At 70.0% G+C, this 42,177-nt stretch carries 40 protein-coding genes, 7 tRNA genes and 1 pseudogene; 34 read left to right on the top strand and 14 right to left on the bottom strand.

The features are described from left to right. A pseudogene (locus ACNFOC_RS13295) lies at positions 1 to 130 on the top strand (zf-TFIIB domain-containing protein); the annotation flags it as partial. A 52-nt stretch (positions 131 to 182) separates the two neighbouring features. Here ACNFOC_RS13295 and ACNFOC_RS13290 read toward each other — a convergent pair. The 5 genes from ACNFOC_RS13290 to ACNFOC_RS13270 all read right to left on the bottom strand — a co-directional run bounded on the left by ACNFOC_RS13290 (position 183) and on the right by ACNFOC_RS13270 (position 653). After that, positions 183 to 254, bottom strand: a tRNA-Val gene (locus tag ACNFOC_RS13290). Positions 255 to 302: 48 nt separating this feature from the next. Next, positions 303 to 374 (bottom strand) — tRNA-Val (locus ACNFOC_RS13285). Positions 375 to 393: 19 nt separating this feature from the next. Continuing rightward, a tRNA-Val gene (locus ACNFOC_RS13280) sits at positions 394 to 465 on the bottom strand. A 1-nt stretch (position 466) separates the two neighbouring features. After that, positions 467 to 540 (bottom strand) — tRNA-Cys (locus ACNFOC_RS13275). A gap of 40 nt (positions 541 to 580) precedes the next feature. Beyond that, positions 581 to 653: transfer RNA gene (locus tag ACNFOC_RS13270), tRNA-Gly, on the bottom strand. Between the two features lie 179 nt (positions 654 to 832). Here ACNFOC_RS13270 and ACNFOC_RS13265 point away from each other — a divergent pair. The 3 genes from ACNFOC_RS13265 to ACNFOC_RS13255 are packed head-to-tail and all read left to right on the top strand — an operon-like array spanning position 833 to position 3,572. Continuing rightward, positions 833 to 1,876, top strand: coding sequence for a chorismate-binding protein (locus tag ACNFOC_RS13265; RefSeq protein ID WP_416959316.1), 1,044 nt, complete (start codon positions 833 to 835; stop codon positions 1,874 to 1,876). After that, positions 1,873 to 2,694: an aminotransferase class IV gene (locus ACNFOC_RS13260; protein WP_416959315.1), complete on the top strand. Its 822-nt coding sequence runs from the start codon at positions 1,873 to 1,875 to the stop codon at positions 2,692 to 2,694. Before ACNFOC_RS13265 ends, ACNFOC_RS13260 begins: the two co-directional genes overlap by 4 nt. Positions 2,695 to 2,747: 53 nt before the next feature. Then, entirely contained in the window at positions 2,748 to 3,572 is an 825-nt protein-coding gene (locus ACNFOC_RS13255; protein ID WP_416959314.1) for a GNAT family N-acetyltransferase, read from the top strand. Positions 3,573 to 3,587: 15 nt separating this feature from the next. Here the strand turns inward: ACNFOC_RS13255 and ACNFOC_RS13250 are convergent, their stop codons facing one another. Continuing rightward, the gene (locus tag ACNFOC_RS13250) at positions 3,588 to 4,103 is read right to left on the bottom strand and encodes a DsbA family protein (RefSeq protein WP_416959313.1); all 516 of its coding nucleotides are present in this window, start codon (positions 4,101 to 4,103) and stop codon (positions 3,588 to 3,590) included. A gap of 228 nt (positions 4,104 to 4,331) precedes the next feature. Between ACNFOC_RS13250 and ACNFOC_RS13245 the strand changes: the two genes are divergently transcribed. After that, complete coding sequence (locus ACNFOC_RS13245; RefSeq protein WP_416959312.1) at positions 4,332 to 4,775, top strand: hypothetical protein; 444 nt, start codon at positions 4,332 to 4,334, stop codon at positions 4,773 to 4,775. A gap of 169 nt (positions 4,776 to 4,944) precedes the next feature. Beyond that, a complete protein-coding gene (locus ACNFOC_RS13240; protein ID WP_019059824.1) occupies positions 4,945 to 5,097 on the top strand; it encodes a hypothetical protein in 153 nt (50 codons plus the stop codon). 88 nt (positions 5,098 to 5,185) lie between these two features. On the opposite strand, the gene ACNFOC_RS13235 is transcribed toward ACNFOC_RS13240, so the two are convergent. Then, on the bottom strand, positions 5,186 to 5,746 hold the full coding sequence (locus ACNFOC_RS13235; protein WP_416959311.1) for a CGNR zinc finger domain-containing protein: 561 nt from the start codon (positions 5,744 to 5,746) through the stop codon (positions 5,186 to 5,188). Between the two features lie 275 nt (positions 5,747 to 6,021). Next, on the bottom strand, positions 6,022 to 6,435 hold the full coding sequence (locus ACNFOC_RS13230) for an SsgA family sporulation/cell division regulator (protein ID WP_004002642.1): 414 nt from the start codon (positions 6,433 to 6,435) through the stop codon (positions 6,022 to 6,024). 191 nt (positions 6,436 to 6,626) lie between these two features. Here ACNFOC_RS13230 and ACNFOC_RS13225 point away from each other — a divergent pair, with 191 nt between their 5' ends. The 7 genes from ACNFOC_RS13225 to ACNFOC_RS13195 all read left to right on the top strand — a co-directional run bounded on the left by ACNFOC_RS13225 (position 6,627) and on the right by ACNFOC_RS13195 (position 14,182). Then, the gene (locus ACNFOC_RS13225; protein WP_416959310.1) at positions 6,627 to 7,091 is read left to right on the top strand and encodes a TIGR02611 family protein; all 465 of its coding nucleotides are present in this window, start codon (positions 6,627 to 6,629) and stop codon (positions 7,089 to 7,091) included. A gap of 77 nt (positions 7,092 to 7,168) precedes the next feature. Then, positions 7,169 to 7,240: transfer RNA gene (locus ACNFOC_RS13220), tRNA-Val, on the top strand. Between the two features lie 345 nt (positions 7,241 to 7,585). Continuing rightward, a complete protein-coding gene (locus ACNFOC_RS13215; protein ID WP_416959309.1) occupies positions 7,586 to 8,872 on the top strand; it encodes an ABC transporter substrate-binding protein in 1,287 nt (428 codons plus the stop codon). Continuing rightward, positions 8,872 to 9,840 (top strand): carbohydrate ABC transporter permease, encoded by a 969-nt coding sequence (locus tag ACNFOC_RS13210; protein ID WP_416959308.1) that lies wholly within the window; start codon positions 8,872 to 8,874, stop codon positions 9,838 to 9,840. The genes ACNFOC_RS13215 and ACNFOC_RS13210 overlap by 1 nt, the downstream gene beginning before the upstream one ends. A 20-nt stretch (positions 9,841 to 9,860) precedes the next feature. Beyond that, positions 9,861 to 10,736: a carbohydrate ABC transporter permease gene (locus ACNFOC_RS13205; RefSeq protein WP_360076768.1), complete on the top strand. Its 876-nt coding sequence runs from the start codon at positions 9,861 to 9,863 to the stop codon at positions 10,734 to 10,736. A gap of 4 nt (positions 10,737 to 10,740) precedes the next feature. Further along, entirely contained in the window at positions 10,741 to 11,331 is a 591-nt protein-coding gene (locus ACNFOC_RS13200) for a hypothetical protein (protein ID WP_416959307.1), read from the top strand. 115 nt (positions 11,332 to 11,446) lie between these two features. Continuing rightward, entirely contained in the window at positions 11,447 to 14,182 is a 2,736-nt protein-coding gene (locus ACNFOC_RS13195) for an exo-rhamnogalacturonan lyase family protein (RefSeq protein ID WP_416959306.1), read from the top strand. 7 nt (positions 14,183 to 14,189) lie between these two features. Here the strand turns inward: ACNFOC_RS13195 and ACNFOC_RS13190 are convergent, their stop codons facing one another. Further along, positions 14,190 to 16,613, bottom strand: a complete 2,424-nt coding sequence (locus ACNFOC_RS13190; protein WP_416959305.1) for an SCO7613 C-terminal domain-containing membrane protein — start codon at positions 16,611 to 16,613, stop codon at positions 14,190 to 14,192. Positions 16,614 to 16,679: 66 nt separating this feature from the next. Here ACNFOC_RS13190 and ACNFOC_RS13185 point away from each other — a divergent pair, with 66 nt between their 5' ends. Both ACNFOC_RS13185 and ACNFOC_RS13180 read left to right on the top strand, forming a co-directional pair. Beyond that, a complete protein-coding gene (locus ACNFOC_RS13185) occupies positions 16,680 to 17,126 on the top strand; it encodes an SRPBCC family protein (RefSeq protein ID WP_416959304.1) in 447 nt (148 codons plus the stop codon). A gap of 53 nt (positions 17,127 to 17,179) precedes the next feature. After that, positions 17,180 to 17,251 (top strand) — tRNA-Val (locus ACNFOC_RS13180). Positions 17,252 to 17,321: 70 nt separating this feature from the next. Here the strand turns inward: ACNFOC_RS13180 and ACNFOC_RS13175 are convergent. Then, positions 17,322 to 18,050, bottom strand: a complete 729-nt coding sequence (locus ACNFOC_RS13175) for a 3'-5' exonuclease (RefSeq protein WP_416959303.1) — start codon at positions 18,048 to 18,050, stop codon at positions 17,322 to 17,324. A 169-nt stretch (positions 18,051 to 18,219) separates the two neighbouring features. Between ACNFOC_RS13175 and ACNFOC_RS13170 the strand changes: the two genes are divergently transcribed. From ACNFOC_RS13170 to thrS, 3 genes are all read left to right on the top strand, one after another. Then, positions 18,220 to 18,786, top strand: a complete 567-nt coding sequence (locus ACNFOC_RS13170) for a DUF4365 domain-containing protein (protein WP_200689140.1) — start codon at positions 18,220 to 18,222, stop codon at positions 18,784 to 18,786. After that, positions 18,783 to 20,015 (top strand): hypothetical protein, encoded by a 1,233-nt coding sequence (locus tag ACNFOC_RS13165; RefSeq protein WP_416959302.1) that lies wholly within the window; start codon positions 18,783 to 18,785, stop codon positions 20,013 to 20,015. The genes ACNFOC_RS13170 and ACNFOC_RS13165 overlap by 4 nt, the downstream gene beginning before the upstream one ends. A 147-nt stretch (positions 20,016 to 20,162) precedes the next feature. Then, the gene (gene thrS, locus ACNFOC_RS13160; RefSeq protein WP_416959301.1) at positions 20,163 to 22,139 is read left to right on the top strand and encodes a threonine--tRNA ligase; all 1,977 of its coding nucleotides are present in this window, start codon (positions 20,163 to 20,165) and stop codon (positions 22,137 to 22,139) included. 30 nt (positions 22,140 to 22,169) lie between these two features. Here thrS and ACNFOC_RS13155 read toward each other — a convergent pair whose 3' ends face one another. Then, complete coding sequence (locus ACNFOC_RS13155; RefSeq protein ID WP_416959300.1) at positions 22,170 to 22,826, bottom strand: potassium channel family protein; 657 nt, start codon at positions 22,824 to 22,826, stop codon at positions 22,170 to 22,172. A gap of 67 nt (positions 22,827 to 22,893) precedes the next feature. Between ACNFOC_RS13155 and ACNFOC_RS13150 the strand changes: the two genes are divergently transcribed. After that, positions 22,894 to 23,454: an HIT family protein gene (locus tag ACNFOC_RS13150; protein WP_416959299.1), complete on the top strand. Its 561-nt coding sequence runs from the start codon at positions 22,894 to 22,896 to the stop codon at positions 23,452 to 23,454. A gap of 22 nt (positions 23,455 to 23,476) precedes the next feature. On the opposite strand, the gene ACNFOC_RS13145 is transcribed toward ACNFOC_RS13150, so the two are convergent. Continuing rightward, a complete protein-coding gene (locus ACNFOC_RS13145) occupies positions 23,477 to 25,141 on the bottom strand; it encodes an AbeC-like domain-containing protein (RefSeq protein ID WP_416959298.1) in 1,665 nt (554 codons plus the stop codon). 208 nt (positions 25,142 to 25,349) lie between these two features. Further along, the gene (locus tag ACNFOC_RS13140; protein WP_416959297.1) at positions 25,350 to 27,545 is read right to left on the bottom strand and encodes an elongation factor G-like protein EF-G2; all 2,196 of its coding nucleotides are present in this window, start codon (positions 27,543 to 27,545) and stop codon (positions 25,350 to 25,352) included. Between the two features lie 232 nt (positions 27,546 to 27,777). On the opposite strand from ACNFOC_RS13140, the gene pgsA reads away from it, so the two are divergent. The 15 genes from pgsA (at position 27,778) to ACNFOC_RS13065 (ending at position 41,339) form a co-directional block, all read left to right on the top strand. After that, positions 27,778 to 28,527, top strand: a complete 750-nt coding sequence (gene pgsA, locus ACNFOC_RS13135; protein WP_416959317.1) for a phosphatidylinositol phosphate synthase — start codon at positions 27,778 to 27,780, stop codon at positions 28,525 to 28,527. Further along, positions 28,524 to 29,435 (top strand): phosphatidylinositol mannoside acyltransferase, encoded by a 912-nt coding sequence (locus ACNFOC_RS13130; protein WP_416959296.1) that lies wholly within the window; start codon positions 28,524 to 28,526, stop codon positions 29,433 to 29,435. Before pgsA ends, ACNFOC_RS13130 begins: the two co-directional genes overlap by 4 nt. After that, a complete protein-coding gene (locus ACNFOC_RS13125) occupies positions 29,432 to 30,592 on the top strand; it encodes a glycosyltransferase family 4 protein (protein WP_416959295.1) in 1,161 nt (386 codons plus the stop codon). The genes ACNFOC_RS13130 and ACNFOC_RS13125 overlap by 4 nt, the downstream gene beginning before the upstream one ends. 38 nt (positions 30,593 to 30,630) lie before the next feature. Further along, positions 30,631 to 31,572, top strand: coding sequence for a formylglycine-generating enzyme family protein (locus ACNFOC_RS13120; RefSeq protein WP_416959294.1), 942 nt, complete (start codon positions 30,631 to 30,633; stop codon positions 31,570 to 31,572). Positions 31,573 to 31,597: 25 nt separating this feature from the next. Then, entirely contained in the window at positions 31,598 to 32,140 is a 543-nt protein-coding gene (locus ACNFOC_RS13115) for a hypothetical protein (protein WP_405946788.1), read from the top strand. Positions 32,141 to 32,266: 126 nt separating this feature from the next. Then, a complete protein-coding gene (gene pdxS, locus ACNFOC_RS13110; RefSeq protein ID WP_401952368.1) occupies positions 32,267 to 33,178 on the top strand; it encodes a pyridoxal 5'-phosphate synthase lyase subunit PdxS in 912 nt (303 codons plus the stop codon). 6 nt (positions 33,179 to 33,184) lie between these two features. Continuing rightward, positions 33,185 to 33,790: a pyridoxal 5'-phosphate synthase glutaminase subunit PdxT gene (pdxT, locus tag ACNFOC_RS13105; protein WP_416959293.1), complete on the top strand. Its 606-nt coding sequence runs from the start codon at positions 33,185 to 33,187 to the stop codon at positions 33,788 to 33,790. Between the two features lie 51 nt (positions 33,791 to 33,841). Further along, positions 33,842 to 34,594: a YebC/PmpR family DNA-binding transcriptional regulator gene (locus ACNFOC_RS13100; protein WP_416959292.1), complete on the top strand. Its 753-nt coding sequence runs from the start codon at positions 33,842 to 33,844 to the stop codon at positions 34,592 to 34,594. A gap of 205 nt (positions 34,595 to 34,799) precedes the next feature. After that, positions 34,800 to 35,411: a crossover junction endodeoxyribonuclease RuvC gene (gene ruvC, locus ACNFOC_RS13095; RefSeq protein WP_416959291.1), complete on the top strand. Its 612-nt coding sequence runs from the start codon at positions 34,800 to 34,802 to the stop codon at positions 35,409 to 35,411. After that, complete coding sequence (gene ruvA / locus ACNFOC_RS13090) at positions 35,408 to 36,016, top strand: Holliday junction branch migration protein RuvA (RefSeq protein ID WP_019059777.1); 609 nt, start codon at positions 35,408 to 35,410, stop codon at positions 36,014 to 36,016. Before ruvC ends, ruvA begins: the two co-directional genes overlap by 4 nt. Positions 36,017 to 36,027: 11 nt before the next feature. Continuing rightward, positions 36,028 to 37,098, top strand: coding sequence for a Holliday junction branch migration DNA helicase RuvB (gene ruvB / locus ACNFOC_RS13085; RefSeq protein WP_406128851.1), 1,071 nt, complete (start codon positions 36,028 to 36,030; stop codon positions 37,096 to 37,098). 164 nt (positions 37,099 to 37,262) lie between these two features. Beyond that, on the top strand, positions 37,263 to 37,769 hold the full coding sequence (yajC, locus tag ACNFOC_RS13080; RefSeq protein ID WP_416959290.1) for a preprotein translocase subunit YajC: 507 nt from the start codon (positions 37,263 to 37,265) through the stop codon (positions 37,767 to 37,769). Between the two features lie 141 nt (positions 37,770 to 37,910). Continuing rightward, positions 37,911 to 39,677: a protein translocase subunit SecD gene (gene secD, locus ACNFOC_RS13075; protein ID WP_416959289.1), complete on the top strand. Its 1,767-nt coding sequence runs from the start codon at positions 37,911 to 37,913 to the stop codon at positions 39,675 to 39,677. 1 nt (position 39,678) lies between these two features. Next, positions 39,679 to 40,803, top strand: a complete 1,125-nt coding sequence (secF, locus tag ACNFOC_RS13070; RefSeq protein WP_416959288.1) for a protein translocase subunit SecF — start codon at positions 39,679 to 39,681, stop codon at positions 40,801 to 40,803. After that, positions 40,800 to 41,339 carry an adenine phosphoribosyltransferase gene (locus ACNFOC_RS13065; RefSeq protein WP_416959287.1) on the top strand — a complete coding sequence of 180 codons (540 nt, stop codon included), beginning with the start codon at positions 40,800 to 40,802 and terminating at the stop codon, positions 41,337 to 41,339. Before secF ends, ACNFOC_RS13065 begins: the two co-directional genes overlap by 4 nt. A gap of 611 nt (positions 41,340 to 41,950) precedes the next feature. Here the strand turns inward: ACNFOC_RS13065 and ACNFOC_RS13060 are convergent. Beyond that, a partial coding sequence (locus ACNFOC_RS13060; protein WP_416959286.1) for a hypothetical protein occupies positions 41,951 to 42,177 on the bottom strand: 227 nt, incomplete at its 5' end.

Raw genomic sequence — 42,177 nt, 5'->3', positions numbered from 1 at the left:
GGCCTACCCGGCCCCGCCCGCGCCCGCCTGGGGCGCCCCGCACGGCGGCGGTCACGGCGGTGGCCACTACGGCGGTCACGGCGGCCACCACCGCCACAAGAGCTTCGGTCACATGCTGTTCTCCAGCTGACCGGCACACGGAGAAGCCCCCGGACGCGGTGAGCGCCGGGGGCTTCGGTGTGTGGACGATACTGGGATTGAACCAGTGACCTCTTCCGTGTCAGGGAAGCGCTCTCCCGCTGAGCTAATCGTCCTCGGGACCACGATCCGAAGATCATGGGTAGATCATGAGTGCTACTGCGTGCGCGATACTGGGATTGAACCAGTGACCTCTTCCGTGTCAGGGAAGCGCTCTCCCGCTGAGCTAATCGCGCGGGGGTCCTTGCGGACCAGTGGACGATACTGGGATTGAACCAGTGACCTCTTCCGTGTCAGGGAAGCGCTCTCCCGCTGAGCTAATCGTCCTTGGAGGTGGAGACGGGATTTGAACCCGTGTAGACGGCTTTGCAGGCCGTTGCCTCGCCTCTCGGCCACTCCACCAGGAGTGCGGGGGGTCGGGAAGATCCCCCACTTTCCTGCGAGCGGACGACCAGGTTCGAACTGGCGACCTCAACCTTGGCAAGGTTGCGCTCTACCAACTGAGCTACGTCCGCTTGTCGTTTCCACTCCGCTTGCGCGGCGCGGCGACGAGTTGAACTCTAGCGGATTCCGGGGCCAGCACAAAAACGCGTTTGTGCAGCGTGCTGGCCTGCGACTACGGGAACACATGGTCAGGTCACCCGCGGGGACATGGCCGGGCAACCTGTGAGACACCCGCCATAGACTCGACGGCGTGTCCCGCCTCGCCCCTCTCGTCCGTTTCGGCGGCCGTGTCGCCACCGGTCTCCTCGATGTCACCAGCGATCCCGCGGCCCTGGACTCCCACGGCTTCTGGGCGGTCGCGGCCGACTTCGAGGGCCGTCTGACCTGCGCGCGCTTCCGCGACGTACGACACGAACCGGTCCCGGCACCCGTCCCCGGCGCCTGGCACGGCCCCGCGGCCGACGCCTGGACGACCTCCCTCGACCGCGCCGCCTACACCGCCGGCGTCCGCCGCATCAGGGAGCACATCGCGGCCGGCGAGGTCTACCAGGCCAACCTGTGCCGCGTCCTGTCGGCGCCCGTCGCCCCCGACGCGGACGTCGACGCCCTCACCGCCCTGCTCGCGCGCGGCAACCCGGCGCCGTACGCAGGAACGATCCGGCTGCCAGGCCACGGCACGGAGATAGCCACTGCCTCTCCCGAACTCTTCCTGCGCCGCACCGGCCGCGTCGTCGAGTCGGGCCCGATCAAGGGCACCGGGCGGACGGAGGCGGACCTGCTGGAGAAGGACTACGCCGAGAACGTGATGATCGTGGACCTGGTCCGCAACGACCTCGGCCGCGTGTGCGCCACGGGGACCGTGACCGTGCCGGACCTGTGCGTCGTGGAGAAGCATCCGGGCCTGGTCCACCTCGTGTCGACGATACGAGGTGAGCTGCCCGCCGCTGCCGGCTGGCCGGAGCTGCTGGCCGCCGCTTTTCCGCCCGGGAGTGTCACCGGGGCGCCCAAGTCCAGTGCCCTGCGCATCATCGACACTCTGGAGACCGCGCCCCGGGGCCCGTACTGCGGGGGCATCGGCTGGGTCGACGCGGACCGGGGGACCGGCGAACTGGCCGTCGGCATCCGCACCTTCTGGATCGACCGCGCCGACGGCAGGCTGCGTTTCGGCACCGGTGCGGGCATCACCTGGGGCTCGGACCCCGAGGGGGAGTGGCGGGAGACCGAGCTGAAGGCGTCACGGCTGCTCGCGATAGCGTCGGGCGCGTACGAGGTGAGCGGAGGGGCTCTTTCATGAAGATCTGGCTCGACGGAGGGCTCCAGGACATCGAGTCCGCCCGCGTCTCCGTCTTCGACCACGGACTGACCGTGGGCGACGGCATTTTCGAGACGGTGAAGGCGACCGACGGCAGGACGTTCGCGCTGACCCGCCATCTCGATCGGCTGACCCGCTCCGCGCGCGGCCTCGGACTGCCCGACCCGGACCTGGACGAGGTCCGCCGAGGCTGCGCGGCCGTCATCGAGGCCAACCCGCTGCCGTTCGGCAGGCTCCGCATCACGTACACCGGTGGCCACGGCCCGCTCGGCTCCGACCGCGGCGAGCACGGCCCGACACTCGTGATCGCCCTCGGCGAGGCGAACCGCCGCCCCGATTCCACGGCCGCCGTCACGGTCCCCTGGACCCGCAACGAGCGCGGCGCCCTCGCGGGCCTGAAGACGACTTCGTACGCCGAGAACGTCGTCGCCCTCGCCCGCGCCCACCAACACGGCGCCTCCGAGGCCCTGTTCGCCAACACGGTCGGTCAACTCTGCGAAGGCACAGGGTCGAACGTCTTCGTCGTCCTGGACGGCGAGATCCACACCCCGCCGGTCACCTCCGGCTGTCTCGCCGGCATCACCCGCGCCCTGACCGTCGAATGGACCGGCGCCAAGGAGACCGACCTGCCGCTGGACGTCCTGGAGCGCGCCGACGAGGTCTTCCTGACGTCATCGCTGCGGGACGTGCAGGCCGTGCACCTGGTCGACGAGCGTCAACTCCCGGGCGTGGCAGGGCCGGTGACGGCCAAGGCCATGCGGGTGTTCGACGAGCGGTCGGGCGACGACCTTGATCCATAAAAGCCTCATTTAATGGGCTGACCTGGTGCTCCGGGTCGGGTAGAACACAGGTGATGACCACGACCCTGCGGCCGACCGAGCCGCTTCAGCGCGAGGCCGACGGGACGCGTTCACGCCGCTACCAGGTGTGTGTGAACAGCCGTCCCGCCGGCGCGATACACCTCGGCACGAGTCCGCTCTTCGGCGACTCGGTGGCCCAGATCCTGGACCTGCGCATCGAGGAACAGGACCGCCGACGCGGCCGTGGCACCGTGGCCGCGCTCGCCGCCGAGGAAGTGGTGCGGGGTTGGGGCTGCGAGCGGATCGAGGCATCCGTGCCCGCGGAAGCGGAGGCCGCGCTCAAGGTGGCGACCGCTCTCGGCTACGTCGTCCGCAACCGCCACATGGAGAAGCCCCTCGGCGACACCGCGCCCGAACTGCCCACGGGGAGCCGGGCGCGGCCCATGACGCGGGAGGAGTTCGGCCCCTGGCTCGAGCTCGGCACGGAGGACTTCATCAAGGACTGGACCGAGCGCGGTGTGCCCGAGGCCGAGGCCCGGACCAAGGCACTGGAGGGCAACGCCACCCTGCTGCCCGACGGAATGGCCACCGCGGGGATGCTCTTCAGCGTCCTGGAGCACGAGGGGACCAGGGTGGGCACGCTCTGGGCGGGCCCGCGTGAGGGCAAGGCCTTCGTCTACGACGTCGAGTCCGACGCAAGCCATCGGGGCAAGGGCCACGGCCGCACCCTGATGCTCCTGGCCGAGGCGCAGGGGATCGCGGCCGGTATGCCGGACATCCGCTTGAACGTCTTCGCGGGAAACACCCCCGCCGAGCGCCTCTACGAGTCACTCGGCTACGAGACGGTCACCTACCACCTGTACAAGAGCCTGCTCTGAGACGTGCCTCGGGGCTCACTCGCCCTCGGCGAGCAACCTGTCGGCGATCTCCTCGATGCGGGCGCGGAGCCCTTCCTGGCTCTTGCCGCCGTCGAGAAGCTCGCCGCCGATGACGTACGTCGGGGTGCCGGTCACGCCGATGGCCTTGCCCTCGGCCTGGTCGGCGTCGACGATCAGGATGTGCCGGCCGTCGATCAGGGCGGTGTCGAACTCCTCGGCGTCCAGACCGAGTTCACCGGCCACCTCGACCAGGAGGGGTTCTCCCTTACGGTTCAGGTCCTTGCCCCGGCCGAGCACGGCTTCGATGTAGTCCCAGCCCCGCCCCTGTTCCACGGCCTCCTCGGCGGCCTGCGCGGCGGCGAACGCGTGCTTGTTCTTCTCCAGCGGGAAGTGGCGGAACCGCACCTCCAGCCGGTCGCCGTAGCGGGCCCGCAGGGCGCGTACATCGTCCAGGGCGGTGGCGCAGTCCGGGCACTGGAGCTCGCACCAGACGTCGAGGACGGGGGTGCGCACGGAGGGGAGGTCACTCATGGGACCAGTCTCCCAGCCCCGGCTCCACCGCCCCAACCGGGACCACGGGCCGCGTCCGTACGACGCCGACCGGCACCTGGGGAGGATGCGACCCGGAGATGTCCCTGATGTCCGACCGGGGCATGGCCTCCCGGGGACCGGACGGTGCAGGATGGAAGGGACGAAGTGCACGCCCGGGCTGAACCTGCCCGATCGAAGCCTGCCCGACCGATCTGCCTGGAGGACCGGATGATTGCCGAGACCGTCTGTTCCGCCGTCTCCGCGGCCGGCCTGGGCATCGCGGCGGTCACGGCGTACCGCAAGCGTTTTCTCTCCGCCGCCCGTATCGCCGCGTATTCGCTGGTGCCGGTCGGGCTGGTGATGACCGGGGTCGTCGGCTGGGTGGCCGACACCGCGTTCAGTCCTACGGCCTGGGCGGGTTTCGTGGTGCTGGGTGGTGCATGGCTGCTCTTCATGGGCACCCGCGCGGTGGAGCGCCGCCGTGGCGGCACCCGCAAGGAGCGCAGGGCGGCCCGTGGCTCCACGCAGGCCGACGCGGTGGCCCCGGCGGCCTCCGCCCCCTCCCTGGGCCCGTCCACTCGCCCCGCGACCCGGCCGGCGGCCGCGCCCCGCGCGCAGAGCGGGGACGATTTCAGCGACATCGAGGCCATCCTGAAGAAGCACGGCATATGACGGCCGGACCGGACCGGGACTGAAACGACACAGAGTGAGCCAGGTCCGCCGGGAAGCGTTCAGGAGTCGTCTCGACTCGAAACAGACATCACGGAATTCGGCGAACTCCCTCTCATAACGGGCGTGTTGATCGCGCCAGGGGTCTCCGCTGCGTCATCATCGCGGCGAGATGCTGGACACGACACAGAGCGACGCCGCGCCGCCGAAGGACGAGCCGCGCGGGTGCCTTTTCGCCCTTTCCCAGCCACCGCTGATGATCTTCCTAGCGGTGATCGGGTGTCTGCTGCTCATGGCCTCGCTGCACGACCTGCTGATGCTGTGAGCCGTACTCGTGGTCCCCGACGTCACCCGCCGGGGGCCACGAACTCATCGATTCCTTACAGCCGGGCTGTGCAGGGCTGTGCCGGGCGTCAGCCCGCCGCTTCCTTGCGCCGCGCCCGGTACGCGGCCACGTGCAGCCTGTTCCCGCAGGTCCGGCTGTCGCAGTACCTGCGGGAGCGGTTCCGGGAGAGGTCGACGAAGGCGCGTCGGCAGTCCGGGGCCTCACAGCGGCGCAGCCGCTCCTCCTCGCCGGCCACCACGAAGAACGCGAGCGCCATCCCGCAGTCGGCGGCGAGATGGTCGGCCACCGAGGCGCCCGGCGCGAAGTAGTGCACATGCCAGTCGTAGCCGTCGTGGTCCGTGAGCCGGGGTGTGGTGCCCGCGGCGGCGACCAGGTCGTTGATCAGCCCGGCGGCGGTCCGGGGGTCCGGGGCCGAGAAGACCGCGGTGAACCGGCCGCGGATCTTGCGCACGGTGGAGAGGTCGAACTCCGACAGCACCCCGACATCGCTGATCTCGTGGTTTCGTACGAAATCCGCGAGCAGCGCGACATCCTGAAGTCCGTCCGCCGCCGCGGCGTCCTCCGGCGCGGTGTTCACCAGATCGACCACGGTGTCGAGGGCACACCGGGTGTCGTGGGTGATCAGCACGTTTCGCTCCCTGGCCTGGGGGTCGGGCGGGCGCCCGCCGATGCTGGCCGATGGTAGTGGCTTCCCGGAGGACGGCCCCCTGTCTCTGAGAACGGGACGGCGTCCCGCGCGGTTCCCCGCATCACGGAGAGTCGCGCGACCGGGCTCCACGCGCACCGGCGCCGCCCCCGCGACGAATCGCGGCGACGGCGCCGGTGTATGCCCTATGCGGTTGTCTGTGCCCGAGCCGTCTCCCCGAGTTCGGACGGCGCCGGGCGGCTTGGTGGGACCTCGCGCTAGCTCTCCGCCAGGATGTGCGACAGCTCCTGATCCAGGTCGAAGTGCCGGTGCTCCGTGCCAGGTGGCACGGCGGCGTCCGTCCGCTTCAGGAAGGACTCCAGGGCCCGTGCGGGAGCCTCCAGCAGGGCTTCGCCCTCGGGAGAGCTCAGTGCGATGCAGACGACGCCCTGACCGTGACTACGGGATGGCCAGACTCGGACGTCGCCGGTACCGGTGGGCCGGTGGAGACCCTCGGCGAGAAGGTCGCGGGCGAACACCCACTCGACGGTCTCCTCGGCTCCGGTGTGGAAGGTGGCGTGCACGGCGTAGGGGTCGGCCGTGTCGTACCGCAGGCCTGCGGGGACAGGCAGGGATGACTCGCTCGACACAACGAGGCGCAGGTGCAGCTCGCAGCTGACCGTGGTGTTCATAAGCGCCAGGGCCTTTCGCTCAGTGTGCGCTCGGGGATTCGCACGTCGGCGAAATCGACATGCCACCTACGGTGCCGTTGTAAACCCCTCTGAGTGTTTTGCGTGCCTTTACGTAACTCTTCCGGCCGAGAGCTCGATCGCTCCGCGGGGCCATTCCGGTGACTGGTTTCCCTCGGGTAGGGTTTGTCCGTATGAATACGGGGAGTGACGAGCCGGGTGAGGTTGCCGTGGCACCTGACGGGGCGGCCGACGAGACGCGGGCGGACGAGGCGCAGGCCGGGCAAGGGCTCGGTTCCAAGGCGCCGGAATTCATCAAAGCGCGCCGTGCGCTGCATGTGAGCTGGCAGGTCGGCGTCTTCGTCATCGGCCTCGCGGTCGTGGCCGCCGGCATCGTCATGCTGCCGCTTCCGGGACCCGGCTGGGTCGTGATCTTCGGCGGCATGGCGATCTGGGCGACCGAGTTCGTCTGGGCCCAGCTCGTGCTCCGCTGGACGAAACGCAAGGTCACCGAGGCGGCACAGCGTGCGCTCGACCCCGAGGTGCGCCGCCGCAACATCGTCCTGACCTCGATCGGCCTGGTGATCGTCGTCGCCCTTGTCGGCATCTATGTCTGGAAGTTCGGCGTCGTGATGCCCTGGAAGATCAAGGACCAGTGACCCGCTGACGGCCTCCGGGTGCCTTTCGCGCTGGTCGGGGGCACCCGCTGACATGGGGTAATGTTCTCCGTGCGCCCGGGCGATTAGCTCAGTGGGAGAGCGCTTCGTTCACACCGAAGAGGTCACTGGTTCGAACCCAGTATCGCCCACCCGGACCGACGGCCCGCCTGTGATCACACAGGCGGGCCGTCGTCGTTCGCTCGTCGGCGGCGTGGAGTCAACTCCTCACCGCCCAGGCGTTTTTCGGCCGCTCGGCGCCCGGGTGCGGCAGGCCGCTTCCTGTTCGGCCGACCGGTCACGCGCGCCTCACCTGCGGTGTCCGTCCCGTCGGTCCGGCAGCGCGCCCGGCGGCGCCGTCGTAGCGCTCAGCCGGTTCACAAGAAAATCCTGTCCGAATCATTGACGCACCCCGAGGGCCTCCGTACCTTGTGCCAGCAAGCGCTTACTTGAAACGATTCATGCAGGTGGCAACGACGCTACGGGGAGGGCCCATCATGGGAACCCGCACGAATGTTGAGAGGCGTACGGTCCTGAAGGCCGCCGGGGTCTCGGCGGCGACGCTGGGGTTGGCCGCGGCGGGATGCGGCGGGAACGACGGGACGTCCGCGGACGGGACGGTGACGATCCGTTACTCGTGGTGGGGTGCCGAGGAGCGGGCGAAAAAGATCAATCAGTCCATCGCGCTCTTCGAGAAGAAGTATCCGAAGATCAAGGTGAAGACGGACTTTCAGGACTATCCCTCTTTCTGGGAGAAGTTCCAGACGCAGGCCGCGGGCGGAAATCCGCCGGACGTATTCCAGAACGCTGTCGGATTTCTTCGGAAGTACGACAAGAGAGGCGTCCTGCTCGATCTCAGTTCACAGATCGACGCGGGGAATCTGAGCCTGGATCACTTTCGCGCGGGCGTCGTGAAGGTCGGTCAGGTCGACGGCAAGCAGCTCGGTGTTCCGGTCGGTTCGAACACCATGGCGCTGGTCATCGACAAGAAGGTCTACGAGAAGGCGGGCATCGACCCCACGGCGGGCTGGACCTGGGACGAGTACTTCAAGGCCCTCAAGACGATCCACGACAAGACCGAAGTGCCCGGAGACACGGGCTACTTCAGCATCATGTACCTGTACGACCTCTACCTCCGGCAGAACGGCAAGGCGTTCTTCACCAAGGACGGGCTCGGTTTCCAGGAGTCGGATCTGACGGAGTGGTGGACGGACGGGTACGGCCGGGTGAAGGCAGGCATCGTCACCTCCCCGAAGGTCGTCGCCCAGGACACCCCCAAGTCCTCGCTCTCGGCCGGTCACGGTGCCTCGGAATTCACCTGGGACAACTTCACCGTCCGCTACACGGCGGAGGGGACCAGCGACTACGGCCTCGCGCCGATCCCCACCACCGACGGCAAGGACACCGGCCAGTACCTCGCGTCCCTGATGCTCAGCGGCTCCGCGCGCACCAAGCACCCGAAGGAAGTCGCCCAGTTCATCAACTTCATGGTCCACGACCCTGCCGTCGGCAAGATCATGGGCTACGACCGGGGCATCCTGGCGACCACCGACCAGTACGACGCGTTCAAGCCGACCGACGTGGTCCAGAAGGAGATCGCCCAGTACGAGGTGGACACCGCCAAGGCCGGTGTCCTCGGGGTGATCACCCCGCACCCGTCCGGCGCCGACACCGCCGAATCCGCCTTCCTCCGCATCGGCGGGGACATGGCACTGGGCAAGACCAAGGTCGCCGACGCGGTGAAGCAGTTCTTCTCCGAGGCGCAGGCCGCCTTCTCCGCCTGATGGGAACCGCCGTGACGCTCGTCAAGGACGCTCCGCCCGACGCCCGGAAGGTCCGTTCCGCAGCCCCCGCCGACCGGAAACGGCGGGGGCGCCGCGAGAACCTCGCCGGCTACCTCTTCATGTCCCCGTGGATCGCCGGTTTCCTGCTGCTGACCGCCGGCCCCATGGTCGCCTCGCTCTACTTCGCGTTCACCGACTACAACCTCTTCGACAGCCCGAAGTGGATCGGCTTCGACAACTTCACCCGGATGTTCGACGACCCCCGGTGGCAGAAGTCGGTCGAGGTGACGGCGAAATACGTCGTCATCGGCACCCCGCTGAAACTGCTCCTCGCTCTCGGCGTCGCCATGCTGCTCGCCCAGAGCCGTCGCGGCCAGGCTCTCTACCGGGCCGCCTTCTATGCCCCCTCGCTCATCGGCGCGAGCGTCTCGATCGGCTTCGTCTGGCGGACGCTCTTCTCCGACGGCGCCGTGGTGGACCGTACGCAGTCCCTCTTCGGCTCCCATGTCGGCGGCTGGGTCGGTGACCCCGACTGGATCCTCTACTCCCTGGTTGCGCTCACCGTCTGGCAGTTCGGCGCGCCGATGGTCATCTTCCTCGCCGGGCTCAAGCAGGTACCGAGGGAGCTGTACGAAGCCGCCGCGATGGACGGGGCCGGGCCCTTCCGCCGGTTCTGGAACATCACGCTGCCGATGATCTCCCCGGTGCTGTTCTTCAACGTGCTGCTTGAGACCATCCACTCCTTCCAGATCTTCGGCTCCGCGTACGTCGTCTCCAACTCCCAGTGCGGACCGGCCGACGCCACCCTCGTCTACACCTGCTACCTCTACCAACAGGGCTTCAAGAACGCCCAGATGGGCTTCGCGTCGGCGATGGCCTGGATGCTGCTGCTCGCCGTGGCGCTCGTGACCGCTGTCCTCTTCTGGTCGCAGAAGAAATGGGTGCACTACGAGGAGGACGCCCGATGAGTCACTCGATGAGGCGCCCGATGAGTGTCACCACCGCCACGAAGTCCCCGGGGCTGGGCCGCAGGCGCACCGGCTCGCTCGTCTGGCACGTCGGGGCGCTGGCCGTCCTCGCCGTCGTCCTGTACCCGGTCGTCTGGGTCATCGGCGCCTCGTTCAAGCCGAGCAAGGACGTCATCAACAGCCTGCAACTGTTCCCCGGGCACCCGATCCTCGCCAACTTCAAGGGCCTGGCCAAGGGCATCGCCGACATCTCGATCTGGACCTTCTTCCAGAACTCCCTCTTCTACGCCCTCGGTTCGGTCGTCGGCATCCTCATCTCCTGCTCCCTGACGGCCTACGCCTTCGCCCGCATCCGGTTCGCCGGCCGCAACCTGCTCTTCTCCCTCATGATCGGCACGCTCCTGCTGCCGTACCACGTGCTGTTGATCCCGCAGTACGTGATGTTCCAGAAGCTCCAACTGGTCAACACCTACGTCCCGTTGCTGATCGGCAAGTACCTGGCGACCGAGGCCTTCTTCGTCTTCCTCATGGTGCAGTTCATGCGCAACCTGCCGAAGGAACTGGACGAGGCCGCCCGGCTCGACGGCTGCGGGCACCTGCGCATCTACTGGTCGATCGTGCTGCCGCTGTGCCGGCCCGCGCTCATCACCAGCGCGATCTTCACCTTCATCAACGCCTGGAACGATTTCATGGGCCCGCTGATCTACCTCAATGAACCCGGCAAGTACACCGTCTCCCTGGGCCTGATGATGTTCCGCGACTCCGACGGCGTGGCCGCGAACTACGGCGGCATGATCGCCATGTCCCTCGTCGCGCTGCTGCCAGTACTGCTGTTCTTCCTCGCCTTCCAGCGGTACCTGATCGACGGTATGGCGACCTCCGGACTGAAGGGCTGAGACGGTGGCCGAAGCACGCGTGAAGGTACGCAGAGAGTCGGTCTTCGCCGAGCGGTTCGGGGTCTTCGCCGAATGTCTGCTCACCGGGGTGTGGATCGCCGTCGCGTCGGCGGGAGTTGTCACGTACCCCGCCGCATTCGCCGCCGGGGCACGGCACTTGAGGCGCCGTACGAGTCATGTGGGCGGTGGCTGGCGGGAGTTCGTCGCGGACTTCCGGGTGGCGGTGCGCGGTGGGTGGGTCGTCGGGGTTGCCGGTTGGGGCGCGGCGGCCGCCGTATGGGTGGACGTCCAGGCCGTGCGGGCCGGGCTGCCCGGTGGGCAACTCGTGGGCGCCGTCGGGGTGTTCGCGCTGCTCGGGACCGTCGTCGCCGGGATGCGGGCGGCGGCGGTCTGGGCGCCGGGGGACACCTGGCGGGCGCTGCTCGCGGAGGCCGGTCGCCGTACGGTGCTCGACCCCGCCGGTTCGTTCCTGCTCGTCGGCGGGCTGGTCCTGGTCGGCTGTTCCGCCCTGCTCATCGCACCGTTGGCGGTCCCCGTGCTGGGGGCCGTGGCCGCGGCGGCCGTCGCCGTGGAGGAGCGGTACCGGCACCGCTGACGGACGGGCGGTGCCTTGCACGAGGTCGGTGCTTTCGGAGCGCCGTACCTCTATCTGTCATGCCCCTGACCAGACGGACTTGAAGAAAGCCTCCCGCACGGAAAGGAAACAGGTCATGTCTCCCATTCCCCGCAGGTCCCTGCTCAAGGCGGCCGCCGTCGCCGGAGCTGCCGCGCAGTTCAGCTGGGCGCTGGGCGCGAAGGACGCCCAGGCCGCGCCGAGAGCCGCGGCGGCCGACGACGATCCGGTGACCCTCGACTGGCTGGAGGACGGCGGTCTCGGTGCCGCACCCGGTTCGACGGTCGGGGTGCCGTGGCCGATGGGCACCTACCAGGAGGACCAGACCTTCGCGCTGACGGACGCCGAGGGCACAGCGGTGCCCGTGCAGTCCTGGCCGATCGCCTACTGGCCCGACGGCTCCCTCAAGTGGACGGCCCACGCGGTGAGTTCGGGCTCCGGCAAACTCACCCTCACCGCCGGGGACACGGCCGCCCCCGAAAAGAAGGTCACCGTCGACCGGAGCGGCGGCACCATCGACGTGTCGACCGGGGTCATCACCGCGAAGATCGGTAAGAGCGGCTCCACGATCGTCAAGTCGGTCACCCGGGGCTCCACGGAGATTGCGAAGAACGGCCGTCTCGTTCTCATCCGCCAGCCCGAGATCGAGGACGAGGATCAGGGTGCGGTGAAGGCCGAGCGCTTCGACGGAGTGATCGGCGAGGTCACCGTCGAGCAGGACGGCCCGGTCCGCGCCGTCGTCCGCATCGACGGCAAACACCGCAAGGGCGGCCGGAGTTGGCTGCCGTTCTCGATCCGCCTCTACTTCTACGCGGGCGCCGACTCCTTCCGCATGGTGCACACGATCACCTTCGACGGCACGGTGGAACCGGGCAAGGCGAGCGGCGACTTCATCCGCGGGCTCGGCATCCGCTTCACCGTGCCGATGCGGGACGCGGCCTACGACCGCCACATCCGCATCGGCGGCGAAGGAACCGGCCTGCTGCGCGAGGCAGTTCAGGGCATCACCGGCCTGCGCCGCGACCCGGGCGCGACCGTCCAGGCGGCCCAGTACGCGGGCCAGAAGCTGGCCGACCCTTCGACCTGGGACCAGCGCGTCACAAGCCGCCTCCAGTACATCCCCAAGTGGGGCGACTACACCCTCTCCCAGCTCTCCGCCGACGGCTTCACCCTCCGCAAGCGCACCACGAAGGGCTACGGCTGGATCCCCGCCGGCGGTGGCGGACACGCTTCCGGATTCGGGTACGTCGGCGGGGCGAGCGGCGGATTCTCCTTCGGGCTGCGGGACTTCTGGGAGAAGTTCCCCGCGCAGCTCGACATCCGTGACGCCCACACCGACGAGGCCGAGGTCACCCTCTGGCTCTGGTCGCCCGAGGCCCAGCCGATGGACCTGCGCTTCTACCACGACGGCATGGGCCAGGACACGTACGCCGAACAGCTCCAGGGCCTCGAAATCACCTACGAGGACTACGAACCCGAGTTCGGCACCCCGTACGGCATCGCCCGCACCTCCGAACTCCTCTTCTGGGCCAACGAGTCGACGCCTTCAGCGGAATCTCTGGCCCAACAGGTGGAAGCCGTAAGGGTGTTGCCCCAACTCGCCGCCCCGCCGGCGCAGTTGATCAAATCCAAGGTCTTCGGCCCCGGCCTCTACTCCGAACCCGACCGCTCCACCACCGCCAAGGCGAAGATCGAGGATCACCTCGACTTCCTCTTCACCTACTACAAGGGCCAGGTGGCGCAACGCCGTTGGTACGGCTTCTGGGACTACGGCGACTTCATGCACTCCTACGACACCGTGCGCCACCAGTGGCGGTACGACATCGGCGGCTACGCCTGGGACAACTCCGAGCTGTCGCCGGACATCTGGCTCTGGTTCGCGTACATCCGCTCGGGCCGCTCGGACATCTTCCGCTTCGCCGAGGCACTCACCCGGCACACCGGCGAGGTCGACGTCTACCACCTCGGCCAATGGGCCGGCCTGGGCACCCGGCACGGCGTCCAGCACTACGCCGACAGTGCCAAGCAGCAGCGCATCGCCAACACTACCTACCGGCGCTACTACTACTTCCTCACCGCCGACGAACGCGTCGGCGACCTCATGGCGGCGAACGTCGACTCCGACGAGACCTTCCTCGTCCTCGACCCCATCCGCAAGATCCGCACCACGCCGTACACCCCCGACCGGCACGCCCTGTCGATCGGATTCGGCACGGACTGGAGCGGGTTGGTGTCGGCGTGGCTCACCGAGTGGGAACGCAGGGGGCCGAAGTGGGAGAAGGCCAAGGCGCGCGTCCTGTCGACCATGGAGACAATCGCCGCCCAGCCCAACGGATTTGTGCAGGGGAGCGGGCTGTACGACCTCGACACCGGCAAGTTCGCCGTCGCTTCCGCGCCCGTGGTCTCCGTGTCGCACCTCTCGGCCGTCTTCGGCCTCAACGAGCTGTGCGCGGAGCTGATCCACCTCGTCGACATGCCCAAGTTCAAGGAGGTGTACATGGATTACTGCCGCTACTTCAACGCCTCCAAGACGGAACAGGCGGCACGCTACGGCTCCAACTTCGGCACCCTGCTGCTCTTCCAGGGCCATTCACGCCTCGACGCCTACGCCGCCGTACAACTTGACGACGCGACACTCGCCAAGCGGGCGTGGACGAAGTTCTACAGTTCCGACGGCTACATGGAGTCGTCCCCGTGGAAGACCGAGCCGCTGACCGGTCCGGTGACGCTCGTCCCGGGCAGCGAGGCCGCGTGGGTGTCCTCGAACGACACCGCGCTGTACGGCCTCGCCGCCATCGAGAACCTGGCGCTGCTCGGCGACAAGATGCCCTAGAGCAGGTCTAGTTCATCTTGCCCAGGACCTCCCGCACCCGCCGGGCGTCCCGGATCCGCTGCTCGTACGTCGCGCCGAGTGCGAGCAGCAGGACTCCGGCGAGGGCGGGCGGCGCCCAGCGGGGCAGCGCGCCGACGGCCTGGGCGAGGTACGGGGCGAGTTCGTGCAGCGTGTCCAGGACGAGGGTGGCGCCGCCGAGGAGGAGCGGTGCCTGGAGGCGGTGCCGCGCGCCGATCAGTGTGACCAGCAGTGCGGCCGTGCCCAGCAGCAGCGGGCGCGTCCAGTGCGTGTCGGTCCAGGCCGCGAGGAGGCTCGGCGCGAGCGTGGCGGCGAGCCCGGGGCCGTACGCCGTCCAGGACGAGGCGCTCGGCTCGCGGCGCCTGCGCAACGCGCCCAGCAGCAGCGCCGGGACGGTCACCGCCAGCGTGTACGCCTCGGGGCTGTCGACGTCCCACGCGGACAGCCGTACCCAGGTGGCGAGGACGAAGAGGGCGGCGGCCGCGTAGCCGGCGCTCCTGCGCTCGGGCCGTAGCGCAGTGCCCGCCGCGATCACCCCGCACAGGGACAACACCAGGGCCAGCATGGGGAGTTCGGCGCCCGCGAGGGCGATCGCCAGCACGCTCGCGACGGCGCCCGAGACCTCGACCACCACCGTCGTGACCGGATCGGCGAGGCGTGCGGCGAGCAGCGCGGCCGTCACCGGTACGGCGAGCACCAGCAACGCGGTGTGCTGCGGCTGCCAGTCGAGGGCCGCACCCACCGCGCAGGCCAGGGCAGTCGCGTACCCCAGGGAGAAGCCCGCGGAGATCGGCGCGAGGCGCCCGCACCAGGCCGCACCCGCCAACAGGGCGGTCAGCGAGGCGAGTACGGCGAGCGTGGCCGGTTCGGAGGCCAGCGAGAGAGCGGCGAGGCTGAGGGAGGTGAACAGGGCGAGGACCGTCGCGGTGGCGTGCGCGCGGGAGAGCAGGGCCACGACGATCAGTCCCTGCATCAACAGGCCCACGCCGTACGGCAGTTGCAACGCGGCCGGGACGACCATCGCCGTCACCCAGGCCAGGGTCAGTGCCGCGGCCAGGGCTCGTGGCCGCCACGCGGCGCTGCGCACCGCGAGGGCCAGCACCGCGGCGATCGCGACGAGCACCAGGGGAGCCGTGGCCTCGTGCGCCGGCCACGGGATGTCCACCGCCGCCGCGGCACGCGCGTCGTCCGGCGCGCCGGACCAGATGCGGGACACCCACGCGGCCGGGCCGAACAGGGTGGTGACCACGACCGGCAGCGTCCACAGCAGCGCGATCCCCTGTACGGCGACGGAGGCACCCCCGAGACCGCGGCGCACCGGCTCGGGCAGCGAGCCCCGCACGAGCGCCAACAGGCCGATTCCGCACGCCAGATAACCCAGAACCGCCCACTCGTAGGGCAGCGGAACACGCAGCACGCCACCGAGCGCGGCGACCACGAGCAGGCCGCCCGTCGTGGCCGCACCCGTCCGCAGCCCCGGGCCCGGGACGAGCCACGCGGCGGCGAACACGCCCGCCGCGGCGAGCACCAGGAGCGCCGTCGCACGAGCGGCGGCGCCCGGACCGGACGCGGTCAAGGAGATGAGACCGGCCGCCGACACCCCCAGGCCGCCCAGGCCGAACGCACCACCGACGGCGACGAAACGCACGGCCTTCGGCGAGACCCGGAGCGCGACCACCATGTCGATCACAGCGGTCACCAGCATCGCCGCCGTGACCATGTGCTCACCTCCACCGGCCGCGATCACCCAGAGGATCAAGGGGAGTTGAGCGATGACGAGTGCCGAGGGAAGCGGGAGGAGAAGGGTGCGCGCGGTGACCGGTTCCCCGCGAGTGACGGCCGGGCTCGGGAGCGCCGCCATTCCGATGCCGTACGCCGCCCACAGCGCGGCCAGCAGGGTCGTCGCCGCTGCCGCGAACGTCGCGCCGTCCCCGTCCGGGAAGGCGACCTCGTGCAGCGCGTAGGTGTCCAGCACCGTCAGGACCAGGCCGAGGCCCGCGAGCGACTCGGCCGTGGAGCGCAGGCCCCGGCGCAGCAGCGCGACGGGCGCGCCGAGCGTCGCCACGGTCACCGTGCCGAGCACGAGTGCCCGGCCCGCGATCCCCATGCTCCCCCAACTGACCAGCGTGAACGCGATCGCGGCGAGGGTGAGGAGCGCGGCGCCGAGCAGGAGCAGCACGTTCTGCACGCTCGGCGCGGAGGCCTCCGCCCGGGGCAGTGCCGCGGGCGGCGGCGTCACGGGCGCGGGCCGGACCGGCTGGAGCACGGTCAGCAGCCAGGCGCGCCGGTGCAGCAACTGCGCGCGGCGGGCGTCCAGTTGGTGCAGCTCGGCGTCGAGGATCCGCAACTCGACGGCCGGAGGCGGGATGTGGGTCATGTCTCGGAGTGTGCTGGCCGTCACGCCGTACGACATGAGCGCACGTACTCAAAACGTACTCAGGTAGCGGGAGACGGCCTCCCGGCCGGGCAGACTCCCGCCATGGACTGGACCCATTACCGCTTCCGCGCCCGGTGGTCCCTGCCCGCGCCGCCCGCCGTCGTGTACCCGGTCCTGGAGCGGGCCGAGGACTATCCCCGCTGGTGGCCGCAGGTGCGCGAGGTCGGCCGGATCGACGACACGGCCGGCGTCATCCGCATCCGCGCGAGCCTGCCGTACGTCCTGACCTTCACCGCGCGCGAAGTGCGGCGCGATCCGGATGCCGGGGTGCTGGAGATCGCGATGACCGGCGATCTGGTGGGGTGGGCGCGGTGGACGCTCGCGGCCGACGGCTCCGGCACGCTCGCCCGCTACGACCAGGAGGTCGACCTGAACCGGCCGTCGCTCAGGCGGTTCGCCGTACCCGGGCGGCCGGTGTTCCGCCTCAACCACGCGCTGATGATGCGGGCCGGACGGCGCGGGCTCCTCGCGCACCTGGCGGCGGTCTGACGGAAGCGGTTTGAAGGAAACCGGCGGGGGCCTGTATTGTTCGGTGCGTTCCCGGGCGATTAGCTCAGTGGGAGAGCGCTTCGTTCACACCGAAGAGGTCACTGGTTCGAACCCAGTATCGCCCACCGGGAAAGGCCGGTCCGCAGCAGCGGACCGGCTTTTTGTTGTGCCTGTGCGGCTGTTGTGCCTGTGCGGTTATGCGGCCTCCGCCGTCAGGTCCGGGCGCAGTGGCCACGACTGGTCCACCGGTTCCGGGGTGCCGCTGCGGGCGAACCACGCCTGGAGACCGCGTGCTTGGGCCGCGTGCCACGTCGACTGCAGGGTGTGCAGCTCGGCGGGGGACAGGCGTTCCAGACGGGTCGCGAAGCGGCGGCCCAGGGCGCGTACGACCTCCAGTGAGGCCAGTGCGTCCGCGCCCGCGTCGTGCGCGCCCTCCAACTCGACGCCGTAGTGCGCGCACAGGTCGGTGAGGGTGCGGCGGCCCTTGCGGTAGCGGTCCAGGTGTTTGTCCAGGACCCGGGGGTCCAGGACCCGCAGCGCCGTCGACTCGAACCAGTGGTCCAGCGAGCACGCGCGGTGGCGGCGCAGCTCGCGGTCCAGGAGGGTCAGGTCGAACGGTGCGTTCATGACCACCAACGGGCGTCCCATCGCGGCCTGTTCGGCCAGCTCGTCGGCTATCTCGTGCATCACCGGCGCGGGCCAGCGGCCGTTGCGCTGAAGATGCTCATCCGTCAGTCCATGGATCGCCGTCGCCCCGGCGGGCACCGGCACCCCCGGGTTCACCAGCCACCGGGTCACCCGGGGACGGGTGCCGGGGGCGTCCTGGACGACGACGGCGGCCGACACGATCCGGTCGGCCTCCACATCCACGCCCGTGGTCTCCGTGTCGAACGCGGCCAACGGGCCCTCGTACCAGCACGTCATACGTACACAACTCCTCGTTCACCCACGGCAGCTGACGTTCCGTCTTCTGCCTGTTTGGTGATACCCGGGCTGTTTGCGCCGTACGCCGGAAGGAGACAACAGGAGTACGGGTCTTTGCAGTTCAGCGACCCGGCACCGGGATACACCTGAACTTGGAAGGCTGTTGGCCATGGTGATAGCGCAGCCCGAGCGGGGCGGGCTGCTGCCCGAACGGACGGCACCCCATCGCGGATCGCTCGCCACCACCGCCTGCATGGAGACATTGCAGGTGGGCTATCTGCACGCCGTCGCGGCCGCGGCCGGCTGCTCGCTGTCGCAACCCTTCCCGGACAACGGCATCGACTGGCACGTCAGCCACGGCTCGCCCGGGCACACGGTGGACGACGAGGTCACGATAAAAGTGCAGCTCAAGTGCACTTATCAGATCCCGCCGAATCCGCCGGGACGTTCCTTCTCCTTCACGCTCGACAACGACCATCTGCGCAAGCTCGCCCGCACCCCGGTCTCGGTGCACAAGATCCTGGTCGTGATGCTCGTCCCGCGCTCCCAGGACGACTGGCTGCGCGCCAGCCACGACCGGCTCGACCTGCGGCACTGCTGCTACTGGGTCAACCTCGCCGGTCACGCGATCACCGGCAGGACCCGGACCACCGTGCGCATACCGACCTCGCGCATCTTCGACGACCGGGCGCTGTGCGAGATCATGACGCGGGTCGGGACGGGAGGCAGGCCATGAGGCACCGCTCGGTCGAGGAACACCTGCGGGCGGTACGACCGCACCCCGACGACCATGCCGCCGACGCGTCCTGGGACCGCGCCCCCGAACCCGGCGAGGTCGACCCCGCCGTCCTCGGCGCCCTGCTGCGCCGGCACGGCTGGCAGCGGCGCGGCGGAGCAGCCGGACGATACGGCCGCTGGACCCCACCCGGGCCCGGCGGCTCGGGCACCAGCCTGCTGGTCCCCGAGAGCCGGGCCTTCCCCGACAGCGACGACCTCCTCGGCGAGGCGCTCATCGCGCTCGCCCGCAGCAACACCCCCTCCGCCCGCGAGGTACTCGTCGGCCTCGCCGTACCGAGCGACGAGATCCGCTGGTGGCGCGACATCCCGACCGGACCGGCGGGCGCCGCGCCCTGGACCGTCGAGGAACAACTCCGCGCCGCCGCCCGCCAGATGCTGCTCGCCGCCGCACTCGCCACACGCGCGCGTGCGGGCTATTACGGCGCCCGCCACCGCCGCCCCGCCGCCGCGTCCCTGGACCACGTCCTCGTCGGCTCCGCGCCCGGCGGCCGTCGGCTCACCGCGTTCGTCCCCGTCGACACCGGCCGCGCCCTCGCCGTACGCCTCCACCAGGCCCTGTACGCCACCCGCGAGGCGATCGACTACGAGCGGGCCACCGGCGGCATGGACGCCTTCGACGGAGCCGTGGAGGCGGGCGTCAGCCGGGAGTTGACCGAGGCCGTCGTCGCCCTGGTGCGCGGCACCGAGGGCGCCCGGATCGCCGTCGAGTGGGCGCCCGGCGCCGGGGTCCCCGAGGGCTGTGCCGCCCCCGTCGAGGCCGTCGAGTTCTCGCCCGGCGACCTGCCCGTGCTGCGCGCGGCCGGGGCCCGCTATCTGCGCGAGGAACCTGCCATGCCCGTGCGCATCACCGGCTCGGTGGTGCGGATGCGCAGGTCGGGGCCGCGCGGCGAGGGCACCGTACGGATGCAGGTGATCGCCGGCGCCGAGGTCGGGCACGTCCGGATGACCCTGGACGAGGAGTCGTACCGGATAGCCGGGCACGCCCACCTCGTCGGGCTGCCGGTGCGGGTGCACGGGCGGCTGGAGAGCCGGGGCGGGTTCCGTCGGCTCACCGGCGCCTCCGGGGTCGTACCCGTACAGGTGGACGAGGCGGAGCGGGACAGGCTGATGAAGTCCCTTCAGGAAAACCTCGACTTCTTCGAGGAGGCGTGCAGCGGGGAGGACTGAGGGAGCGCGGGGGAGCGGGGCTGGGCCGGTCCTGGGCTCGGGCCCGGGGGCGACCGTTTCGCGGTGGGGCCCGTAGGGTCGGTACGATCCCCTATTGCGCGCGCTCACGGTATGGCGCCGCATCCACCCTGTAGTCAGGAGAGACCCGTGTCAGACGTCCGTGTGATCATCCAACGCGATTCCGAGCGGGAAGAGCGCACGGTGACGACGGGCACCACGGCCGCGGAGCTCTTCGCCGGCGAGCGCTCGATCATCGCCGCGCGTGTGGCCGGGGAGCTCAAGGACCTGGCGTACGAGGTGAAGGACGGGGAAGAGGTCGAGCCCGTCGAGATCTCCTCCACCGACGGCCTGAACATCCTGCGCCACTCCACCGCGCACGTCATGGCGCAGGCCGTGCAGGAGCTGTTCCCCGAGGCCAAGCTGGGCATCGGCCCGCCGGTCAAGGACGGCTTCTACTACGACTTCGACGTCGAGCGGCCGTTCACGCCCGAGGATCTCAAGGCCATCGAGAAGAAGATGCAGGAGATCCAGAAGCGCGGGCAGCGTTTCTCGCGCCGTGTGGTGACCGACGAGGCGGCTCGTGAGGAGCTGGCCTCGGAGCCGTACAAGCTCGAACTGATCGGCATCAAGGGCTCCGCATCCACCGACGATGGCGCGGACGTCGAGGTCGGCGCCGGCGAGCTGACGATCTACGACAACCTCGACGCCAAGACCGGCGACCTGTGCTGGAAGGACCTCTGCCGAGGCCCGCACCTGCCCACCACCCGCAACATCCCGGCGTTCAAGCTGATGCGCAACGCGGCCGCCTACTGGCGCGGCAGCGAGAAGAACCCCATGCTCCAGCGCATCTACGGCACCGCCTGGCCCTCCAAGGAGGAGCTGAAGGCGCACCTCGACTTCCTGGTCGAGGCCGAGAAGCGCGACCACCGCAAGCTGGGCAGCGAGCTCGACCTGTTCTCGATCCCCGAGCAGATCGGCTCCGGCCTCGCCGTCTTCCACCCCAAGGGCGGCGTCGTCCGCCGGGTCATGGAGGACTACTCGCGGCGCCGTCACGAGGAAGAGGGCTACGAGTTCGTCTACACCCCGCACGCGACGAAGGGGAAGCTCTTCGAGACGTCCGGGCACCTGGACTGGTACGCCGACGGCATGTACCCGCCCATGCAGCTCGACGAGGGCGTGGACTACTACCTCAAGCCCATGAACTGCCCGATGCACAACCTGATCTTCGACGCGCGCGGCCGCTCGTACCGTGAACTGCCGCTGCGCCTCTTCGAGTTCGGGACCGTGTACCGGTACGAGAAGTCGGGCGTCGTACACGGTCTGACCCGCGCGCGCGGCTTCACGCAGGACGACGCGCACATCTACTGCACGCGCGAGCAGATGGCCGACGAGCTGGACAAGACGCTCACGTTCGTCCTCAACCTGCTGCGGGACTACGGCCTCACGGACTTCTATCTGGAACTGTCCACCAAGGACCCGGAGAAGTTCGTCGGCTCGGACGAGGTCTGGGAAGAGGCCACGGAGACGCTGCGCCAGGTCGCCGAGAAGCAGGGGCTGCCGCTCGTTCCCGACCCGGGTGGCGCCGCCTTCTACGGCCCGAAGATCTCCGTCCAGACGAAGGACGCGATCGGCCGGACCTGGCAGATGTCCACCGTCCAGCTGGACTTCAACCTGCCGGAGCGGTTCGACCTGGAGTACACCGGTCCTGACGGCTCCAAGCAGCGGCCGGTCATGATCCACCGCGCGCTGTTCGGTTCCATCGAGCGGTTCTTCGCGGTCCTCCTTGAGCACTACGCGGGTGCGTTCCCGGCGTGGCTGGCGCCCGTGCAGGCGGTCGGCATCCCGATCGGGGACGGGCACGTCGAGTACCTGGAGAAGTTCGCCGTAGCGGCCAAGAAGAAGGGCCTGCGCGTCGAGGTCGACTCGTCCTCGGACCGGATGCAGAAGAAGATCCGCAACGCGCAGAAGCAGAAGGTCCCGTTCATGGTCATCGTCGGCGACGAGGACATGAACGCGGGCACGGTGTCCTTCCGTTACCGCGACGGCTCGCAGGAGAACGGCATCGCGTTCGACGACGCCATCGCGAAGATCGAGCAGGTCGTGGCGGACCGCGTGCAGGTCTGACCCTGTTGGTTTGGGAGGCCCTCGGGGAGTTCAGATCCCCGGGGGCCTCTCGTCGTCCTCCCGCGCGAAGACCTGGAGCAGCCAGGAGGCGAAGGTTCCGGTGACGGCGCCGAGCAGGGCCAGGCCGATGGCCATCATGCCTACGGCGATGAGGCGGCCGAGCGGGGTGACGGGAGCGACGTCGCCGTAGCCGACGGTCGCGAAGGTCGCGCAGGTCCACCACACGGCGTCGCCGAACGTCCTTATCGTCGCGCCCGGGGCCGCGTGTTCCTCGTGGTAGACGGAGAGGGCGCCGGCGAAGCCCAGCAGCACGGTGGACAGACCGGCGTAGACCATCACGCGCGCGTGCAGGGCGAGTCGGGGCTGTCCGTGCCGTCGTTGGACGGCCTCGTAGACCCTGACGACGCGGAGCGGTCGCAGTAGGGGCAGGAGCAGGACCAGGGTGTCCAGCCAGTGGGTTCGGACGAAGCGCAGTCGCTGCCCGCTCAGTCGCCAGCGGACGGCGTAGTCGATGGCGAAGAGCGCCCAGGCGGCGAACAGCGCGGCGAGGCAGAGGTCCCCCCAGGTGTCCGGGAGGCCGTGGGCCAGGATGCGGACCGCGTACGCGGCGAGGAAGACCATCGACGCCACGGCGAGGGGGACCTCCGTGCGCTGCTCCCAGCGGGCCTTGCGGCTGTCGTCGTCCATCGGCCCAGCTTGACGCGGGAGGGGTTTCGCGCAACCCCGGCGACACGCCGCGAACGGGCGAAGCCATATGCTTCCTTGCATGACGAGTGAGCCGGAGCAGCAGATCGGAGTGGGCACGCCGGACGCGTTCCAGCGCCTCTGGACGCCCCACCGGATGGCCTACATCCAGGGTGAGAACAAGCCGACCGGCCCCGGTGCCGACGACGGTTGCCCCTTCTGCTCGATTCCGGCCAAATCGGACGAGGACGGGCTGATCGTCAGGCGCGGTGAGCTGGTGTACGGGGTGCTCAATCTGTACCCGTACAACGGCGGCCATCTGATGGTCGTGCCCTACCGTCACGTCGCGGACTACACCGACCTGACGGACGCGGAGACCGTGGAGCTGGCCGCGCTCACCAAGCAGGCGATGACGGCCCTGCGCACCGCGTCCGGCGCGCACGGCTTCAACATCGGCATGAACCAGGGGAGCGTGGCGGGCGCGGGTATCGCCGCCCACCTGCACCAGCACATCGTCCCGCGCTGGGGCGGCGACACGAACTTCATGCCGGTGGTCGGCCACACGAAGGTGCTGCCGCAACTCCTCGCGGACACACGGACGATGCTCGCCGATGCGTGGCCCACGGCGTGAGCCACGCGCTCTTTTACGGCACCTACGCGTCGTAGAGGTCTGCCTTCCTCGGTGACGCGTCCTGCACGTTCGTGCTGAGGAACGACGAGCGGTTGCCGAACTTCTCCGTGTCCACGCCGTTCTCGTCGAGGACGCGGATCGCCGCGGCGTGCACCACGCGCAGCACCGGTGTCGCGGCGCGCAGCGCGTCGTCCGCCATGAAGCGGTGGCGCCAGGGCTGGTCGGCCCAGGCGTGCCGCAGGCCGAACGGCTCGGGCAGGGATATGGAGCCGCCGAGCCAGTTCAGCAGCGGCGGGTACCAGGTGATCGGGGCGCGGACGGCGAGGCGTACGACCTCGGCGGCGGGGACGAGCGGGAGCTTCACCTTGCGGGTCTCCCACGGCTTGAGCGTCTTCTGGACGTCCTTCGTGGGGGCCTCGGGCTTGCCGGTGAACAGTGAGTTCACGGGACCCAGGGCGTGCCCGGTGATCTCGATGCGCAGCGTTTTGTGCAGCACGGTGACCGTGATCATCATGGTGATGACCAACTGCCCTTCCCAGAGCGTCCATTGGACACCCAGGTAGTGGCGGTCGCCGGCGCCGAACTGCTGCTTGTTGCAGATGTCCTGTATCGCGTGCGTCTTGACCTGGTACGCGTCGACGTCCGTGCCCCCGGGCCGGGACACGGCCTTGGCGCCCTCGCCGATCGGCGTGACGACCCAGTGGCGTATGGACGCCTTGGGGAAGCCGCCGGTGTTGATCGTGTTCCGCTCCAGCATGCGCAGGTCGTCGTGGATGTTGCGGATGACGTCCCAGCTGCGGAAGGGGTGGATCTCCCGGTCGGCGTCCCGCGCGATCAGGTCCTCGGCGAGCTGCCAGCTGCCCCAGCGGGTGCCCATGCCGAGGATGCCCTTGGGCCCGGCGTAGAAGATCGAGTTGGACTGCTGCTCGGCGCTGAGCGTGGCCAGGGACTGGCGGAGCTGCTCGGCCTGGGTCTCGCCGGGGCTGGTCGGCACCGCCTCGGGGACCTTGGCGCCGACGCTGCTGCCCGACAGCAGACTGCCCCAGCGCTCGCGCAGATCCTTCGCGGTGTTCTCGCAGACCTGCTTGGCCCACAGCCAGCCGACCACGGGGAGGACGACGCACGCGCGTGCGTACCAGGCCCAGAAGCCCGTGAACGGCATCTTGATCAGGAAGATCACGGCGAACGCGCCCACGGCGACGAGCAGGGCCGTGGCGAGCGCGCCTGCCCTCTTGTTGTTCTTGGTGCCCTTGTCGATCATGCTGCGCAGCTGGAAGACCAGCAGCCAGACGACGAGCCCGGGCAGGAAGAGCAGGCCGCACAGCACCATGATCGCGGACAGCCTGTTGTCACGGGCCCGGCGGATGTTGTTCGCCGCCAGGGCGTGCTCGACGACGGCTTGCGGTTCGGTGCCGAACGACTGGATGAGCGGCTTGCGTCCGGGGCCGAGCATGCGGGCCACCACGGCCCCGGAGAACGCCTCACCGAGGTTGGGGCGGAAGAGCGTCGTCCAGAGGCCGGGATTGACCGTCGTCTGGTGCCATTCGTTGTCGGCCTTCTTGATGTCGGCGACCGGGTTGTCCCGGTAGGCCGCCGAGGCCAGCGCGAAGGTCGCTGTCTGTCCCTCGTCGCCGGTACGCGGCACCTGTGGTCCGAAGATGTCCGCGTAACCGCTGTCAACGGTCATTCCCGCCCCCGATCGCCGCTGCTCCCGCTTCTGCGGCTTTCCCGACTTCCGTGCTCCGCACACCTGTTGATCAGGTCATCAGCGTATCGGCCATCACTGACATTCGTCGGCGGACAGCCGAAGCCGCCCGCCAACCCGGAAGTGATCGTTCCATTCAGGCCACTTGTGGGTCGTCGAACGCCACACGTGAGCCACTCGGCATCAACTGCTAGGCGTCGCCCGCCTCTTCGCGGATCCGCTCGGCGATCTGCGGAGGCATCGGCTCGTGGCGGGCGTACGTGCGGTTGAAGCGTGCGGTGCCGTGCGAGAGGGAGCGGAGGTCCACGGCGTAGCGGCCGATCTCGATCTCCGGCACCTCGGCCCGGACGAGCGTGCGCCCGCCGGTCGTCTGCTCGGTGCCGAGCACCCGGCCGCGCCGCCCGGACAGGTCGCTCATCACGGCGCCCACGTAGTCGTCGCCGACCAGCACGGTCACCTCGGCCACCGGTTCCAGGAGGTGGATCTTCGCGTCGACCGCGGCCTCCCGCAGGGCCAGCGCGCCGGCCGTCTGGAACGCGGCGTCCGAGGAGTCCACCGAGTGCGCCTTGCCGTCCAGGAGCGTGATCCGGACGTCGAGAAGCGGATGCCCGGCCGCAACTCCCCTCGCCGCCTGGGCCCTTACGCCTTTTTCCACCGACGGGATGAACTGCCGGGGCACCGCGCCCCCGATGACCTTGTCCACGAACTCGATGCCCGTGCCGCCCGGCAGCGGCTCGACCTCGATCTCGCAGATCGCGAACTGCCCGTGCCCGCCCGACTGTTTGACGTGCCGGCCGCGCCCCTGCGCCTTGGCGGCGAACGTCTCCCGTAGGGAGACCTTGTGCGGCACGAGGTCGACCTGGACGCCGTAGCGGTTGCGCAGCCGTTCCAGGGCGACGTCCGCGTGGGCCTCGCCGAGGCACCACAGGACTACCTGGTGGGTGTCCTGGTTCTGCTCCAGGCGCATGGTCGGGTCCTCGGCGACGAGCCTGCTCAGGCCCTGCGAGAGCTTGTCCTCGTCCGCCTTGCTGTGCGCCTGGATGGCGAGCGGCAGCAGTGGGTCGGGCATCTCCCACGGCTCCATGAGCAGCGGGTCGTCCTTGGCCGAAAGCGTGTCCCCGGTCTCCGCGCGGCCCAGCTTCGCCACGCACGCGAGGTCGCCCGCGATGCAGTGCGTGAGCGCCCGCTGGTGTTTGCCGAAGGGCGCGGACAGGGAGCCGACGCGTTCGTCGACGTCGTGGTCCTCGTGCCCGCGGTCGGCGAGCCCGTGCCCGGAGACATGGACGGTCGCGTCGGGCCGCAGCGTCCCGGAGAAGACGCGGACCAGGGAGACCCGGCCGACGTACGGGTCGGAGGCGGTCTTCACGACCTCGGCGACCAGCGGCCCGTCCGGGTCGCACGGCTTGAGCTCCCGCGCCCTGCCGTCGACCGTGGTGACCCCGGGCGCCGCGCGCTCCAGCGGGGTCGGGAAGCCGCCTGTGATCAGCTCCAGGAGCTCGACCGTGCCGAGGCCCTGCCGGGCGCCCTCGGCGGCGGGAGCGGCCGCCAGCACCGGGAAGAAGACCCCGCGCGCGACGGCCCGCTCCAGGTCGCCGACGAGCGTCTTGACGTCGATGTCCTCGCCGCCGAGATAGCGGTCCATGAGGGTCTCGTCCTCGCTCTCCGCGATGATCCCCTCGATGAGCCGGTTGCGGGCCTCCTCGATCCGCGGCAGCTGGTCGGGCCCGGGCTCGGACTCCTTGCGCTCCCCGGACGCGTAGTCGAACACCTTCTGCGACAGCAGCCCGACAAGACCGGTCACGGGCGCGTGCCCGTCCGGCCCCGGCGCGCCGTGCAGCGGCAGATACAGCGGGAGCACGGCGTCGGGGTCGTCCGCGCCGAACGCCTCCGCGCAGTACCGGGTCATCGACTCGAAGTCCGCGCGCGCGGACTCCAGATGCGTGATGACGATGGCGCGCGGCATGCCGACCGCCGCGCACTCCTCCCACACCATGCGGGTCGAGCCGTCCACGCCGTCGGAGGCCGAGACGACGAAGAGGGCCGCGTCCGCCGCTCGCAGACCGGCCCTCAACTCGCCGACGAAATCGGCGTACCCGGGGGTGTCGAGAAGATTGACCTTGTACCCGTCCCAGTCGACGGGCACCAGGGAGAGCTGCACCGAGCGCTGCTGCCGGTGCTCGATCTCGTCGTAGTCGGAGACGGTGCCGCCGTCCTCCACACGGCCCGCCCTGTTCACCGCCCCCGCGGTCAGCGCGAGGGCCTCCACCAGAGTCGTCTTGCCCGATCCGGAGTGGCCGACCAGCACCACATTCCGTACGGACGCGGGGTGGTCGGCCGCTGTAGCCCTGCCGGCGGCTCCGGGGTGTGCGTTCGCCTTGTCGCCCATGGCCTTGCCTCCCGTACACGGTGAGGTCACTGTGGGCGCGGACACACGCAGCCGCGTGCGGTGGCGGCTCCGATGACGCCCGCGGTGCTTCGAGCTTTCCACTCCCGTCACGGTGCGTCCATACAGCGGACGCGATCCGGCCGTGACACCGAGGGCATCGCGTCGTGCCGCGGCCATTCAGAACATGGGCACGCGGGTGCCCGGCCGTCGCCCACGCGCGCGCGTGGCTACGATGGGCCAGCCGGTGGCCAGCAGGGGCCGCGCGGCGACACCGACCCTCGGGAAGGCCATGCTGAACAAGTACGCGCGTGCATTCTTCACGCGTGTCCTCACGCCGTTCGCCGCGTTTCTGATCCGCCGGGGCGTCAGCCCCGACACGGTCACCCTCCTCGGTACCGCCGGAGTGGTCGCGGGCGCGCTGGTCTTCTATCCCATGGGCGAGTTCTTCTGGGGCACGGTCGTGATCACGCTGTTCGTGTTCTCGGACCTCGTCGACGGCAACATGGCCCGCCAGCTGGGCCGCTCCAGCCGCTGGGGCGCCTTCCTGGACTCCACGCTCGACCGGGTGGCCGACAGTGCGGTCTTCGGCGGTCTGGCCCTCTGGTACGCGGGCGGCGGCGACAACATCGCCCTGTGCGCCGTCTCGATCTTCTGCCTGGCCAGCGGCCAGGTGGTGTCGTACACCAAGGCGCGCGGCGAGTCGATCGGCCTGCCGGTCGCCGTCAACGGACTGGTCGAGCGGGCCGAGCGGCTCGTCATCTCGCTGGTCGCGTGCGGTCTCTCGGGACTGCACAAGTTCGGCGTACCGGGCATCCAGTGGCTGCTGCCGATCGCGCTGTGGATCGTCGCCGTGGGCAGCCTCGTCACGCTGATCCAGCGGGTCGTCACGGTCCGCCGGGAGGCCGCCGAGGCCGACGCCACGGCGGCCGAGGAGACCACCGAACAGACCACCGAACAGCACAGCAGCGGGGCGACTCCGTGAGCAGTGCCCAGGAGCGGCTGACGGACGCGCTCTACGGCCTCGGCTGGGGTGCCGTCAAGAAGCTCCCCGAGCCGGTCGCCGTCCGGCTCGGCCGCACCGTCGCCGACCTCGCCTGGAAGCGGCGCGGCAAGGGCGTACGGCGGCTGGAGAGCAACTACGCGCGCGTGGTGCCCGACGCGAGCCCCGAGCGGCTCGCCGAGCTCTCGCGCGCGGGCATGCGGTCGTACCTGCGCTACTGGATGGAGTCCTTCCGGCTGCCCGCCTGGAGCGCCGAGCGCGTGAAGGCGGGCTTCGAGCCCAAGGACGTCCACCACCTGACCGACGGCATCGCCTCCGACCGCGGTGTCATCCTCGCGCTGCCCCACATGGCCAACTGGGACCTCGCCGGCGCCTGGGTCACCACCAAGCTGGAGACCCCGTTCACCACGGTGGCCGAACGCCTCAAGCCGGAGACGCTCTACGACCGGTTCGTCGCCTACCGCGAGGGCCTCGGCATGGAGGTTCTCCCGCACAGCGGCGGCACCGCCTTCGGCACGCTCGCCCGGCGGCTGCGCGACGGCGGCCTGGTCTGCCTGGTCGCCGAGCGCGACCTGTCCGCCTCCGGTGTCGAGGTGAAGTTCTTCGGCGAGACGACCCGGATGCCCGCCGGACCGGCCCTCCTCGCCCAGCAGACGGGCGCGCTGCTGCTCCCCGTGACGCTCTGGTACGACGACTCGCCGGTCATGAAGGGCCGGGTCCATCCGCCGGTCGAGGTGCCCGAGTCAGGTGACCGGGCCGAGAAGACGTCTGTCATCACACAGGCGCTGGCAGACGCTTTCGCCACCGGCATCGCCGACCACCCGGAGGACTGGCACATGCTCCAGCGCTTGTGGCTCGCGGATCTCGACCCCACGAAGGGGCCCTCGTGAGGATCGGCATCGTCTGCCCCTACTCCTGGGACGTGCCGGGCGGCGTCCAGTTCCACATCAGAGACCTCGCCGAGTACTTCATCCGGCTCGGCCACGAGGTGTCCGTCCTGGCTCCGGCCGACGACGACACCCCGCTGCCGCCGTACGTCGTCTCGGCCGGCCGCGCCGTCCCGGTGCCGTACAACGGCTCGGTGGCCCGGCTGAACTTCGGCTTCCTGTCGGCCGCCCGGGTCCGACGCTGGCTGCACGACGGCGAGTTCGACGTCATCCACATCCACGAACCGACCTCGCCGTCCCTCGGTCTGCTCGCCTGCTGGGCGGCACAGGGCCCGATCGTCGCCACCTTCCACACCTCGAACCCGCGCTCCCGGGCGATGATCGCCGCGTACGCGATCCTCCAGGCCGCGCTGGAGAAGATCAGCGCGCGGATCGCGGTGAGCGAGTACGCCCGCCGCACGCTCGTCGAACACCTCGGCGGGGACGCGGTCGTCATCCCGAACGGCGTCGACGTCGACTACTTCGCCCGCGCCGAGCCCAAGCCCGAGTGGCAGGGCGAGACGATCGGCTTCATAGGGCGCATCGACGAGCCCCGCAAGGGCCTCCCGGTGCTGATGAACGCCCTGCCGAAGATCCTCGCCGAGCGCCCGAAAGCCAGACTCCTGGTCGCCGGTCGCGGCGACGAGGAGGAGGCCGTCGAGTCGCTGCCCAAGGAACTGCGCTCGCGCGTCGAGTTCCTCGGCATGGTCAGCGACGAGGACAAGGCCCGCTTCCTGCGCAGCATCGACCTCTACGTCGCCCCCAACACCGGCGGCGAGAGCTTCGGCATCATCCTCGTCGAGGCCATGTCGGCGGGCGCCCCGGTGCTCGCCTCGGACCTCCCCGCCTTCGCGCAGGTCCTCGACCAGGGCGTCGCGGGCGAACTGTTCGCCAACGAGGACGCGGACGCGCTCGCCGAGGCCGCCGTACGGCTGCTGGGCGACCCCGATCGGCTGGCGGAGCTGCGGCGGAGCGGGAGCGCCCATGTGCGGCGGTTCGACTGGTCGACGGTCGGCGCCGACATCCTGTCCGTGTACGAGACGGTGGCCGCCGGTGCCGCTGCCGTCGCCACCGACGAACGCACCGGACTCCGGGCACGGTTCGGACTGGCCCGGGACTGAGGGTGCCGGGGGAGGACCGCGCGGGGGCGCCGTGTTGTATGCCTAGTGCGCCCGCGCGCGGGGAGGACGGTTCGCTTTTCCAACTCGCCGCACCGGGGCGACGGGAAGGCGGTTCAATTTCCCAACTCACTTCTCCGGGCGGCCGATTCGCTTCTCCTGCGAGCTGCGACGACAGCTGCGCGATCGCCCTTCCCGGGGGCGAGTTCCGTATGGGCGACGCGTTCGGCGAGGGCTACCCGGAGGACGCCGAAGGGCCTGTCCGGACGGTCACCGTCGAACGGTTCCGTATCGACGCGACCGCCGTCACCAACGCGCGCTTCGCCCGCTTCGTGGAGGACACCGGACACGTCACCGAGGCGGAGCGGTACGGGAGTTCGTTCGTGTTCCACCTGCTGCTGCATCCCCGCGCGCACGGCGCCGTGTTCGGCCAGGTCGAGGCGGCACCCTGGTGGCTCGGTGTGGAAGGCGCCTCCTGGAGCGCGCCGGAGGGCCCCGGCTCGGACGTCACGGGCCGCGCCGACCACCCCGTGGTGCACGTCTCGTACCGCGACGCGCTCGCCTACTGCGCCTGGGCGGGCGCCCGGCTGCCCACCGAGGCGGAGTGGGAGTACGCGGCGCGCGGTGGCCTGGAGGGCCGGCGTTATCCCTGGGGCGACGATTTCGCTCCCGGGCAACTGAACACCTGGCAGGGCGACTTCCCCCGGGTCAGCACCCGCCCCGGCGGCGCCACGGGAACCGTCCCCGTGGACGCGTACGAGCCCAACGGCTTCGGCCTGTTCAACACCTCGGGCAACGTGTGGGAGTGGTGCGCCGACCGCTTCACGCCGGAGGGCGAGGAGCGCGTGATCCGCGGCGGCTCGTACCTCTGCCACGCCTCCTACTGCCACCGCTACCGGGTCGCCGCCCGCTCCAAGAACACCCCCGACTCGTCCACGGGGCACGGCGGTTTCCGCTGCGCGTGGGACCTGACGGGACCGTGACCACGGGCGGGTAGCCTTGCCGCCCGTGACGCCAACCCTGATCTGGATCCTCGTCGCCCTCGTGGCGATCGGCCTGTACCTGAGCTGGACCGCGGGGCGGCTCGACCGGCTGCACGCCCGGATCGACGCGGCCCGCGCGGCGCTCGACGCCCAACTGCTGCGCCGCGCCTCGGTGACCCAGGAACTGGCCACCTCCGGAGTCCTCGACCCGGCCGCCTCGATCGTCCTCTACGAAGCCGCGCACGCCGCCCGGCAGGCCGAGGAGGAGCAACGGGAGGTCGCCGAGAGCGAGTTGAGCCAGGCCCTGCGCGCCGTCTTCGCCGAGGCCCCGCAGGTGGAGGGCGTCCGCGAGGCACCCGGGGGAGAGGCGGCGGCCCGCGAACTCACCGAGGCGGTACGGCGGGTGCCCATGGCCCGGCGCTTCCACAACGACTCCGTACGCGCCGCCCGCGCCCTGCGCCGCCACCGCAAGGTCCGCTGGTTCCGGCTGGCCGGACACGCCCCCTTCCCGATGGCCTTCGAGATGGACGACGAGCCGCCGGCGGCACTGGTCGACCGGGCCGCGTAGCGGTTGCCCCGGGGCACAGTGGTTCGAAAACGATCCACCGCCTACCCATTGGCCCTTGCTGTGGCCTGCATCTCTGACGTTTCCTCGGTACTGCAGCAACCCTCTTTCACCGAGTGAGGTCACCCCGTGTCCAGCACCCCCAGCTCCGCCCAGACTCCCGAGACCGGCACCGCGCGCGTGAAGCGCGGCATGGCCGAGCAGCTCAAGGGCGGTGTGATCATGGACGTGGTCAACGCCGAGCAGGCGAAGATCGCCGAGGACGCCGGTGCCGTGGCCGTCATGGCCCTGGAGCGGGTCCCCGCCGACATCCGCAAGGACGGCGGCGTGGCCCGGATGTCCGACCCGACGATGATCGAGGAGATCATCGAGGCGGTCTCGATCCCGGTCATGGCCAAGTCCCGCATCGGTCACTTCGTCGAGGCCCAGGTCCTCCAGTCCCTCGGCGTCGACTACATCGACGAGTCCGAGGTCCTCACCCCGGCCGACGAGGTCAACCACTCCGACAAGTGGGCCTTCACGACCCCCTTCGTCTGCGGTGCCACCAACCTGGGCGAGGCCCTGCGCCGCATCGCCGAGGGCGCCGCCATGATCCGCTCCAAGGGCGAGGCCGGCACAGGCAACGTCGTCGAGGCGGTCCGCCACCTGCGCCAGATCAAGAACGAGATCGCCAAGCTGCGGGGCTTCGACAACAACGAGCTGTACGCCGCCGCCAAGGAGCTGCGCGCCCCGTACGAGATCGTCCGCGAGGTCGCCGAACTCGGCAAGCTCCCGGTCGTGCTCTTCTCCGCCGGCGGCGTCGCCACCCCCGCCGACGCCGCGCTGATGCGCCAGCTCGGCGCCGAGGGCGTCTTCGTCGGCTCCGGCATCTTCAAGTCCGGCGACCCGGCCAAGCGCGCCGCCGCCATCGTGAAGGCGACCACCTTCTACGACGACCCGAAGATCATCGCGGACGCGTCCCGCAACCTCGGCGAGGCCATGGTCGGCATCAACTGCGACACCCTCCCCGAGGCCGAGCGCTACGCCAACCGCGGCTGGTAACCACCCATGACGCAAGCACCTGTCATCGGCGTCCTGGCGCTCCAGGGCGACGTACGGGAGCACCTGATCGCCCTGGCCGCGGCGGACGCCGTGGCCAGGCAGGTCAGGCGCCCCGAGGAACTCGCCGAGGTGGACGGTCTCGTCATCCCCGGGGGTGAGTCGACCACCATCTCCAAGCTGGCCGTCCTCTTCGGGGTCATGGACCCCCTTCGCGCACGCGTGCGTGCCGGAATGCCTGTCTACGGCACCTGCGCCGGCCTGATCATGCTCGCCGACAAGATCCTCGACCCGCGCTCGGGCCAGGAGACGATCGGCGGCATCGACATGATCGTGCGCCGCAACGCCTTCGGCCGGCAGAACGAATCCTTCGAAGCAGCTGTCGACGTCCGGGGCATCGAGGGCGATCCTGTGGAGGGCGTCTTCATCCGCGCCCCCTGGGTCGAGTCCGTCGGTGCCGAGACCGAGGTCCTCGCCGAACACGAGGGCCACATCGTCGCGGTCCGCCAGGGCAACGCGCTCGCCACGTCGTTCCACCCGGAACTGACCGGCGACCACCGCGTGCACTCCCTGTTCGTCGACATGGTGCGCGCGAACCTGGCTCCGGGGTCCTAGTAGGATCTCTGGGGTTCGTAAAGAGTTGGGTTACGCGAAGGAGACAGGCAGATGTCCGGCCACTCTAAATGGGCTACGACGAAGCACAAGAAGGCCGTGATCGACGCCAAGCGCGGCAAGCTCTTCGCGAAAATGATCAAGAACATCGAGGTCGCGGCCCGTACCGGTGGCGCCGATGTGTCCGGCAACCCGACGCTGTTCGACGCCATCCAGAAGGCCAAGAAGAGCTCGGTCCCGAACAAGAACATCGACTCCGCGGTCAAGCGCGGCGCCGGTCTCGAAGCCGGTGGCGCCGACTACGAGACGATCATGTACGAGGGTTACGGCCCGAACGGCGTCGCGGTGCTCATCGAGTGCCTCACCGACAACCGCAACCGCGCCGCCTCGGACGTGCGTGTCGCCATGACCCGCAACGGCGGCAACATGGCCGACCCCGGCTCCGTCTCGTACCTCTTCAACCGCAAGGGTGTCGTCGTCGTCCCCAAGGGCGAGCTGTCCGAGGACGACGTCCTGGGTGCCGTGCTCGACGCGGGCGCCGAGGAGGTCAACGACCTCGGTGAGTCCTACGAAGTCATCTCCGAGGCCACCGACCTGGTCGCGGTCCGCACCGCGCTCCAGGACGCCGGCATCGACTACGACTCCGCCGACGCCAACTTCGTCCCGACCATGCAGGTCGAGCTCGACGAGGACGGCGCCCGCAAGATCTTCAAGCTGATCGACGCCCTGGAGGACAGCGACGACGTACAGAACGTCTTCGCCAACTTCGACGTCAGCGACGAGGTCATGGAGAAGGTCGACGCGTAGCGCTGCCGCGAGCTGAGCGGGATTTCGGCGGGCCGACGGGACACGTCCCGTCGGCCCGCCGCCGTTGTCGGTGGCAGCGGATAGCCTGGCGGAAGTCAAAGATCACCGACCGCGGACCGCAATCATCAATTGGGGAACCCCGCCGGTGCTCAGCCAGGTCCGCGAGAGCGGCGGCGGTTCAGCCGCAAAAAAGGGGGAGGGTGGCGTGCGCGTACTCGGGGTGGACCCCGGACTGACCCGATGCGGTGTCGGTGTCGTCGAAGGCGTCGCGGGCCGGCCGCTCACCATGGTCGGCGTCGGAGTCGTACGGACCCCGGCGGACGCCGAGTTGGGGCTGCGCCTCGTCGCCATCGAGCAGGGCATCGAAGCGTGGCTCGACGAACACCGGCCCGAATTCGTCGCCGTGGAGCGGGTGTTCAGCCAGCACAACGTGCGCACGGTGATGGGCACCGCCCAGGCCAGCGCCGTAGCGATGCTCTGTGCCGCCCGCCGCGGCATTCCCGTCGCCCTGCACACCCCCAGCGAGGTCAAGGCCGCCGTCACCGGCAGCGGCCGCGCCGACAAGGCCCAGGTCGGCGCCATGGTGACCCGGCTGCTCCGGCTCGACGCACCCCCGAAGCCCGCCGACGCGGCCGATGCCCTCGCCCTCGCCATCTGCCACATCTGGCGCGGCCCCGCGACCAACCGCCTCCAACAGGCGGTCGCCCAGAACCGGTTGCAACAGGCGGTCGCCCAACACGCGGCCGGCACGCTCAAAGCCCCGCAAGCCACGCAAGCCCCGAAAACCCCGCGCGCTCCGAAAGGCCGTACCGCATGATCGCCTTCGTCAGTGGCACGGTCGCCGCACTCGCTCCCGACGCCGCGGTGGTCGAGGTCGGTGGTGTCGGCATGGCCATCCAGTGCACGCCGAACACCCTGTCCACGCTCCGCCTAGGCAAGCCCGCCAAGCTCGCCACCTCGCTCGTCGTCCGCGAGGACTCGCTCACCCTGTACGGCTTCGTGGACGACGACGAGCGCCAGATCTTCGAGCTGCTCCAGACCGCTACCGGCGTCGGTCCCCGGCTCGCGCAGGCGATGCTCGCCGTGCACACCCCGGACGCGCTGCGCCGGGCGGTTGCCGCTGGGGACGAGAAGGCGCTGATGGCGGTCCCGGGCATCGGCAAGAAGGGCGCCCAGAAGCTGCTGCTGGAGTTCAAGGACCGGCTCGGCGCCCCGGTGGGGTCCGCCCCGGCGATCGGCGCCCCGGTCACCAGCGGCTGGCGGGATCAGCTGCACGCCGCGCTCATCGGCCTCGGGTACGCCACCCGCGAGGCCGACGAGGCCGTGGCCGCCGTAGCACCGCAGGCCGAGGCCGCCGAGGGTGCGCCGCAGGTGGGGCAGTTGCTCAAGGCGGCTCTACAGACCCTGAACCGCGCCCGCTAGGAGAACCGTCAGTGAACTGGGACGACACGACCGACGAGACCGCCGCCGAGCGGCTGGTGGGCTCTGTCGCCGACCGCGAGGACCAGGCCGTCGAGGCCGCCCTGCGCCCCAAGGACCTGGGCGAGTTCATCGGCCAGGAGAAGGTCCGCGAGCAGCTCGACTTGGTGCTGCGCGCCGCACGCGCGCGTGGCGCCACCGCCGACCACGTGCTGCTCTCCGGGGCCCCCGGCCTCGGCAAGACCACCCTCTCGATGATCATCGCGGCCGAGATGGAAGCCCCGATCCGCATCACCAGCGGCCCCGCCATCCAGCACGCCGGCGACCTCGCCGCGATCCTCTCCTCCCTCCAGGAGGGCGAGGTCCTCTTCCTCGACGAGATCCACCGCATGTCCCGGCCCGCCGAAGAGATGCTCTACATGGCGATGGAGGACTTCCGCGTCGACGTCATCGTCGGCAAGGGCCCCGGCGCCACCGCGATCCCGCTCGAACTCCCGCCGTTCACCCTGGTCGGCGCCACCACGCGCGCGGGACTGCTGCCACCGCCGCTGCGCGACCGCTTCGGCTTCACCGCGCACATGGAGTTCTACGAACCCACCGAGCTGGAGCGCGTCATCCACCGCTCGGCCAACCTGCTCGACGTGGAGATCGACCCCGACGGCGCCGCCGAGATCGCCGGACGCTCCCGCGGCACCCCCCGCATCGCCAACCGGCTGCTGCGCCGCGTCCGGGACTACGCGCAGGTCAAGGCCGACGGATTCATCACCCAGGACATCGCCGGGGCCGCCCTCAAGGTCTACGAGGTCGACGGCCGGGGCCTCGACAGGCTCGACCGCGGTGTCCTCGAAGCGCTGCTCAAGCTGTTCGGCGGCGGACCCGTCGGCCTGTCCACGCTCGCGGTCGCCGTGGGGGAGGAGCGCGAGACCGTCGAAGAGGTCGCCGAACCCTTCCTCGTACGGGAGGGACTGCTGGCCCGCACCCCGCGCGGACGCGTCGCCACCCCCGCCGCGTGGGCGCATCTCGGCCTCACCCCGCCCCGCTCGTCAACCGGGGGAAACGGACAAGGGGACCTGTTCGGGGCGTGACGGCGGGGGCGCTGGCAAGGTCAGGAACCCCGGTGCCATGCTGAGCGTTGTTCCATCAGCGTGGACTCGCTTAGACTCCGCCGATGCCGCCCTTGTGGGCGGCGCCGACCACCCCCATCCACCAGGCCGCTCCCGCCGCGGTCGTGCGAAGGAAATTCCGTCCCGTGAATATCGTGACCCTCCTCCCGTTCATCGTGCTCATCGGGGCCATGTTCCTGATGACCCGCTCTGCCAAGCGCAAGCAGCAGGCGGCCGCGTCGATGCGTAATGACATGCAGCCCGGCACCGGCGTCCGCACGATCGGGGGCGTGTACGCGACGGTCAAGGAAGTCAACGAGGAGACGGTTCTCCTCGACGCAGGCCCGGGCATCGAACTTCTCTTCGCGAAGAACGCGATCGGCGCCGTCCTCACCGACGACGAGTACAACCGCATCGTCCACGGCGTCGAGCACGACCTGAAGGACGACGCCGACACCGTCCCGGACGACGCCTCCTCCCTCACCGAGACCGACGAGCCCGCCGCCGACTCTTCCGACGACAAGCCCATCGACCTCGGCAAGAAGGACGCGGCCGACGAGCCGGCCGACGCCACCGAGGAGCCGGCCGAGGCCGCAGAGGCGAAGACGGAAGAAGAGCCGAAGAAGTCCGACGGCGAGTCCGACGCGAAGTAGTCACGTCCCGGGAGCGCGGCGCGACCCGCTCGCGCCCCGCGCACCCCGGGTACGTGCGTCGCTCGCACGGGATCCGACACCATGTCATGGCCGCAGCCGCGCTGACCCGGCGCGGAGCGGCCCGAGAGGGAGTACGAGAAGGTGGCAGCACCTAAGAGGGGCCGCAGCGCGAGCGCCCAGAGCAAGCCGTGGCGCTCGCTGGCCCTCATCCTGATCGCCATCGTGGCGCTCACCGGTGGCATGTTCGCATCCGGGCACAGCACTCCGCGTCTCGGCATCGACCTGGCCGGCGGCACGAGCATCACCCTGCGGGCGGTGGCCCAGCCCGGCGAGGCGTCGTCGATCAACAAGACCAACATGGACACCGCGGTCGACATCATGAACCGCCGTGTCAATGGTCTTGGTGTCTCGGAGGCCGAGGTCCAGACCCAGGGCGACAAGAACATCATCGTCAACATCCCGAAGGGCACGAACTCGGAGGAGGCACGGCAGCAGGTCGGTACGACGGCCAAGCTGTACTTCCGCCCGGTCCTGGCCACGGAGGCGTCCACGGGCGCCGCGACGACGAGCCCGTCACCGAGCGCGTCCAGCAGCGCCTCCAGCAGCCCGTCGAGCTCGGCCAGCTCCAAGGCGACCGCCTCCTCGACCGGCTCCGCGCCCCCGACGGCCACCGCCACCTCTCAGGGCCGTGCCGCCAGCGACGCGCTGAAGGCCGACGCCACCTCGTCCGCGAGCCCCAGCGCCTCGGCCTCGGCCAGCGCCACCCCGTCGGCGAGCAGCAGCGCCGCCGCCAGCGAGGCGGCCGCCAAGCTGGAGGCCCAGTACACCGCGCTCGACTGCTCCAAGAAGTCGGTCCAGAACACCGCCGGCAAAAACGCCAAGGCCGAGGACGCGACCGTGGCCTGCGGCCAGGTCTCGGGCGTCTGGTACAAGTACGTGCTCGGCCCCGCCGCCGTGGACGGTACCGACGTCAAGAAGGCCGCGGCCGTCCTGAACACGACGACCGCCGCCGGCTGGCAGGTCACCATGGACTTCACCGGCAAGGGCGGCTCCAAGTTCGCCACGATCACCGGTGAACTGGCGAAGAACACCGCCCCGCAGAACGAGTTCGGCATCGTCCTCGACGGCCAGGTCGTCTCCAGCCCGTCCGTCAGCTCGTCGATCACCGGCGGCAGCGCGGAGATCTCCGGCAGCTTCACCCAGGAAGAGGCCCAGAGCCTCGCCAACATGCTGTCGTACGGCGCCCTGCCGCTGACCTTCAAGACGGACAGCGTCACCACGGTGACCGCGGCCCTCGGCGGTGAGCAGCTGCACGCCGGTCTGATCGCGGGCGCGATCGGCCTCGCGCTGGTCGTCCTCTACCTGCTGATCTTCTACCGCGGCCTGTCGGTCATCGCGATCCCCTCGCTGCTGGTCTCCGCGATCCTCACGTACGTGATCATGGCGCTGCTCGGCCCGGGCATCGGCTTCGCGCTGAACCTGCCGGCGGTCTGCGGCGCGATCGTCGCGATCGGTATCACCGCGGACTCGTTCATCGTGTTCTTCGAACGCATCCGGGACGAGATCCGGGAGGGCCGCTCGCTGCGTCCCTCCGTCGAGCGGGCCTGGCCGCGTGCCCGGCGCACCATCCTGGTCTCCGACTTCGTGTCGTTCCTCGCCGCCGCGGTGCTGTTCATCGTCACCGTCGGCAAGGTCCAGGGCTTCGCGTTCACCCTCGGTCTGACCACCGTGCTCGACGTCGTCGTCGTCTTCCTCTTCACCAAGCCGCTGATGACCATCCTCGCCCGCCGGAAGTTCTTCGCGGACGGCCACAAGTGGTCCGGCATCGACCCGAAGGCGCTGGGCGCCAAGCCGCCGCTGCGCCGCACCCGCCGTCCCTCCGCCCCCGTCGACCCGAAGGAGGCGTGAGATGTCGAAACTCGGCAACCTCGGCGCCCGACTGCACCGTGGCGAGGTCGGGTACGACTTCGTCGGCAATCGCAAGATCTGGTACGGCATCTCGATCCTGATCACCATCACGGCCATCCTCGGCCTGACGGTGCGCGGCCTGAACATGGGCATCGAGTTCCAGGGCGGCGCCGCCTTCACCACGCCCAAGGGCATGAGCGCCTCGGTGAGCCAGGTGGAGAAGTACGCCGAGGACGCCTCCGGCCACGACGCGGTCGTCCAGAAGCTCGGCGACGGCAGCCTGCGCATCCAGATCGCCGGCATCGACACGGACAAGTCCGACAGCATCAAGAAGCAGCTGTCGAAGGACCTGAAGGTCGACTCCGAGAGCATCGCCGCGGACCTGGTCGGCCCGAGCTGGGGTGACCAGGTCGCCAACAAGGCCTGGGAGGGCCTGGCGATCTTCATGGTGCTGGTCGTGATCTATCTGGCGATCGCCTTCGAGTGGCGCATGGCCCTGGCGGCGCTCGTCGCCCTGATCCACGACATCACCATCACCATCGGCATCTACGCCCTCGTCGGCTTCGAGGTCACGCCCGGCACGGTGATCGGTCTGCTGACCATCCTCGGTTACTCGCTCTACGACACGGTCGTCGTCTTCGACAGCCTCAAGGAGCAGACCAAGGACATCACCAAGCAGACCCGCTGGACCTACAGCGACATCGCCAACCGGTCGATCAACGGCACCCTGGTGCGGTCGATCAACACCACGGTGGTCGCGCTGCTGCCGGTCGCGGCCCTGCTGTTCATCGGCGGCGGCTTCCTCGGCGCGGGTGTCCTCAACGACATCTCGCTGTCGCTGTTCGTCGGCCTCGCGGCCGGTGCGTACTCCTCGATCTTCATCGCCACGCCGCTCGTCGCCGACCTCAAGGAGGCCGAGCCGCAGATGAAGGCGCTCAAGAAGCGCGTCCTCGCCAAGCGGGCCCAGGCCGCCGCGCAGGGCGAGCCGGCGGAGTCCCAGGTCGTCAACCGCTCGGACGACGACTACGACGACGAGCCCGAGGACGCGGCAGCTGTCGTGGGCCCGCGCACCCAGCCGGCGTCCCGCAACCGCGGCCGTGGCCGTCCCTCGGGGAAGCGTCGATGACCGACATCAAGGAACTGCTGCTCAGCCGTATCCGCGATGTGGCCGACTACCCGGAGCCGGGCGTGATGTTCAAGGACATCACCCCGCTCCTGGCGGACCCGGCCGCGTTCACGGCGCTCACCGACGCACTCGCCGAGATCGTCGTGAGCACCGGTGCGACGAAGGTCGTGGGCCTGGAGGCCCGTGGCTTCATCCTCGGCGCCCCGGTGGCCGTCCGCGCGGGCGTCGGCTTCATCCCCGTACGCAAGGCGGGCAAGCTCCCCGGAGCGACCCTCAGCCAGGCGTACGACCTGGAGTACGGCTCCGCCGAGATCGAGGTGCACGCCGAGGACCTGAGCGCCGGAGACCGCGTCCTGGTCGTCGACGACGTCCTGGCCACCGGCGGCACCGCCGAGGCCTCCCTCCAGCTGATCCGCAGGGCGGGCGCACAGGTCGCCGGCGTCGCGGTCCTGATGGAGCTGGGCTTCCTCGCGGGCCGCGCCCGCCTGGAACCGGCACTGGACGGCGCCCCGCTGGAAGCGCTGCTGGTGGTCTGAAGCCGACAGCACGTCCTGCGGCGATTCGCGAACGGCCGCCCCGGTACCACCGGGGCGGCCGTTTCCGTGCACCCCTGAGTACGCGGGGCTGTTTCCCACGCGCGGCTCCGGCGAGTGGACGCGACAAGCCGCGATGGCGCGGTGGTCGGCCGGATCCTCCGGCCTCTCCGCGGTCGCTTGCCCGGAGGAGCCGATGAGGTGCTCCGGTCGGTCAGGTCCCTCTGGCCCGCCGTCGTCCGCCCGGAGGAGCCGCGATGCCGTTGCGCTTGGCCGGGTATCTCCGGTCCGCCGTCGCCTGCTCGGAGGAGCCGCGATCGCGTGGTGGTCGGACGGGTGCCTCCCGCCTCTCCCCGGTCGCTTGCTCGGACGAGTCACGATGGTGCTGCGATCGACCAGGTCCCTCTGATCTGCCGCCGTCCGCCCGGACGAACTGCGATGGTGCTGCGCTTGGCCCGGTACCTCCGACCCCCCGCTGCCCGGCCCGAAACACCCCCGCCGGACACCTTCAAGCCGCCCTCGCATCACCTCCGGAATGCCGGAGACAGCCCCTCGTGTTTCACCAGTGGACGGCCCTCACATCGGCCTGAAGGCGAGCCCGGAGCCCGGGATCGCTACCATGGGCACTCCGGAGCCTGACCGGGGGACCCGGATCGCGCACGAGGAGTCCTCTTGGCAGACGAGGCCCAGCCCCTGACCGCCGCGAAGCATCGCCGCCGCGGAAGGTCGAGCAGCAGGTAGAGGAAGTCCCCGTGGAGGACGACAAGCCGTCGCTCGACAAGGAGGACACGGTGCCCTGCGATGCCCTCCGTCGTCTCGATGACCAGCATCGACTCCCCCA

It is taken from the genome of Streptomyces colwelliae (assembly GCF_048158785.1).
Lineage (GTDB): Bacteria > Actinomycetota > Actinomycetes > Streptomycetales > Streptomycetaceae > Streptomyces.
Note: the sequence above shows the minus strand (reverse complement) of the source record. Positions and strands in the feature narration are given on the sequence as shown.

Bases quoted from the DNA above. Each gene is read 5' to 3' on its own strand.
- ACNFOC_RS13150 (WP_416959299.1), top strand. From the start codon at position 22,894: ATGCTTCCTTGCATGACGAGTGAGCCGGAGCAGCAGATCGGAGTGGGC.
- ACNFOC_RS13065 (WP_416959287.1), top strand. From the start codon at position 40,800: ATGACCGACATCAAGGAACTGCTGCTCAGCCGTATCCGCGATGTGGCC.
- ACNFOC_RS13190 (WP_416959305.1), bottom strand. From the start codon at position 16,613: ATGTCGTACGGCGTGACGGCCAGCACACTCCGAGACATGACCCACATC.
- ACNFOC_RS13120 (WP_416959294.1), top strand. From the start codon at position 30,631: ATGCCTAGTGCGCCCGCGCGCGGGGAGGACGGTTCGCTTTTCCAACTC.
- secF (WP_416959288.1), top strand. From the start codon at position 39,679: ATGTCGAAACTCGGCAACCTCGGCGCCCGACTGCACCGTGGCGAGGTC.
- ACNFOC_RS13195 (WP_416959306.1), top strand. From the start codon at position 11,447: ATGTCTCCCATTCCCCGCAGGTCCCTGCTCAAGGCGGCCGCCGTCGCC.
- ACNFOC_RS13245 (WP_416959312.1), top strand. From the start codon at position 4,332: ATGATTGCCGAGACCGTCTGTTCCGCCGTCTCCGCGGCCGGCCTGGGC.
- ACNFOC_RS13240 (WP_019059824.1), top strand. From the start codon at position 4,945: ATGCTGGACACGACACAGAGCGACGCCGCGCCGCCGAAGGACGAGCCG.
- ACNFOC_RS13210 (WP_416959308.1), top strand. From the start codon at position 8,872: ATGGGAACCGCCGTGACGCTCGTCAAGGACGCTCCGCCCGACGCCCGG.
- ACNFOC_RS13165 (WP_416959302.1), top strand. From the start codon at position 18,783: ATGAGGCACCGCTCGGTCGAGGAACACCTGCGGGCGGTACGACCGCAC.
- ACNFOC_RS13175 (WP_416959303.1), bottom strand. From the start codon at position 18,050: ATGACGTGCTGGTACGAGGGCCCGTTGGCCGCGTTCGACACGGAGACC.
- ACNFOC_RS13100 (WP_416959292.1), top strand. From the start codon at position 33,842: ATGTCCGGCCACTCTAAATGGGCTACGACGAAGCACAAGAAGGCCGTG.
- ACNFOC_RS13230 (WP_004002642.1), bottom strand. From the start codon at position 6,435: ATGAACACCACGGTCAGCTGCGAGCTGCACCTGCGCCTCGTTGTGTCG.
- ACNFOC_RS13225 (WP_416959310.1), top strand. From the start codon at position 6,627: ATGAATACGGGGAGTGACGAGCCGGGTGAGGTTGCCGTGGCACCTGAC.
- pdxT (WP_416959293.1), top strand. From the start codon at position 33,185: ATGACGCAAGCACCTGTCATCGGCGTCCTGGCGCTCCAGGGCGACGTA.
- ACNFOC_RS13255 (WP_416959314.1), top strand. From the start codon at position 2,748: ATGACCACGACCCTGCGGCCGACCGAGCCGCTTCAGCGCGAGGCCGAC.
- ACNFOC_RS13155 (WP_416959300.1), bottom strand. From the start codon at position 22,826: ATGGACGACGACAGCCGCAAGGCCCGCTGGGAGCAGCGCACGGAGGTC.
- ACNFOC_RS13140 (WP_416959297.1), bottom strand. From the start codon at position 27,545: ATGGGCGACAAGGCGAACGCACACCCCGGAGCCGCCGGCAGGGCTACA.
- ACNFOC_RS13185 (WP_416959304.1), top strand. From the start codon at position 16,680: ATGGACTGGACCCATTACCGCTTCCGCGCCCGGTGGTCCCTGCCCGCG.
- ACNFOC_RS13205 (WP_360076768.1), top strand. From the start codon at position 9,861: ATGAGTGTCACCACCGCCACGAAGTCCCCGGGGCTGGGCCGCAGGCGC.
- ACNFOC_RS13250 (WP_416959313.1), bottom strand. From the start codon at position 4,103: ATGAGTGACCTCCCCTCCGTGCGCACCCCCGTCCTCGACGTCTGGTGC.
- pgsA (WP_416959317.1), top strand. From the start codon at position 27,778: ATGGGCCAGCCGGTGGCCAGCAGGGGCCGCGCGGCGACACCGACCCTC.
- ACNFOC_RS13260 (WP_416959315.1), top strand. From the start codon at position 1,873: ATGAAGATCTGGCTCGACGGAGGGCTCCAGGACATCGAGTCCGCCCGC.
- ACNFOC_RS13145 (WP_416959298.1), bottom strand. From the start codon at position 25,141: ATGACCGTTGACAGCGGTTACGCGGACATCTTCGGACCACAGGTGCCG.
- ruvA (WP_019059777.1), top strand. From the start codon at position 35,408: ATGATCGCCTTCGTCAGTGGCACGGTCGCCGCACTCGCTCCCGACGCC.
- ACNFOC_RS13170 (WP_200689140.1), top strand. From the start codon at position 18,220: ATGGTGATAGCGCAGCCCGAGCGGGGCGGGCTGCTGCCCGAACGGACG.
- ACNFOC_RS13215 (WP_416959309.1), top strand. From the start codon at position 7,586: ATGGGAACCCGCACGAATGTTGAGAGGCGTACGGTCCTGAAGGCCGCC.